This window comes from Streptomyces phaeofaciens (assembly GCF_014648915.1).
In the GTDB taxonomy this organism is placed as follows: domain Bacteria; phylum Actinomycetota; class Actinomycetes; order Streptomycetales; family Streptomycetaceae; genus Streptomyces; species Streptomyces phaeofaciens.
Genome location: NZ_BMSA01000012.1, coordinates 169,720 through 225,778, shown reverse-complemented (window position 1 = coordinate 225,778; position 56,059 = coordinate 169,720). Strand labels below are relative to the sequence as shown.

Annotated in this window: 50 protein-coding genes and 1 tRNA gene (2 of these 51 running past the window's edge); 25 read left to right on the top strand and 26 right to left on the bottom strand. The window is 70.8% G+C overall.

The annotated features are described in order from the left end of the window. Positions 1-189, top strand: partial view of a 50S ribosomal protein L9 gene (gene rplI, locus IE275_RS21590; protein ID WP_079661193.1) — the end only. It extends 258 nt beyond the left edge of the window; only the last 189 of its 447 coding nucleotides appear in the window; its start codon lies beyond the left edge, outside the window; the stop codon is at positions 187-189. A 180-nt stretch (positions 190-369) separates the two neighbouring features. On the opposite strand, the gene IE275_RS21585 is transcribed toward rplI, so the two are convergent. Further along, positions 370-1,707, bottom strand: a complete 1,338-nt coding sequence (locus IE275_RS21585) for an MATE family efflux transporter (RefSeq protein ID WP_189712979.1) — start codon at positions 1,705-1,707, stop codon at positions 370-372. A gap of 457 nt (positions 1,708-2,164) precedes the next feature. Here IE275_RS21585 and dnaB point away from each other — a divergent pair, with 457 nt between their 5' ends. Then, entirely contained in the window at positions 2,165-3,640 is a 1,476-nt protein-coding gene (gene dnaB / locus IE275_RS21580; protein ID WP_189712978.1) for a replicative DNA helicase, read from the top strand. Between the two features lie 59 nt (positions 3,641-3,699). After that, on the top strand, positions 3,700-5,085 hold the full coding sequence (locus IE275_RS21575; RefSeq protein ID WP_189712977.1) for a serine hydrolase domain-containing protein: 1,386 nt from the start codon (positions 3,700-3,702) through the stop codon (positions 5,083-5,085). A gap of 51 nt (positions 5,086-5,136) precedes the next feature. Here IE275_RS21575 and IE275_RS21570 read toward each other — a convergent pair whose 3' ends face one another. The 3 genes from IE275_RS21570 to IE275_RS21560 all read right to left on the bottom strand — a co-directional run bounded on the left by IE275_RS21570 (position 5,137) and on the right by IE275_RS21560 (position 7,113). Continuing rightward, a complete protein-coding gene (locus tag IE275_RS21570; protein WP_189712976.1) occupies positions 5,137-5,589 on the bottom strand; it encodes a GNAT family N-acetyltransferase in 453 nt (150 codons plus the stop codon). Positions 5,590-5,598: 9 nt separating this feature from the next. After that, on the bottom strand, positions 5,599-6,063 hold the full coding sequence (locus IE275_RS21565) for a MarR family winged helix-turn-helix transcriptional regulator (RefSeq protein WP_189712975.1): 465 nt from the start codon (positions 6,061-6,063) through the stop codon (positions 5,599-5,601). A 183-nt stretch (positions 6,064-6,246) separates the two neighbouring features. After that, complete coding sequence (locus IE275_RS21560) at positions 6,247-7,113, bottom strand: GNAT family N-acetyltransferase (protein ID WP_189712974.1); 867 nt, start codon at positions 7,111-7,113, stop codon at positions 6,247-6,249. Positions 7,114-7,307: 194 nt separating this feature from the next. On the opposite strand from IE275_RS21560, the gene IE275_RS21555 reads away from it, so the two are divergent. Together IE275_RS21555 and IE275_RS21550 are read left to right on the top strand one after the other, a co-directional pair. Next, positions 7,308-7,940, top strand: coding sequence for an HAD family hydrolase (locus tag IE275_RS21555; protein WP_189712973.1), 633 nt, complete (start codon positions 7,308-7,310; stop codon positions 7,938-7,940). A 404-nt stretch (positions 7,941-8,344) separates the two neighbouring features. Continuing rightward, complete coding sequence (locus tag IE275_RS21550; RefSeq protein ID WP_189712972.1) at positions 8,345-10,048, top strand: globin domain-containing protein; 1,704 nt, start codon at positions 8,345-8,347, stop codon at positions 10,046-10,048. Between the two features lie 64 nt (positions 10,049-10,112). On the opposite strand, the gene IE275_RS21545 is transcribed toward IE275_RS21550, so the two are convergent. The 5 genes from IE275_RS21545 to IE275_RS21525 all read right to left on the bottom strand — a co-directional run bounded on the left by IE275_RS21545 (position 10,113) and on the right by IE275_RS21525 (position 13,891). Continuing rightward, on the bottom strand, positions 10,113-10,595 hold the full coding sequence (locus IE275_RS21545) for an NUDIX domain-containing protein (RefSeq protein ID WP_189712971.1): 483 nt from the start codon (positions 10,593-10,595) through the stop codon (positions 10,113-10,115). 124 nt (positions 10,596-10,719) lie between these two features. Beyond that, positions 10,720-11,625, bottom strand: a complete 906-nt coding sequence (locus IE275_RS21540) for a LysR family transcriptional regulator (protein ID WP_189712970.1) — start codon at positions 11,623-11,625, stop codon at positions 10,720-10,722. Positions 11,626-11,851: 226 nt separating this feature from the next. Next, positions 11,852-13,018, bottom strand: a complete 1,167-nt coding sequence (locus tag IE275_RS21535; RefSeq protein WP_189712969.1) for a cystathionine gamma-lyase — start codon at positions 13,016-13,018, stop codon at positions 11,852-11,854. Next, a complete protein-coding gene (locus IE275_RS21530; RefSeq protein ID WP_189712968.1) occupies positions 13,015-13,506 on the bottom strand; it encodes a low molecular weight protein-tyrosine-phosphatase in 492 nt (163 codons plus the stop codon). The genes IE275_RS21535 and IE275_RS21530 overlap by 4 nt, the downstream gene beginning before the upstream one ends. Before the next feature lie 7 nt (positions 13,507-13,513). Further along, positions 13,514-13,891, bottom strand: a complete 378-nt coding sequence (locus IE275_RS21525; protein ID WP_189712967.1) for a phage holin family protein — start codon at positions 13,889-13,891, stop codon at positions 13,514-13,516. 58 nt (positions 13,892-13,949) lie between these two features. Between IE275_RS21525 and IE275_RS21520 the strand changes: the two genes are divergently transcribed. The 4 genes from IE275_RS21520 (at position 13,950) to IE275_RS21505 (ending at position 16,262) form a co-directional block, all read left to right on the top strand. Then, positions 13,950-14,267, top strand: a complete 318-nt coding sequence (locus IE275_RS21520) for a cupin domain-containing protein (protein ID WP_189712966.1) — start codon at positions 13,950-13,952, stop codon at positions 14,265-14,267. Positions 14,268-14,423: 156 nt separating this feature from the next. Continuing rightward, positions 14,424-14,636, top strand: coding sequence for a DUF5326 family protein (locus tag IE275_RS21515; RefSeq protein ID WP_189712965.1), 213 nt, complete (start codon positions 14,424-14,426; stop codon positions 14,634-14,636). A gap of 209 nt (positions 14,637-14,845) precedes the next feature. Beyond that, positions 14,846-15,706, top strand: coding sequence for an IclR family transcriptional regulator (locus tag IE275_RS21510; RefSeq protein ID WP_189712964.1), 861 nt, complete (start codon positions 14,846-14,848; stop codon positions 15,704-15,706). Between the two features lie 109 nt (positions 15,707-15,815). Further along, positions 15,816-16,262 (top strand): SsgA family sporulation/cell division regulator, encoded by a 447-nt coding sequence (locus tag IE275_RS21505; protein WP_189712963.1) that lies wholly within the window; start codon positions 15,816-15,818, stop codon positions 16,260-16,262. Between the two features lie 391 nt (positions 16,263-16,653). On the opposite strand, the gene IE275_RS21500 is transcribed toward IE275_RS21505, so the two are convergent. Further along, positions 16,654-18,159, bottom strand: coding sequence for a YibE/F family protein (locus IE275_RS21500; RefSeq protein ID WP_229870422.1), 1,506 nt, complete (start codon positions 18,157-18,159; stop codon positions 16,654-16,656). A gap of 477 nt (positions 18,160-18,636) precedes the next feature. On the opposite strand from IE275_RS21500, the gene IE275_RS21495 reads away from it, so the two are divergent. Both IE275_RS21495 and thiC read left to right on the top strand, forming a co-directional pair. Continuing rightward, positions 18,637-18,828, top strand: a complete 192-nt coding sequence (locus IE275_RS21495) for a hypothetical protein (protein WP_189712962.1) — start codon at positions 18,637-18,639, stop codon at positions 18,826-18,828. A gap of 279 nt (positions 18,829-19,107) precedes the next feature. Further along, on the top strand, positions 19,108-20,934 hold the full coding sequence (gene thiC, locus IE275_RS21490) for a phosphomethylpyrimidine synthase ThiC (RefSeq protein WP_229870421.1): 1,827 nt from the start codon (positions 19,108-19,110) through the stop codon (positions 20,932-20,934). Positions 20,935-21,082: 148 nt separating this feature from the next. On the opposite strand, the gene IE275_RS21485 is transcribed toward thiC, so the two are convergent. Next, on the bottom strand, positions 21,083-22,021 hold the full coding sequence (locus IE275_RS21485; RefSeq protein WP_189712961.1) for an NADP-dependent oxidoreductase: 939 nt from the start codon (positions 22,019-22,021) through the stop codon (positions 21,083-21,085). A 34-nt stretch (positions 22,022-22,055) separates the two neighbouring features. Between IE275_RS21485 and IE275_RS21480 the strand changes: the two genes are divergently transcribed. The 3 genes from IE275_RS21480 (at position 22,056) to IE275_RS21470 (ending at position 25,501) form a co-directional block, all read left to right on the top strand. Further along, entirely contained in the window at positions 22,056-22,532 is a 477-nt protein-coding gene (locus IE275_RS21480; RefSeq protein WP_189712960.1) for a winged helix-turn-helix transcriptional regulator, read from the top strand. Positions 22,533-22,633: 101 nt separating this feature from the next. Next, positions 22,634-24,088 (top strand): VWA domain-containing protein, encoded by a 1,455-nt coding sequence (locus tag IE275_RS21475; RefSeq protein ID WP_189712959.1) that lies wholly within the window; start codon positions 22,634-22,636, stop codon positions 24,086-24,088. An 81-nt stretch (positions 24,089-24,169) separates the two neighbouring features. After that, on the top strand, positions 24,170-25,501 hold the full coding sequence (locus IE275_RS21470; protein WP_189712958.1) for a DUF4241 domain-containing protein: 1,332 nt from the start codon (positions 24,170-24,172) through the stop codon (positions 25,499-25,501). 144 nt (positions 25,502-25,645) lie between these two features. Here IE275_RS21470 and IE275_RS21465 read toward each other — a convergent pair whose 3' ends face one another. The 3 genes from IE275_RS21465 to IE275_RS21455 all read right to left on the bottom strand — a co-directional run bounded on the left by IE275_RS21465 (position 25,646) and on the right by IE275_RS21455 (position 29,752). Continuing rightward, entirely contained in the window at positions 25,646-26,527 is an 882-nt protein-coding gene (locus IE275_RS21465) for a hypothetical protein (RefSeq protein ID WP_189712957.1), read from the bottom strand. A 215-nt stretch (positions 26,528-26,742) separates the two neighbouring features. Then, on the bottom strand, positions 26,743-27,825 hold the full coding sequence (locus IE275_RS21460; protein WP_189712956.1) for a metallophosphoesterase: 1,083 nt from the start codon (positions 27,823-27,825) through the stop codon (positions 26,743-26,745). A gap of 814 nt (positions 27,826-28,639) precedes the next feature. Next, the gene (locus IE275_RS21455; protein ID WP_189712955.1) at positions 28,640-29,752 is read right to left on the bottom strand and encodes a LacI family DNA-binding transcriptional regulator; all 1,113 of its coding nucleotides are present in this window, start codon (positions 29,750-29,752) and stop codon (positions 28,640-28,642) included. Positions 29,753-30,143: 391 nt separating this feature from the next. On the opposite strand from IE275_RS21455, the gene hisC reads away from it, so the two are divergent. The 5 genes from hisC to IE275_RS21430 all read left to right on the top strand — a co-directional run bounded on the left by hisC (position 30,144) and on the right by IE275_RS21430 (position 38,772). Further along, positions 30,144-31,223, top strand: a complete 1,080-nt coding sequence (hisC, locus tag IE275_RS21450; protein WP_229870420.1) for a histidinol-phosphate transaminase — start codon at positions 30,144-30,146, stop codon at positions 31,221-31,223. A gap of 243 nt (positions 31,224-31,466) precedes the next feature. Further along, positions 31,467-32,975, top strand: a complete 1,509-nt coding sequence (locus tag IE275_RS21445; RefSeq protein ID WP_189712953.1) for a cytochrome ubiquinol oxidase subunit I — start codon at positions 31,467-31,469, stop codon at positions 32,973-32,975. A gap of 20 nt (positions 32,976-32,995) precedes the next feature. Then, positions 32,996-34,000: a cytochrome d ubiquinol oxidase subunit II gene (gene cydB, locus IE275_RS21440; RefSeq protein ID WP_189712952.1), complete on the top strand. Its 1,005-nt coding sequence runs from the start codon at positions 32,996-32,998 to the stop codon at positions 33,998-34,000. Positions 34,001-34,093: 93 nt separating this feature from the next. Next, on the top strand, positions 34,094-37,594 hold the full coding sequence (cydD, locus tag IE275_RS21435; RefSeq protein ID WP_189712951.1) for a thiol reductant ABC exporter subunit CydD: 3,501 nt from the start codon (positions 34,094-34,096) through the stop codon (positions 37,592-37,594). A gap of 104 nt (positions 37,595-37,698) precedes the next feature. Further along, positions 37,699-38,772 carry a M23 family metallopeptidase gene (locus IE275_RS21430; RefSeq protein ID WP_189712950.1) on the top strand — a complete coding sequence of 358 codons (1,074 nt, stop codon included), beginning with the start codon at positions 37,699-37,701 and terminating at the stop codon, positions 38,770-38,772. 115 nt (positions 38,773-38,887) lie between these two features. Here IE275_RS21430 and IE275_RS21425 read toward each other — a convergent pair whose 3' ends face one another. The 6 genes from IE275_RS21425 to IE275_RS21400 form a co-directional block, all read right to left on the bottom strand. Next, positions 38,888-39,775 (bottom strand): Cof-type HAD-IIB family hydrolase, encoded by an 888-nt coding sequence (locus tag IE275_RS21425; RefSeq protein ID WP_189712949.1) that lies wholly within the window; start codon positions 39,773-39,775, stop codon positions 38,888-38,890. 94 nt (positions 39,776-39,869) lie between these two features. Beyond that, positions 39,870-40,772, bottom strand: coding sequence for an LLM class flavin-dependent oxidoreductase (locus tag IE275_RS21420; protein WP_189712948.1), 903 nt, complete (start codon positions 40,770-40,772; stop codon positions 39,870-39,872). A gap of 42 nt (positions 40,773-40,814) precedes the next feature. Beyond that, the gene (locus IE275_RS21415; protein ID WP_229870419.1) at positions 40,815-41,258 is read right to left on the bottom strand and encodes a hypothetical protein; all 444 of its coding nucleotides are present in this window, start codon (positions 41,256-41,258) and stop codon (positions 40,815-40,817) included. A gap of 18 nt (positions 41,259-41,276) precedes the next feature. Then, positions 41,277-41,825, bottom strand: a complete 549-nt coding sequence (locus IE275_RS21410) for an RNA 2'-phosphotransferase (RefSeq protein WP_189713016.1) — start codon at positions 41,823-41,825, stop codon at positions 41,277-41,279. A gap of 214 nt (positions 41,826-42,039) precedes the next feature. After that, the gene (locus IE275_RS21405; protein ID WP_189713015.1) at positions 42,040-43,791 is read right to left on the bottom strand and encodes an SDR family oxidoreductase; all 1,752 of its coding nucleotides are present in this window, start codon (positions 43,789-43,791) and stop codon (positions 42,040-42,042) included. 2 nt (positions 43,792-43,793) lie between these two features. Beyond that, positions 43,794-44,648, bottom strand: coding sequence for a M24 family metallopeptidase (locus IE275_RS21400; protein WP_189712946.1), 855 nt, complete (start codon positions 44,646-44,648; stop codon positions 43,794-43,796). Between the two features lie 294 nt (positions 44,649-44,942). Here IE275_RS21400 and IE275_RS21395 point away from each other — a divergent pair, with 294 nt between their 5' ends. The 6 genes from IE275_RS21395 (at position 44,943) to IE275_RS21370 (ending at position 49,237) form a co-directional block, all read left to right on the top strand. Beyond that, a complete protein-coding gene (locus tag IE275_RS21395) occupies positions 44,943-45,911 on the top strand; it encodes an ABC transporter ATP-binding protein (protein ID WP_189713014.1) in 969 nt (322 codons plus the stop codon). Continuing rightward, entirely contained in the window at positions 45,901-46,818 is a 918-nt protein-coding gene (locus IE275_RS21390; protein ID WP_189712945.1) for an ABC transporter permease, read from the top strand. The genes IE275_RS21395 and IE275_RS21390 overlap by 11 nt, the downstream gene beginning before the upstream one ends. Beyond that, positions 46,815-47,726, top strand: a complete 912-nt coding sequence (locus IE275_RS21385; RefSeq protein WP_189712944.1) for an ABC transporter ATP-binding protein — start codon at positions 46,815-46,817, stop codon at positions 47,724-47,726. Before IE275_RS21390 ends, IE275_RS21385 begins: the two co-directional genes overlap by 4 nt. 11 nt (positions 47,727-47,737) lie before the next feature. Next, positions 47,738-48,457 carry an ABC transporter permease subunit gene (locus IE275_RS21380; protein ID WP_189712943.1) on the top strand — a complete coding sequence of 240 codons (720 nt, stop codon included), beginning with the start codon at positions 47,738-47,740 and terminating at the stop codon, positions 48,455-48,457. A gap of 132 nt (positions 48,458-48,589) precedes the next feature. Then, positions 48,590-48,832, top strand: a complete 243-nt coding sequence (locus tag IE275_RS21375) for an SGM_3592 family protein (protein ID WP_189712942.1) — start codon at positions 48,590-48,592, stop codon at positions 48,830-48,832. A gap of 318 nt (positions 48,833-49,150) precedes the next feature. Beyond that, positions 49,151-49,237 (top strand) — tRNA-Ser (locus IE275_RS21370). 9 nt (positions 49,238-49,246) lie between these two features. Here the strand turns inward: IE275_RS21370 and IE275_RS21365 are convergent. From IE275_RS21365 to IE275_RS21340, 6 genes are all read right to left on the bottom strand, one after another. Beyond that, entirely contained in the window at positions 49,247-49,666 is a 420-nt protein-coding gene (locus IE275_RS21365) for a hypothetical protein (RefSeq protein ID WP_189712941.1), read from the bottom strand. A gap of 46 nt (positions 49,667-49,712) precedes the next feature. Beyond that, positions 49,713-50,531 carry an HAD family hydrolase gene (locus IE275_RS21360; protein WP_189712940.1) on the bottom strand — a complete coding sequence of 273 codons (819 nt, stop codon included), beginning with the start codon at positions 50,529-50,531 and terminating at the stop codon, positions 49,713-49,715. Further along, on the bottom strand, positions 50,528-51,805 hold the full coding sequence (gene serS / locus IE275_RS21355) for a serine--tRNA ligase (protein ID WP_189712939.1): 1,278 nt from the start codon (positions 51,803-51,805) through the stop codon (positions 50,528-50,530). Before serS ends, IE275_RS21360 begins: the two co-directional genes overlap by 4 nt. A gap of 595 nt (positions 51,806-52,400) precedes the next feature. Further along, entirely contained in the window at positions 52,401-53,333 is a 933-nt protein-coding gene (pheA, locus tag IE275_RS21350) for a prephenate dehydratase (protein ID WP_189712938.1), read from the bottom strand. 265 nt (positions 53,334-53,598) lie between these two features. After that, on the bottom strand, positions 53,599-54,882 hold the full coding sequence (gene efeB / locus IE275_RS21345) for an iron uptake transporter deferrochelatase/peroxidase subunit (protein ID WP_189712937.1): 1,284 nt from the start codon (positions 54,880-54,882) through the stop codon (positions 53,599-53,601). Between the two features lie 8 nt (positions 54,883-54,890). After that, a protein-coding gene (locus IE275_RS21340; protein WP_189712936.1) for a copper resistance CopC/CopD family protein crosses the window boundary here: on the bottom strand, positions 54,891-56,059 show its 3' portion. It continues 853 nt past the right edge of the window; 1,169 of the gene's 2,022 nt are visible here — the last part of the coding sequence; its start codon lies off the right edge, out of view; it ends in the stop codon at positions 54,891-54,893.

The window sequence follows — 56,059 nt, the reverse complement described above, 5'->3', positions numbered from 1 at the left end:
GGTCGTCTCTTCGGTTCCGTCACCCCGGCCGACATCGCTTCCGCGATCAAGGCTTCCGGTGGCCCCGAGGTCGACAAGCGCCGCATCGAGCTCGGCTCGCCGATCAAGACCCTCGGCGCTCACGAGACGTCCGTGCGTCTGCACCCCGAGGTTGCCGCCAAGGTCAACATCGAGGTCATCGCGGCCTGATCGCCGCGCTCGGCTTGACGAGCTGTTCGGCTTGAAGAGCTGAGAGAAGGGGCCGCACCCGCTGGGGTGCGGCCCCTTCTCCGTTGCCCTGCTTCCCTGTTTCGCCGTGTTTCACGTGAAACGGCGTTCGGAACGTCGACTCCGCCCGCCGGTGCCAGGCGTCGGTTTCACGTGAAACGGTCAGCGGGTCGCGCCGGTGACGATCCAGCGGCCCGAGCGGGCCCGCAGCCACAGCGTCAGCATCCGGACCACCATCATCAGCGCCATCGCCCCCCACACCGCGGTGAGCCCACCACCGAGGACCGGCACCAGCAGTGCCACCGGAGTGAAGACCGCCAGGGTGAGCACCATGGCCCAGGCGAGGTAGGGACCGTCTCCCGCGCCCATCAGTACGCCGTCCAGGGTGAAGACGATCCCGCTGACGGGCTGGGAGAGCGCGACGACGAGGAGAGCGGGCAGCGCGGCGTCCTTCACCGCGAGGTCGCTGGTGAACAGCGGCAGGAAGAGCGGCCGGGCGAGCATGACCAGCAGGCCGAGGCCGACACCCACGCCGATGCCCCACTCCACCATGCGCCGGCAGGCGTCCCGGGCTCCCTGGGCGTCTCCCGCGCCGAGATGGCGCCCGATGATGGCCTGCCCCGCTATCGCGATGGCGTCGAGGGCGAAGGCGAGCAGGCTCCACAGGGACAGGGCGATCTGATGGGCCGCGATGTCGGCGTCCCCCAGGCGCGCTGCCACGGCGGTGGCGATCATCAGGATCGCCCGCAGGGAGAGCGTACGGACCAGCAGGGGTACGCCGGCCTGTGCGGAGGCCCTGATGCCGACGGCGTCGGGGCGCAGCGAGGCGCCGTGTCTCCGGGCTCCCCGGATCACCACGACGAGGTAGACCGCGGCCATGCCGCACTGGGCGATCACCGTGCCCCAGGCGGAGCCGGCGATCCCGAGGCCCGCGCCGTAGACGAGACCGACGTTCAGCACGGCGTTGGCGATGAAGCCTCCGACGGCTACGTACAGCGGGGTCCTGGTGTCCTGGAGGCCGCGCAGGACGCCGGTGGCGGCGAGGACGACGAGCATGGCCGGGATGCCGAGCGCCGAGATGCGCAGGTACGTGGTCGCGTAGGGAGCGGCGGTGTCCGAGGCGCCGAAGAGACCGACGAGCGCCGGTGCCGTCGGGAGGACGGCGACGATCACGGCGGCGCCGAGGAGGAGGGCCAGCCAGATACCGTCCATGCCCTGGCGGATCGCGGCGGGGAGATCGCCGGCGCCCACCCGGCGGGAGACGGCGGCCGTGGTGGCGTAGGCGAGAAAGACGAAGACGCTGACGGCGGTGGTGAGGAGGGCGGCGGCGATGCCGAGTCCGGCGAGCTGGGTGGTGCCGAGATGGCCGACGATCGCACTGTCCGCCAGGACGAAGAGGGGCTCGGCGACGAGCGCGCCGAAGGCCGGGACGGCCAGCGCGACGATCTCTCGATCGTGCCGGCGCCGGGTGACCTTGGTGGTCGCGGGAGCCTGTGTCATGGCCACCAATCTAATCGTCCACAGGTAAGAGATGCAATTGGGTTATGACCCTTACTCGTCCTCGTGTGGTGCGTCGTCTCACACACTGTTCGATGGGATCTTGGCCCGACTGGGGAAGTTTTTCTTCTGCACAGCCGGTGGATGGGAAACGTGCAGGTCAGAGAAGTCGGGTGGGAAAAGGAGAGGGCTTGTTCACAGGGCTGTCCACCGGCTCGTGCACAGGTTTTGCGCAGTTGTCCACAGCATCGGGCCCGTCGTCCACATGCCCTGTGGATAACCAGATTGGCTGACGGTGCCCGCGGGCCTAACGTGGTCCGGCGCCCCTCCCTCTGTCGGTCGGTGGAACCTCACAAAACCGACGGGCTACAACCGGAGTAGGGCCTCTCAATTGTCACTGTCGTGCCGTAGAACTGAAGGTACGGCGAGGTCCGCTCGGCGGACGGGAGGAGGTGGCTCGGTGAGCATTTCCGAGCCCTTGGACGACCCGTGGGCCGACAGCGGGCCCAGTGATCGTCTACCCGCCTCCCGCAGGCGCGGCAACGGAGGCCGCGGCCGCGACGAACAGCACGACCGGGGCCGGGACAGCGGCGAATGGGAGGGCGGCACCGCCTTCGAGCGCGTACCGCCGCAGGATCTCGACGCAGAGCAGTCCGTCCTCGGCGGCATGCTCCTGTCCAAGGACGCCATCGCCGACGTCGTGGAGGTCCTCAAGGGCCACGACTTCTACAAGCCCGCGCACGAGACGATCTACCAGGCGATCCTGGACGTCTACGCGAAGGGCGAGCCGGCCGACCCCATCACGATCGCCGCCGAGCTGACCAAGCGCGGCGAGATCAACAAGGTCGGCGGTGCGTCGTATCTGCACACCCTCGTCCAGACCGTGCCGACCGCGGCCAACGCCGAGTACTACGCGGAGATCGTGCACGAGCGCGCGGTCCTGCGCCGTCTGGTGGAGGCCGGCACGCGCATCACCCAGATGGGATACGCGGCCGACGACGACGTCGACGAGATCGTCAACCGCGCCCAGGCGGAGATCTACGCCGTCACCGAGCAGCGCACCAGCGAGGACTACCTCCCGCTCGGCGACATCATGGAGGGCGCCCTCGACGAGATCGAGGCGATCGGCTCGCGCAGCGGCGAGATGACCGGTGTGCCCACCGGCTTCACCGACCTCGACTCCCTCACCAACGGTCTGCACCCGGGCCAGATGATCGTCATCGCCGCCCGTCCCGCCATGGGAAAGTCCACGCTCGCGCTGGACTTCGCGCGCGCGGCGTCGATCAAGCACAACCTGCCCAGCGTCATCTTCTCCCTCGAAATGGGCCGCAACGAGATCGCGATGCGTCTGCTGTCCGCCGAGGCACGTGTCGCCCTGCACCACATGCGGTCCGGCACCATGACCGACGAGGACTGGACGCGCCTGGCGCGCCGGATGCCCGAGGTCTCCTCCGCGCCGCTCTTCATCGACGACTCCCCGAACCTGTCGATGATGGAGATCCGCGCGAAGTGCCGCCGGCTGAAACAGCGCAGCGACATCAAGCTGGTCATCATCGACTACCTCCAGCTGATGCAGGCCGGTGGCTCCAAGCGCTCCGAGAGCCGTCAGCAGGAGGTCTCGGACATGTCCCGAAACCTCAAGCTGCTGGCCAAGGAGCTGGAGGTCCCGGTGATCGCGCTCTCGCAGCTCAACCGTGGTCCCGAGCAGCGCACGGACAAGAAGCCGATGGTGTCCGACCTGCGTGAGTCCGGCTCCATCGAGCAGGACGCCGACATGGTGATCCTGCTGCACCGCGAGGACGCCTACGAGAAGGAGTCGCCGCGCGCCGGCGAGGCGGACATCATCGTGGGCAAGCACCGTAACGGCCCGACGGCCACGATCACCGTCGCCTTCCAGGGCCATTACTCACGCTTCGTGGACATGGCACAGACCTGATCCCGCGTTCCGGGCGGAATGGATTCGACGCGGGACGCGCGGACAGGTGGACTGAGGCCATGACGACACCTCAGGAAGAGCTGCTCCCCGGCACCCGGCGGGCGCTGCTGCACCGGATCGCCGTCGCCCAGGCCGAGGGGCGGGCGCCCTCGCTGGTCGCCGCCGTCGTCCGGGACGGGCGGGCCGTGTGGCACGGGGCGCGGACCTCGGTCGACGGGCACGCACCGGACGAACAGGTGCAGTACCGGATCGGCTCGATCACCAAGACCTTCACCGCCGTTCTCGTGCTGCGCCTGCGCGACGAGGGAGTGCTCGACCTCGGGGACCCCCTGGAGAAGCATCTGCCCGGCACCGGCGCGGGGGACATCACGATCGCCGAACTGCTCGCGCACGCGGGCGGACTGGCCGCCGAGACACCCGGCCCGTGGTGGGAGCGGACCCCCGGCTCCCTGCGGCCCGCGCTGTCCGATGTCCTCGGCGACCAGCCCGCCGCGCATCCCGCCGGACGGCGGCACCACTACTCCAACCCCGGATACGCCGTCCTGGGTGCCCTGGTCGAAGAGTTGCGCGGTGCGTCCTGGGAGGAGGTACTCCGGCGCGAAGTGCTCGAACCTCTGGGCCTCGACCGCACAAGCATGCGACCGCAGTCGCCTGCCGCGGGAGGCTGGGCGGTGCACCCCTGGGCCGACGTCATGCTCCCCGAGCCCACGGAGGACTACGGGCCGATGGCCCCGGCGGGCCAGCTCTGGTCCACGACGGCCGACCTCGCCCGGTTCGCCGCCTTCCTGGTGCGGGGCGACGACCGGGTGCTGAGCGTGGAGACCCTCCGGGAGATGCGGACACCCGCGGCCCCGGCCGAGGTCGCCGATCTCGCGGCCGGCGCCACCTATGGGCTCGGTGTTCAGATCCAGCACCAGAACGGCCGGCTGCTCGTGGGCCACTCCGGATCGGTGCCGGGCTTTCTGGCCAACCTCACCATCGGCGTGGCGGACGACGTCGCCGTGGTGGTACTCGCCAACTGCACCTCCGGGCCGTCGCTGTCCCAGGTGGGTGCCGACCTCGTACAGATCGTTGCGGAGGCCGAGCCGCGGATCCCCGAGCCATGGCGGCCGCTGCGGGACGTGGACCGCTCCGTGCTGGAGCTCGCGGGTCAGTGGTACTGGGGGACCAGCCCCTCCGTGCTGCGGATGACGGCCGACGGGCTGCTCTCCCTGGGGCCCCTGTCCGGCGGCGGCCGGCGTTCCCGGTTCCGGCCGAACGGGGACGGCACCTGGACCGGCCTGGAGGGGTACTTCGCCGGAGAGGCCCTGCGGGCCGTACGGCGGCCGGACGGGACCGTGGACCACCTGGACGTCGGCTCGTTCGTGTTCACGCGTCAGCCGTACGAGGAGGGGGCCGCTGTGCCCGGTGGGGTGGATCCCGAAGGATGGCGGGGGATCGGCTGACGGCCGCCATGAGAAGCGCTCTGTTTCACGTGAAACAGAGCCTTCCCGCATTCAGAGCTGGAGCTTGAAGCCCACGTGCGAGGCCTCGAAGCCCAGCCGCTCGTAGAAGCGGTGGGCGTCGGTGCGGGTGCTGTCGGAGGTGAGCTGCACCAACTGGCAGTTCTCCCGGCGGGATTCCTCGACGGCCCACTCGATGAACCGGGTTCCCAGACCGCTGCCGCGCTCGTCCGCGTGCACCCGTACGCCCTCGATGATGGACCGGGTCGCACCGCGCCGGGACAGGCCGGGAACGATCGTCAGCTGAAGCGTGCCGACGACGCGCCCCTCCCGTACAGCCACGACCAGACGCTGGTTCGGGTCGGCGCTGAGCCGTTCCAGCGCGGCGATGTACGGGCTGAGGTCGTCGGGCGACTCGCGCTGGGCGCCCAGCGGATCGTCCGCGAGCATGCCGACGATCGCGGGGATGTCCGCTGCGGCGGCGGCCCGGATTTCAAGATCTCCCATGGCCGCACCCTATGCGGCGGCGGGTACCTTCAGGGTTTCCACGACTCGCACCAGCGGGGCCAGTTCCGGGTTGAGGGCCGCTTCGTCGAGAGCTTCGCGCAGCGACGCGTCATTGGTCGGCCGGGCCGCGTCGAGCAGCTCCAGTCCGGCCTCGGTGACGTTGGTGTAGATGCCGCGCCGGTCGGTCGGGCAGAGATAGCGCTCGAGCAGGCCGCGGTCCTCCAGGCGCGTCACCAGCCGGGTGGTGGCGCTCTGGCTGAGGACGACCGCGTCGGCGACCTGCTTCATCTGGAGATGGCCGCCCTCTCGGTCGTGCTGCCGGCTGAGCACGTCGAGCAGTGAGTACTCGCGCACGCTCAGGTCGTGCCCCGCTTGGAGCGCGCGCTCGATGTGGGCCTCGATCCTCCCGTGCAGCAGGGCGAGGGCGGACCAGCCTTGGGCGAGGGCGGTGAGCGCGGGGTCGGTCGCAGTCATGGGTTCCTCCGTACCGGAGCAGCTGACACCAGGATAGAGCAGCCGCGAGATAGTCATCGGCCGCATGTAACCCGCGTGTGCAAATACTTCAGAAGGGCGACTGTTCCCAGAACACCTGCTCCGAGGATGCTTGCTCCCTGCGGACGAGAAGGACCGGCGTCGTCGTATCCACCCGGTGAAGCCTCAGCCGGCCGCCACGGTCAGCGGGGCGAAACGGCGGCTCCAGTCGCCCGGCAGCTCGGTGATCCCGTAGGTCATCACGGCATTGAAGGCGACGGACTCCAGGCCGCGCTCCTTCACCCACGCCAGCAGCTCCTCGTGGCGCACGTCGATGTCGGTTCGCAGGGGCCGGTCGGTATGGGCGGCGAGGGAGGCCAGCAGGGCCTTCGCGGTCTCCGTGTCCCGGGCGATCAGCGGGCCGACGACCTGCGTGTCCATGTTGGGCCAGGCGGCCGCGTAACCGATGATCCGACCGTTGTCCTCGGCCACCCGCAGCTGATCGGCGAAGGCGGGCAGCCGGGTGATGACATGGGTGCGATCGGTGCCGAACACCTCCTCGTCGAGCCGGAGGATCGTGGTGAGATCCTCGGCGGTGGCCGCGCGCGTGGCGATCGTCGACGGAGAGTTGCCGGGGCGGAAGCGTCCCCGCACCATCTCCGCCCGGCCTGTCGCCTTGAAGCCCAGCTCCTCGTACAGCGGCCGGCCGTTGGGTGTCGCGTGCAGGGTCAGCGGAGTCGTGCCCATCCCGGCGACGACATGCCGCATCAGCCGTCGGCCGATGCCCTGCCGGGAGTGGCGTTCGGCGACCAGCACCATGCCGATCGCTCCGAGAGAGGGGCTGCCGTACGGGCCGTACTCGGTGATGACGCAGGCGGTGACCAGGCCCCCGTCGGGGTCGTCGATGCCGTATCCCTTCCCGGCCGAGAGCAGGAGGCCCCACTTGTGTTCCTCGCGTGGCCACCCCCTGTCCTCGGACAAGTCGGCGCAGGCGGTGAGGTCGCGATGCGTCAGACGGCGGATGGGCAGAGCGCTGGGGGAAGGAGTCGGCACGCTGGTCAGGCTGTCCGACCGGTGCCCCCGGCGTCCACCTGTTTCCCCTGAGACGTACGTGCTTTTGGCCATCTCGTGGCCCATGGCGCGGGTGAGTCGACGGTCAGGCCTGTTTCACGTGACACGTCGGCGAACGGCGCCCTACGGAGCACCTCCGCCAGGGAGTTGACAGGACGGCCCGTTAGCCTCGGCCCATGGCGAGACTTCATCTCTTCGACCTCGACGGCACGCTCCTGCACGGAACGACCGCGCCACTGGAGATCTCCCGCCAACTCGGCCTGGTGGCCGAGACGATGGCGCTGGAGCAGGCGATCTCCGCGGGACTGATCGGGCCACCGGAGTACGCGGCACAGGTGCACGCGCTCTGGACGCGGCTCACCGAGGAACATGTGGCGGCGGCGTTCGAGGGGGCGCCCTGGCTGGCACGTATTCGCGAGGTCTGGGCCGAGATCAGAAGCCGGGGGGAGTACTGCGCCGTCGTGTCCCTCTCGCCGTCGTTCTTCGTGGAGAAACTCGTGGCCTGGGGCGCGCACGCGGCCCATGGATCCCGGTTTCCCGCGCTGCCGTTCACCGAGCCCGTGGATCCGGCCGGTGTGCTCAGTGCCCGGGCGAAGGTGCTGATCGCGGACCGGCTGTGCGGGCGGTTCGGGGTGACACGGGACGACTGTGTCGCGTACGGCGATTCGCTCTCCGACATGGATCTGTTCGCAGCTGTACCCGTTTCCGTCGCGGTCAACGCGGACCGCCGTCTGACCGGCCTCGCCACCCACTCCTACATGGGGAGGGATTTGTGGGATGCCTATGAATTGGTGCGGCACGCCCGGTAATTGAGGGGAACCGGCGGTTCGCCCCCCGGCCGGGTTCCGTGGTGGGAAGGGGGTACTTGTGCGCGCGGCGGCGGCCGGTAGGGTCGACTCCGGTTCGCTTACGGAACGGGTGCGCTGGATGCGGTGCACACATCTCCGGGAGCCGGGCACAGGGCAATGCAGCCTAACGGGACGGAGAGATCGAAGACCCGCACTTCCGCTTGTACGGCCGGGGCGCCCGAACACGATGGGATGCTGCGGCGAGAGGCCGCGGCCCCTGTCGCACTCTCGCCTCATGTGTTCGTGCGGAGCGGAGAACCGGGTCGACCACGCCCGTCGTGGTCGCGGAACCGAACGGAATGGCAAGCCGTCTGCGGGGGAAGCAGGCACCTTCCGATCCAGGAAGTGCGCAGACCGACCGAAAGATGTTCGAGGCGAGGCACACCATGGACGCTCCGACCACCAAGTCGGCCGACAACGGAACGTCCGGCGGAGGGGACGGATGGTTCACACCGCACAAGCAGCCCGAGCCGACCGCCGGGGGCGAGCCGGGGGCCTCTGACGGCCGCCGTCTGGCCGCGCTGCGACCGGTGGGCCGGAGCGCCCCCGATCCCGAAGGGCAGGTGCCGCCGGGCGCTGCCACGGACCCGGGGCCCCGGACAGAGCCTGGACCAACCGGTCCGTCCATCACCCGGAGTCCGTCGAGCCCCGCCCCGCCGATCCCGGCGGCCGGACCGGCGACCTCGCCGCCCCGGCCCCTCACGGAGCCCCTGCTCCCCACCGAGCCCCGCTTCTCCACGGACCCCCGGCTCTCCGCTCGGCAACAGGCTCCCGCCGAGCCTCGGACACCCGTCCAGGCCCAGGCTCCGGCCCACGTTCAGGCCCAGGCACACGCCCCCGCCTGGCAGCCGGCCCCCGCCCAGCAGCCCGCGCGCCCCGAGCCCCGCGCCGCACAGCCAACGCCGGCCCCCGACCCCCTGGTGCCTGCCCAGCGATCCGCCGCAGCTCCGCCCGCCTCCCCGGACGCTGTCCTCATCCGGCGGACCATGTCCGAGGTCGCCCCCGTGGCCGACAAGGTCACGGCGTACTTCTACGCCCTGCTCTTCGTCCGTCACCCCGGCCTGCGCCCGCTCTTCCCGCCCGCGATGGACGCCCAGCGGGACCGGCTGCTCAAGGCCCTGCTCACCGCCGCCGAGCACATCGACAACAAACCGGTGCTCGTCGACTACCTCCAGAACCTCGGCAGGGGCCACCGCAAGTACGGCACCCGGGCCGAGCACTACCCGGCCGTCGGCGAGTGTCTGATCGGCGCGCTGAGCAGGTACGCCGGCACCGTCTGGGACGCCGAGACGGAGGCGGCCTGGGTGCGGACCTACACGACGATCTCCCAGGTGATGATCGACGCGTCGGCCGCGGACGAGCTGCGCGCCCCGGCCTGGTGGCACGCGGAGGTCGTCTCGCACGATCTCCGGACACCGGACGTCGCGGTCCTCACCCTCCGCCCCGACCAGCCGTACCCCTTCCTCGCCGGGCAGTACACGAGCCTGGAGACGCCGTGGTGGCCGAGGATCTGGCGGCACTACTCCTTCGCCTCGGCGCCCCGCTCCGACGGACTCCTCACGTTCCACGTGAGGGCCATCCCCGCGGGCTGGGTGTCCAACGCCCTGGTGCACCGCGCCCGGCCCGGCGACGTCGTCCGGCTGGGTCCGCCGGCCGGCTCGATGACCGTCGACCACACGCGTGTCAGCGGACTGCTCTGCGTCGGCGGCGGCACGGGCATAGCCCCCATCAAGGCCCTGGTCGAGGACGTCGCCGAGCGCGGCGTCCGCCGCCCGGTCGAGGTCTTCTACGGCGCCCGCAGCGACCACGACCTGTACGACATCGACACGATGCTCAGGCTCCAGCAGACCCACACCTGGCTGGACGTCCACCCGGTGGTCGACCGGAACGGCCTGCTCCAGCTGCCGGACGCCATACGGACCTTCGGACCCTGGGCCGAGTACGACGCGTATGTGTCCGGTCCGCCAGGGATGATCCGCAGCGGAGTCAGCGCACTGCGCGGCGTGGGCATCCCCGTGGAGCGCATACGGCATGACTCGGTCGAGGAACTCGTGGCGACCGGAAGCTGATCAGCCGCTCCGGCGCTCCGGCGACCGGGCGCCGCGGCGCTGCGGCGTTCCGAAGAATCCGCTCTCACCCCAGGTCGGGTGCGTGCATGGCACGAACGCCCTCGATGTTGCCGTCCAGGTAGTGCCGCAGCGACAGCGGTACGAGGTGGACGGACGCGATCCCGACACGGGTGAAGGGCACGCGGACGATCTCGTACTCGCCCTCGGGTTCGTCGATCTCGGGGCCGTGCCGCAGGGCCGGGTCCATGGACTCCAGACGGCAGACGAAGAAGTGCTGCACCTTCACACCGGTCGTACTGCTGTCCTCGCCGATGTGCTCGACGGTGTCGACGAAACAGGGCACGACGTCGGCGATCTTGGCTCCGAGCTCCTCGTGCACCTCGCGGTGCAGGGCGTCCACGACGGTGGCGTCGTCGGGTTCGACCCCGCCACCGGGCGTGAGCCAGTACGGATCCACACCGGGCTTGGTGCGCTTGATCAGGATCAGGTCGTCGCCGTCCAGCAGAACGGCACGGGCGGTGCGCTTGACCACGGGTCGGACGGTCATGGGAGAAATGTGGCCCGGCTGGTTCCACGTGAAACATCGCGAGACGTGACCGGCCGAACCTGTTTCGTGAACTCCCCCGAACGAACGGCCTCCACCTTGCTTCGGCCGCCTCCATCAGATCCGTTCAGGACCACCCGGCGGCCGCCCCCAGCAGCCGCTCATGGGCCCGGGCGACATGAGGCATCGCGAGGGTGCCGGTGCGCACCACCAGGACGTACGTCCGCAACGGCGGCACCGCGGGCTCGTGCGGGGCGACGACCTCCCCGCGCTCCAGTGCGGCGGCGCAGAGATAGCGGGGCAGGACCGCCAGGCCCGCGCCCGCGATCGCACAGGCGAGGACCGCGCGCAGGTCGGGGACGACGACCGTGCCCGATGCGGCGGGGCGGGAGTCGAAGACGGAGGCCCAGTAGCGGGAGACGAGGGGCAGCGACTCGTGCACCTCGACGACCGGGAGGTTCTCCAGCGCCGAGGCGCCCGTGCTGCGCAGCTTCCCGGCGTCGATCCGCTCGGCCCACTGGGGCGCGGTGACCAGGACATGCTCCTCGTCGCAGAGCGGGGTGGCGGTGAGCAGCGCGCCGCGCGGCCGGGCGGCGCTGATGGCCAGGTCGTGATGTCCGGCGGCCAGGCCCTCCAGGACCTCCTCGGCGGTGCCGAAGGAGGCCCGCAGGGTGAGGCCCTGTCCGTCGTCGCCGGACAGCTCGGTGAGCGCGGGCAACGCCCGCTCGGCGGTGAACTCGGGGGGACCGGCAAGGTGCAGGGTCCGTAGGGAGGAGTCGTCGTCGAGACCGGTCTCGGCGATCTCCACCAGGGCGTCGAGGTGCGGAGCGGCCTTGTGGGCGAGTTCGTCGCCGACGGTCGTGGGGGTCACCCCGCGGGCCTGACGCAGGAAGAGCGGACGGCCCAGCTGCCGTTCGAGGGTGCGGATCTGAGAGGTGACGGCCGGCTGCGACAGGCCCAGCAGCGCGGCGGCGCGGGTGAAGGAGCCGGCCCGGTGCACGGTCACGAACGTGCGCAGCAAGGCCAGATCCATGGAGCGTCCTCCTTCCCCGCCTTTTCTTCCGACTCAGAGGCAGTCCGAACTATAAATATGTCGATAGGCCTCTGCCGCTACTGTGATTGGACACTGACACAGAGTCAACTAGCCTGGTTCGCGCGGTTCTTCGCGCGCGGAACCGAGGGCGGTCCGAGCCACGAGGGGGGAGGCTCGGACCGTCCGTCGTCCGTAGAGGCACACCGTCCGGGCGGCCGTAAACCGGTCACCGTGCCGACTCCTCCAGCGCACGCAGCACATCCGCCACGAGATCCTCCGGGTCCTCGGCGCCGACCGACAGCCGGATGAAGCCCTCCGGCACCGCGTCGCCGCCCCAGCGCCCGCGCCGCTCGGCCGTGGAGCGCACCCCGCCGAAGCTCGTCGCGTCGTCCACGAGCCGCAGCTCCTCGAGGAAACGCTCGGCACGCGCGCGCGTGGGCAGCGTGAACGAGACCACGCAGCCGTAGCGCCGCATCTGCTGCGAAGCGATCTTGTGCGCGGGGTCGTCGGGCAGCCCCGGGTAGCGCAGCCCGCTCACCTCGGGCCTGGTGCGCAGTGCCTCGGCGAGGGCCAGGGCGGTGGCGCTCTGCCGCTCGACGCGCAGGTGCAGTGTGGCGATCGACCGGTGCGCCAGCCAGGCCTCCATGGGTCCCGGAATCGCCCCGACGATCTTGCGCCAGCGCCGTACGGCGGTCATGGCGGCACCGGCCTGCCCGGTGACGTAGCCGAGGAGGACGTCACCGTGGCCCGTGAGCTGCTTGGTGCCGCTCGCCACCGAGAAGTCGGCTCCGAGTTCCAGCGGACGCTGTCCGAGCGGCGTGGCGAGGGTGTTGTCGACGGCCACGAGGGCGCCACGCGCGTGTGCCGCCTCGACGAGCCGTCGGATGTCGCACACGTCGAGACCGGGGTTCGACGGGGACTCGATCCACAGCAGCCGGGCGCCGTCGAGGACGTCCAGCTGGGCGTCGCCGCCGGTCGGCGCGGTCCGCACCTGGATGCCGTACGCCTCCAGTTGCGCCCGCACCAGGGGGAAGACCTGGTAGCCGTCGCTGGGCAGCACCACGGTGTCGCCGGAGCTCAGCTGGGAGAAGAGCACCGACGAGATCGCGGCCATGCCGGAGGCGAAGGCGAGCGTCTCGACGCCGTCCCGCCCGGGAGCCTCCAACTCGCCGAGGGCGCGCTCCAGGAGGGTCCAGGTCGGGTTCTCGTCGCGGCCATAGGTGTACGGGCCCGTGGGCTCGCCCGGCAGATGGAAGTGCGCGGCGAACACGGGCCCCGGGAGGGTCGGCTCGTACTTCACCGGCTCGGGCAGCCCGGCGCGCACCACGCGCGTGCCGTCGCCGGTGTTCTCGGCCGGCCGTGCGCCCCGGCCGTCCGCGGTGGGTCCGGTCATGTCAACTGTCCTTCCAGGTCCTGGCGTACCGCGTCGAGCAGCCCGGTGCAGGCCCGCTCCACCATCTCCAGGCACTCCTCGAAACCGTCCAGGCCGCCGTAGTAGGGGTCGGGCACGTCGAGGTCGTCGCCCGCGCCCGGGTCGTAGGACCGCAGCAGCCGTACCTTCGCGGCGTCCTCCCCGATGGCCGCGAGGTGGCGCAGGGCCTTGAGATGGCCGGTGTCGAGGGCGATCACGAGATCCAGGCGTGCGAACCAGGACGGTTCGAACACCCGGGCCGCGTGATCAAGGGCGTAGCCACGCTCTTCGAGGACGGAGAGGGTGCGCAAGTCGGCGTTCTCGCCCTCGTGCCAGTCGCCCGTGCCGGCACTGTCGACCTCGACCACGGAGTCCAGCCCGGCCTCCACCACGCGCGCGCGGAAGACCGATTCGGCCATCGGCGAGCGGCAGATGTTGCCGGTGCAGACGAAGCAGACGCGGTAGGTCATCGCAGGCTCAGTCCCCGTCCGGCAGGACGACGTTGAGCGCCCAGGAGACGACGGAGATGATCAGGCCGCCGACGACCGCGGTCCAGAAGCCGTCGACGTGGAAGCTCACGTCGAACACATCGGCCAGCCACGAGGTCAGCAGCAGCATCAGGGCGTTGACCACCAGGGTGATCAGGCCGAGCGTGAGGATGAACAGGGGGAAGGTCAGCACCTTCACAATGGGCTTGACCAGGAAGTTCACCAGGCCGAAGAGCAGGGCGACGACTATGAGCGTGCCGATCTCCTTGGCCGTGTTGTCACCGGACAGGGTGATACCGGACAGCACCCAGACGGCGACCGCCAGAGCACCCGCGTTGGCGATCGTCTTGACTACGAAATTCTTCATGTGTCTGATCGTGGCAGAGAGATCGGCAACGAGCACCGGGCGAGGGCGGACCAACGCGATGAAGGCATTCCGGCTGGATGAACTGGAGGCGGAGCGGGCCGCCAACGACGGCGCCTACCTGCAATTTCTGCGGGAGCGGAACATGTCGGTAGGGCTGTACGCCCTCGATGCGGGCGAACGTGATCCACAGAATCCGCACAACCAGGACGAGGTGTACTTCGTCGTGAGCGGGCGGGCCTCCCTGACCGTCGGGATGGAGACCACCGAAGTGGCGCGCGGCAGTGTGGTCTACGTCCCGGCCGGCGTCGCCCACAAGTTCCACCACATCAGCGAGGACCTGAGGGTCATGGTGGTGTTCTCTCCGCCCGAGGCGTGACCCCGGAGCCCCGGGTTCCCTAGGGGATGGTTCAGGGGAGGACAAGGGGTGCGAGGCCCCCGCGGGGGCCCCTCGCGGATCTAGCATCGACGGCAGGACATCAAAGGATCCGGCCCGCCAGAGGTGCCGGACACCGAGAGGAAAAGGACTAGGGCGATGCGAGAGATCTTCGCGGGACTGCCGTGGTGGGTGAAGTGGGTAGCGGTGCCGGTCATCGCCCTCGTCGTGTTCGGCGGGCTGATAGCCAGCGTCGTCGGCTTCGTGATCGGCCTGCTCTTCAAGCTGCTGGTCTTCGTGGCCCTGGTCGGCGGACTGATCTACATCGTGCGGAAGTTCACGTCGAGCTCCTCGTCGCGCGGAGACTGGTGAGCGGTGCCGGAAACCGGTGAGCGGTAACAGGAATCGCCGGTTCCCTCGGCCGGGGGAAGTTTCCCGGACAGCCCGACTGCAAGCGGTGGCAGGCGGTTAAAGTCCGGAGTTCGACGCGGGGGCGACGACCCCCCGCGAGCGGCGTACGCCCCGTCCCGTGTTCCCCGCACGGGCCGCCCCCCTCGCGCCCTCGGGAGTGCCCCTTGGCCATGGTTGACACCGCATCAGCGGCACCGCAGTCACCCCCCGCCCGGCCACGCTCGTCCACGCCCCCGCTCCAGCGCCCACCCCACACGGCGCTCCCCGAGCAGCCGCAGCCCCCCGGGTCGACCCTCATCGGCTCCGTCCAGCGCGCGATGCGCCTGCTGGAGTCCGTCGCCGAACATGAGGACGGTGCCCCGGCCAAACAGCTGGCGCGCGAGACGGGTCTCGCCCTGCCCACCGCCTACCACCTGCTGCGCACCCTCGTGCACGAGGGCTATCTGCGTCGCGACAAGGGGCTCTTCTTCCTCGGTGAGGCGGCCGAGCGGCTGGGCAGCAGCGGAGCAGCGCAGAAACGTCGCAGCACGGTCGTCGACACCCTCGCCTACTGGCGCGATTTGATTGGTGTCCCCGTGTACTACGCGCGGTACCGGGACGGCGAGATCGAGATCATGTGTGTCTCCGACACCCCGGGCAATCCGGCGGTCGAGGAATGGGCCGACTTCCGCGAGACCGGACACGCCCACGCCATCGGCCAGTGTCTGCTCTCCCAGCTGGACGAACAGGCCCGCCGTGACCACCTGAACCGATACCCCGTGCAGGCGATCACGCCGTACACGGTGCGTGACGACCACAGTCAGTTGCGACGGCTGGAAAGGATGCAGCGGATGGAACCGGTCGTCGAGCGACAGGAATACGCCCTGGGGACCGTGTGTGCCGCGATCCCGATCACCGTGGGCGCCACGGCGGCGACGATGGCCATCTCCCTGCCCGTTCGTCACGCCGACCGGCTGCTGCCGGCGGCGCGCCAGCTCCAGAACGAGATCGGACGGCGGCTGGGGTCAATCGCGATCTCTATCAGTATCTGAAAACTTACTCCTTGTGATCTGTTGTGTACGTTCAGCAAGATACCCGCAGTGTCAGGGGTCGATTCCCGGCCAGTCAATGGCAGATGACGGCAGATGACGGGGTAGAGCGATGCACGAGTCCGTACAGGCGGTACAGGCAGAGGTCATGATGAGCTTCCTCGTGTCCGAGGAGCTCTCGTTCCGTATCCCGGTGGAGCTGAGCTACAAGGCGCGCGATCCCTACGCCGTACGCCTCACCTTCCACCTTCCCGGCGACGCCCCGGTGACCTGGGCGTTCGGGCGTGAACTGCTCATCGACGGGGTGGGCAGGCCCTGCGGCGAAGGGGACGTCCGGGTCGCTCCGGTCGACCCCGAGGTGCTGGGCGAGGTGCTGATCCGGCTTCAGGTCGGCGGCGACCAGGCGCTGTTCCGCTCGTCCGCCGCTCCGCTGGTGGCCTTCCTCGACCGCACCGACAAGCTGGTTCCGCTGGGTCAGGAGGGTGCGCTCGCCGACTTCGACACCCATCTGGACGAGGCGCTGGACCGGATCCTGGCGGAGGAGCAGAGCGCCGGCTGAGCTGCCGGCCGCAGGGGGCGACGGAAACGCTTCGTCGCGGGGTGGGGCTGGGCAGGAACGCTTCTGCGTGGGTGCGTCGAGGTGGGGGTTGTTGTGAGGTGCGCGGACTTCTGGTGGGGGTGTGGAGTTGCCGGGGTGGGCTGGTGGGTGAGGGCGTCGCGGGGCGCTCAACGCGGCTGTGGGGCGTGGGCCTGAACAAGGCGTGGGTCTGTGCGTGGGTGGGGGATGGGGTGTGGCACGAGGTTTGCCTGGGGCGCCTGGGGCGCCTGGGGCACGTAGGGCACGGTGAGAGGGCGAGGCGCCGGGACCGGCTGAGGTGTCGGGCGCCCGAGGGCCGGGGTCACGGCGCTCGGGCGTCAGGGGCGCTCGGGCGTTAGGGGGCCAGGGCGTCTCAGCGCTTGCGGCGCCTGCCCCGGCCGGCCCGGGACTGGGCCTGAGGCTGGGCGGCCGGGGCCGCGCCCGCCGCCGATGCGGCCGTCGCCGGAACCGCCATGGGCGACGTTCCGCCCTCCGGCCGGTCGGCTGCCACGACCAGGGCCGCCAGGGCCGTGGTGACCGGTACCGAGGCCACCAGACCGATCGAGCCCACCAGCGTGCGCACGATCTCCTCCGCCACCAGCTCGCTGTTGGCGACCGTGCCGACACTGCTCTGAGCGATCGAGAACAGCAGCAGAAGCGGCAACGCGGCACCCGCGTAGGCGAGGACGAGCGTGTTGACCACGGACGCGATGTGGTCGCGGCCGATCCGGATGCCCGCCCGGTACAGCCCGCGCCAGCCCATCGCGGGGTTGGCCTCGTGCAGCTCCCAGACCGCGGAGGTCTGCGTGACCGTCACGTCGTCGAGCACACCGAGCGAGCCGATGATGATGCCGGCGAGCAGCAGACCGCTCATGTCGATCGACGGGTACAGGCCGTGGATCAGACCGGTGTTGTCGTCCGTGTTGCCGGTGAGCCCCGCCCAGTCGATGAAGAACGAGCCGAGGAAGCCGATCAGCATCAGCGAGATGAGCGTGCCGAGCACCGCCACGGAGGTACGGGCTGATGGACCGTGGCACATATAGAGGGCGATCAGCATGATCGCGCTCGACCCCACCACCGCCACGACCAGCGGATTCGAGCCTTCCAGGATCGCGGGCAGGATGAAGAAGTTCAGGATGAGGAAGCTGATGGCCAGCGCGACCAGGGCCATCACGCCCCGCAGCCGCCCGACGACCACGACCGCGACCGCGAAGATGATGGCGAGCACCGCCAGGGGGACCCGACGGTTCACGTCGGTCACCGAGTACTGGAGATCCTTCGGCGCCGAGGGCTCATAGGCGACCACGACCTGCTCGCCCTCGTGCAACTGCCGTGACTGGTCCGGCTGGACGATCTCGGTGAACGTACGGCCCTTGTCCTCGCCGGTGTCCACCCGGATCGTGGCCTTCTTGCACGTGCCGTTCTCCTGCTGCACCGCCGAGGAGCCCTCCGCGGTGGAGGTGTCACCGGTGGGGGTGCCGCCCGAGGCGTTCACCGACGAGCAGCTCACGCTCACGACCTTGGTCACCGTGGCGTGCTGCGTCTGCCGGTCGAAGCCGACTCCGGTGCGCTCGTGGGCCGGCGCCCCGCCTGGCCACAGCACCACGAGTCCGACCAGCACCGCCGCGGCGAAGGGGATCAGGATCGCTCCGATGACCTTGCGCAGGTGTTTGGAGACGGGGGCGGCGGGCCCGTGACTGTGCGAATGCCCGTGGCCCCCGCCGGAACCGTGCCCACCACCGGCACCGTGCCCCTCACCGGGTTCGTGCCCGTCGTCGTGACCGTGACTGTGACTGTGGCTGGGGTGGTGCCCGTGCCTTTGACTGTCACGGCCGCCGTGCCCGTTGCCGGGACCGTCACCAGCGCCGTGGGTCGGCACGCCGCCTGGCCCACCGCCGAGATTCCGGGCAGCTTCATCGTGGCCGTGCCCTTGCCCGAGCCCATGCCTTTGGTCAGGACCAGGACCAGCACCGGGACCGGGCTGCCTGGATCCCTGCCCGGGCCCGGAGCCGTGCTCGAAGTCGCGCCCGTAGGGGTCGCCGGAGCCGGAACGGCCGTATCCGTAGCCGTGCCCGTCGTGCCCCTGTCCAGGCTCGCCGCCATACCCTTGAGCACGCCCTTGGCCGGGTCCTTGGCCGGGTCCTTGGCCGGGCCCTTGAGCGGAGCCCTGCCGGGCCCCTTGACCGGGCCCTTGGCCGGGAACATGTCCCTGGCTGCCGAAGCCGTGCCTCTGCCCCAGAGGCACCGGTCGTTGACCGCCTGGCCCGCGTACAGGCCCCCCAGGACCGAGCCCCTGCCCACCCTGGGTGCCGCCCTGAGTTCCGCCCTGCATCCCGGCGGGCATTCCGCCGGGGCCTTGGCCGACCGGTCCGCCGTCGCCGTATCCCTGCCCGCGATCGTGCCCGCGATCGTGCCCATGGTCCTGCCCGTGATCGTGCCCACGACCCGGCTCGTGACCGCCGCTGACATCGCGGTCGTCTCCAGGTCCACGGCCGGGGCCGTTACCGGGGCCGCCGCCGGCGCCGGGCCTGCGGGGCGGCTCGGGTGAGTACGGGGGCTGGGGTGTCGTGGTCACCGACCGATCATCGCAAGAACGACAGGGGCCCTCTGTTCACCGCGCCCGAATTGACGCTAGCGTGGAGGCACCTTTGCACACGCGGGAGCTCGGAGCACCGGGCTGAGAGGGCGCTGACCTCCGTCTTCGCGATGTTTCACGTGGAACGTCACTTCTCTGAGTGATGTTTCACATGAAACATCGGCAGACGGTAGCCGCTGCGTCGACCGCCGAACCTGTTACCGGGTAATGCCGGCGTAGGGAGACGGTCTCATGACCAACAAGGACGTACGCACGCCTGCCTCCACGCAGAACGCGGCCAGCGGAAACGCGGGCGACGCGACCGGCGGAGAGGTCGGGAAGTCCATCGGCTGGCACAAGGGGTACGTCGAGGGCACACGCCCCGATCTGCGCGTGCCGGTCCGTCAGGTGCATCTCACGAACGGGCAGTCGGTCACCCTGTACGACACCTCGGGCCCGTACACCGATCCGCTCGCCGACACCGATGTCCGCAGGGGCCTGGCGCCGCTGCGAGAGAACTGGATCATCGCTCGCGGCGACACCGAGGAGTACGCCGGCCGTCCCGTCCGCCCCGAGGACGACGGCATCAAGCACACCTCGCCCCGCGGTGGACTGCGCAACCTGGACGCGGTGTTCCCGGGGCGCCCGCGTCAGCCGCGCCGCGGCCGGGACGGCAACGCGGTCACCCAGCTCGCGTACGCGCGCCGCGGGGAGATCACGCCCGAGATGGAGTTCGTGGCCATCAGGGAGAACGTCTCTCCCGAGGTCGTCCGCGAAGAGATCGCGGCGGGCCGCGCGGTCATGCCGGTCAACGTCAACCACCCGGAGATCGAGCCGATGATCATCGGCAAGCGGTTCCTGGTGAAGGTCAACGCCAACATCGGCAACTCGGCGGTGACGTCCTCCATCGAGGAGGAGGTGGAGAAGATGACCTGGGCGACCCGCTGGGGTGCCGACACGGTCATGGACCTGTCCACCGGCCGCAACATCCACACCACCCGCGAGTGGGTGCTGCGCAACTCCCCCGTTCCCATCGGCACGGTGCCGCTGTACCAGGCGCTGGAGAAGGTCGACGGCAGGGCCGAGGAACTGACCTGGGAGATCTACAAGGACACCGTCATCGAGCAGGCCGAGCAGGGCGTGGACTACATGACGGTCCACGCGGGCGTCCGCCTCGCGTACGTCCCGCTCACCGCCAACCGCAAGACCGGCATCGTCTCCCGGGGCGGCTCGATCATGGCGGCCTGGTGCCTGGCGCACCACAAGGAGTCGTTCCTGTACGAGAACTTCGAGGAACTCTGCGAGATCCTCGCCGCCTACGACGTCACGTACTCGCTGGGCGACGGCCTGCGCCCCGGCTCCATCGCGGACGCCAACGACGCGGCGCAGTTCGCGGAGTTGCGCACGCTCGGGGAACTCAACACGATCGCCAAGCGTTTTCACGTACAGACCATGATCGAAGGCCCGGGCCATGTCCCGATGCACAAGATCAAGGAGAACATCGACCTTCAGCAGGAGATCTGCGATGAAGCTCCGTTCTATACGCTCGGCCCGCTGACGACGGACGTCGCGCCGGCGTACGACCACATCACCTCGGGCATCGGTGCCGCGATGATCGCCTGGTGGGGCACGGCGATGCTCTGCTACGTCACGCCCAAGGAACACCTGGGTCTGCCCAACCGTGACGACGTCAAGACCGGCGTCATCACCTACAAGATCGCCGCCCACGCCGCCGACCTCGCCAAGGGACACCCCGGTGCGCAGGAGTGGGACGACGCGCTGTCCGACGCCCGCTTCGAGTTCCGTTGGGAGGACCAGTTCAACCTCGCCCTCGACCCGGACACGGCCCGCGAGTTCCACGACGAGACCCTCCCCGCGGAGCCGGCCAAGACGGCCCACTTCTGCTCGATGTGCGGGCCGAAGTTCTGCTCGATGAAGATCAGCCAGAGCATCAACGAGCGGTTCGGTGGTGGGGCGGCCGACGGAGCGTCTTCCGAGGAGGTCGCGGAGGGGATGCTCCAGAAGTCGAAGGAGTTCGCGGCGAGCGGGAACCGGGTGTACCTGCCGATCGCGGACTGAAGGTCCAGGCGTAAGCGGTCAGCGCTTCCCTGTCGCGGTGAGGACATCACCAGTGCAGGGAAGCGGGGACGCCGCTCGGTCGCCCGCCCTCATGGGGTCGGGCACCACCGGGCGGCGCAGTCCCAGGAGCCCGGGCGGACCGAGCCGGTCACGGCACCAGGACGATCTTTCCGATGGTGCGCCTGGCCTCGATCGCACGGTGGGCCTCGGCGGCTTCGGCCAGCGGGTAGGTGCCTTGGACCACGACCCGGAGTCGACCTCCCTCGATGAGTTCGGTGACCCGTTCCAGCAACTCACCGGAGGGCTCGGCCGTGACCCATGCGTAGCGCAGGCCGCGGGCGGTGGCCTGTTGCTCGTCCGTCCCCGGGTCGATCGACGCTCCGACGAGCAGACCGCCCGGCCGGAGCGCGTCGAGGGAGCGCGGCCCGTAAGGTCCGCCGACCAGGTCCAGGACCACGTCCACCGGAGCCACGGCGGTCCTGAAGTCGGTGGTGGTGTGGTCGATCAGTTCGTCGGCGCCCAGCCCGCGCAGAAAGTCGTGGTTGGCCGCCCGCGCGGTACCGATGACGTATGCCCCCGATTCCTTGGCCAGCTGGACCGCGACATGGCCGACGCCGCCCGCCGCCGCGTGGATCAGTACCCGGTCACCGGGCTTGACCCGGGCCAGCACGGCCAGCGCCTGCCAGGCGGTGATGGCGACCAGCGGTACAGCCCCGGCATGCGTGAGATCGAGGTTCTTGGGTGCCGGAGCCAGCGCATCGGCCGGCACGGCGGTGAACTCGGCGTAGGAGCCGTGCCGGGCGACGGCCAGCATGCCGTACACCGCGTCACCCGGCACGAACCGCGTCACGCCCTCACCGACCCGCTCGACGACACCGGCCACGTCGTTGCCCGGCGTCCACGGCAGGGTGACCAGCTCCGGCACCCGTCCGGCCCGCAGCACCGCGTCGCCCGGATTGACTCCGGCACCGGCGACCCGCAGCAGCACCTCCCCCGGCCCGGGGACCGGCACCTCGGTCTCGGTGTAGGCGAGCACCTCAGGACCGCCGAACGCGGATTGGACGATGGCATGCATACGGGCGGACATCAGGACTCCTCGTCGGTGGGTCACGGTGTGTTCGATGTTCCGCCCGGGCAATGACTCTGCGGAAGAAGGCACTTGTCTGATATCGAGGATCCTCGTGGATACCGGTTTTGATCTGAGGAAACACGGCGGGGTGGACGTCTTCCTGCGCGACTGCCCCACCCGTGCGGTGCTGGATCTGATCGCCGGCAAGTGGACCATGCTGGTGTTGGTGGCACTCGAGGACGGCCGACCGATGCGGTTCGCCGAACTGCGTCGCCGATTGGACGGGGTGACGTCGAAGGTCCTGACACAGACCCTGCGTGCGCTGGAGCGCGAGGGCCTGCTGACGCGCAGTGTCTACCCGACCGTGCCACCGCGCGTGGAGTACCGGCTCACCCGAATGGGCCGGGAGGTGGGCGGGCTGGTGCAGAGCATCACCGACTGGTCCCAGGCCAACATCGCCGCCGTTCAGGCCGCGCGGGAGGAGTTCGACGGGCGTTCTCAGCACCCGTCCCCCGGATCCGCCTCCTGAGCCTGCCTGCCCGACCCGTTCGAGGCCCGGCTGGGGCTGAAGAGTGAGAAGCCCGGGGCCGAAGTGGTTGCCCGGGGCCGAAGGCTCGGCAGACTGGCTCCATGACAGCGCGATCCATGAGCAAGGGCGCCAATCTGCCGGTCGACGCGGGCGTGGTCCGCGCGGAACTCAGGTGGACCGAGAGGGGTGATGGACCGGACGTCGACGCCTCGGCGCTGCTGCTGACCGGGGCCGGACGGGTGCGTGACGACGGGGACTTCGTCTTCTACAACCAGCCGCGCCACGCATCCGGAGCCGTGACCCACCTCGGCAAACACGGCGTCGACGGCGCCATGACCGACACGGTCCAGGTGGACCTGACCGCGCTGGAGAGCGACATCGCGCGCGTGGTGCTCGGCGCGTCGGCCGACGGAGGCACGTTCGGGCAGGTGACCGGTCTGACGCTGAGGCTCCTCGACGCGGGAGGCCAGACCGAACTGGCCCACTTCGAGATGCAGGCCGACACCGAGACGGCGTTCATCGGAGGCGAGCTGTATCTGCGCGAGGGGCGCTGGAAGTTCCGCGCGGTCGGGCAGGGGTACGCCTCCGGACTCGCCGGGCTGGCCACCGATTTCGGGATCACCGTGGACGAGGAGCCGGCAGGGACGGCCACTCCGTCGCCTGCGGCCCCGCCCTCACCCTCACCCACCCACGTCACTCCGCTCACCCCCGCACCTCCTGTTCCTGCTGTCCCTCCCGTTTCACCGGCGACTCCACACCTGCCGCCGACCGCCCCACCCTCCGGTCCTCGTCTCACCAAGGGCGAGGAGCGGCTTCCCGTGGACATGCGCAAGCGGCTGTCCCTGCGCAAGGAACAGGTCGCCGTCAGCCTGAGCAAGCGGGGTGCGGCGGGGATCAGCGCACGCGTCATCCTCGTCCTGGACGCCTCGGGCTCGATGTCCTTCCTGTATTCCGGGGGTGTCGTGGCGGACGTCGTGGAGCGCATGGCGGCGGTGGCGGCCCAGCTCGACGACGACGGGGAGATGCAGGCCTGGACGTTCGCCAGCAACCCCGCGCGCCTCCCGGACCTCCGCCTGGGCGAGCTGCCCGAGTGGCTGCGCCTGCATGTGCGCGTCGGCGAGATCAGCCTGTTCCGACGCAACAAGAAGCCGAAGAAGGGGCTGGAACCCGGGCAGGTCGACATGCGCGCGGTCGGCATCCAGAACGAGGAGCAGAAGGCGATCGCCGAGGTCAGAGCCTATGTACGGGACACTCCCGCGCTCGCCCCCACCCTCGTGCTGTTCTTCTCCGACGGCGGGGTCTACCGCGACGCGGCGATCGAGCAGGAGCTGCGCGCGGCGGTCGAGGAGCCGATCTTCTGGCAGTTCGTCGGGCTTGGCCGTTCCCACTACGGCGTCCTGGAGCGGTTCGACCGGCTGCCCGGCCGCCGTGTCGACAACGTGGGCTTCTTCGCGGTCGACGACATCAGCACGCTCCCGGACCAGGAGCTGTACGACCGCCTGCTGTCCGAGTTCCCGTCCTGGATCACCGCCGCCGGTCAGGCGGGAATTCTCTGACCTGCACGAATGCCGGTGCCGAGGGCGTTGTCAGTGGCGGCGGCTACGTTTGAATCTGCCGACGATCAACGGGGGGCAGGTATGACGGGGGACGGCAGGGAGCGGCCGGTGCTGGTGTCGTACGCGGTGGGGTGGGACCTGGCGTCCCGCGCCCCGCTGGAGCCGCTCTCCCTCGCGCAGGCGCGGGCCCGGGACGGCTCGGGGGAGCCGTATGTGACGGTCCATCGGGTGCCGGGCCGGGCCGAGCCGGTCGAGGTGCACCTGGTGGCCTGGGCCGCGTCCCACGTGGGGGTGTGGGCGTACGACGACCAGGGACGCCGTACACGGGAGGCGGACTGGCGGCTGTTGGAACCGGAGCGGCTGTTCCTGCGCCACCTCGGGGAGTGGACGTACGACTCCGCTGAGGGGGCGGAGTCCGCTCGCTGGGCCACTCACACCTACCAGGACCTCTTTCCCGATGGGAAGGGGCGCAAGGTGATCGAGCGGCGGAACGGCGGCTCGTTCCGCACGCTGGCGGACCTTCCCGAGGGCGAGCGGTGGTGCGCCAAGGACAGCTTCGGCGCACGGGGTGCCGGTGGGCTGTTCTTCGCCGAGGGGGAGAGCGGTCCGCTGCGGCACGAGGAGCCGATCCACGAGGAGCCGGGGCACGAGAAGGCGCGGCACGGGGAACCGGGGCACCGGGAGCCGCGGGAACCGGGGACGCGCGGCGTGCCGGGCTCGGTCGGTGTGGCACCGACGCCGTTGCTGCCGCCCCGCCCGGCCCGGCCGAAGCTTCTGGAGGAGCTGTTCGTGCCGGGCACGCGCCTCGCGACCAGCTATCAGCCGGAGATGACGGTCGGTGAGGTGCGGGAGATCGCGACGCTGAGGCTGCCCAGCGGCAGGCTGACCGTCGCGGATCCGGCCTACAAGGGGGAGGACGCCGGCCGTGAGCTGGTGGAGCGGTTCGTTCCGGGGAGGTACGCCGTGCAGGCCGCCGTCGTCGCCTACGAGTACGAGTTCATGGGCGAGCACTGCGCCGTGGAGGAACCGGTCGCCGTCCGCCTCCGGCTGAGCGACGAGCCCGTCGTCTCCTGGGAGCTGGCACTCGCCGCGGGCGACGATGTGCGGCTGCTGCGGGACGAGGAGATCTTCGGCTTCGGTACCGACAGCGCCGCGGGGTCCTTCGCGGACGCCTCCGGCTGGGAAGCGCTCGCCCGGCGGGCCGTGAGCCACCAGGAAGGCGGTGAGGACGCGGTGGAGGCTCTCACCGACGGACATATACGCATCGGCGACGACACGACGGGCGGCGACCTGGTGACCTTCTGCACCGGCGGCGACGGCACCTATCCCGTCTGGCTGGGCCGTTCCCGGTCCGGCAGCCCGGTCTGCGCCGTGGTCGAGACGGCGTACCTGCCGGAGCTGACCTTGCTCTGAGAGCCGTGCGGCACACAGCACGGGACGGCCCTGCGGCGGGCATCCCGCAGGGCGGCGCCGTACAAGGACCCTTCGCCGGGGCCGGCCCGGCGATCGGCTTGCGCTTCCCGTTTCCGGGGGCTTTCGGGGGCGCAAGCCGAGGGCCTATTCCGGCTGGTGCTCCGGGCCGCCGAAGTCCGGGCTGGTGTAGTCCGGGCTGCTGTAGCTCGGGCGCGGGCCGGCTGCCGGGCCGTCGTCGGGGCTCGTGAACCCCGGGCGGTCGTAGCCGATCTTCGGCAGGCGGCCGGTCGGCGCCGGTGGGGCCGGGTCGGGGTGCAGGAGGGCCGTCGTACCAGGGTTGGCGAGAGCCTCCCCGAGAAACGGCAGGATGCCGCGTTCCAGCACGGCTTCCCGCCAGGCCTCCTTGGCCCGGGCGACCTCCTCGCTCAGTTCCCCGTACGGTCCGGCCTCCAGGGAGGGCTGGTTGCGCAGGGCGGTGAGCAGCAGGCCGACGGTCGCGACGAGGATCGCGGCCGCGGCCACGGCCCCGAACGCCCAGCCGACGTTGAGCATGGCCTGGGCGACCGTCTGCTCGGGTGCGACCGCCTTGAGGAGGTACCCGACGAGCAGGAAGATCACCGCGGCGGTTCCGGCGAGAACGGGGGTGAGGACGGCAGCGATCGCGACGGCGCCCGCGCCGGCGGCCTCGGCGGCCTGGGCGGCGTCCCCCATGGTGGTGGCGAGCCCCATCGCACCCGTGGCCGGCTCAGGGGAGCCGGACTCGTGGGTGGACGACGGGGTGGACGGCGCCGGGTGGCGCAGTTCCTCGCGGACCTTGACGTAGTGCTGGTACTCGGTCGCCGCGGCCGCCGTGATGAGCGCGGAGGCGTTGAGCGCCATGGTGCGCAGCTGTTCGGTGTTGAGCCGCTGTCCGACAGCGGTCAGTTCCGGGTGGGATGGTGCGGAGCGCAGCGCCTCGTCGAGGATCCGCTCGTACTCCTGGCGGTCCTCGCTGAGCAGGTGCTGCGGAACGCTGTTCATGTGCATCCCCCGATGCTCCGTAGGGCTTGGGGCTCGCATGCCAACGAGCCGTCGGGCAGAAACGGAGGGGAGCCTGCTACGGATAGTCCGATGGTAGAGCGGCGACGGCATGAGGTGACAGGGGGTTTGCGGAAATTGGCCCCTGGCCTGCGACGTCCTTGACAGGTTCGACGCCGGGATACATCTGCCCCGGCGTCACCCCGATATGACCGCCGGAACGCTCAGCTGTCCAGAGGCAGTTGCTGGACCAGCAGCTTTCCGGCCATCGTCACTCCGCCGTCCATGGCGATGGCCAGTCCCTCGGCGTAGAGGTGCGGTCCTTCGACCCGCGGACCGCCGTTGTCCTCGCCGTCCTCGGAGCCGACGTCGCCCAGCAGGTAGGGAATCGGGCTGTGGCCGTGAACGATGCGGGTGCCGCCGTACGTATCGAGCAGGGAACGGACGGCGTCGGCTCCCCCTTCGTCCCGGAAGGAGAAACGCTTGGTGAACTTGCGGAACAGGTCCCACACTTCGTCCGCGTCGTTACGCGTGATCGTCTCGCGGACGGTGTCGTTGACCGCCTCGATCGAGTCGCCGTAGTCGAGGTAGGCGGTGGTGTCGGAGTGGACGAGCAGATGACCGTCGACGGCCTCCATGGCGTCGAGGCGCGCCATCCACTGGAGGTGGTGGTCCTGGAGCCGGTCCATGTCGTACTTCTGGCCGCCGTTGAGCAGCCAGGCCGCCTGGAAGGTGGCGGTGCCCGCGCCGGAGTTGACGGGGGTGTCGCCGAAGCGCTTGGCGCCGAGCAGGAGCAGCTCGTGGTTGCCCATGAGCGCCTTGCAGTAGCCGCCGGCCGCGGCGGCCTCGGCGGACAGCCGCATCACGAGATCGATGACGCCGATGCCGTCCGGGCCGCGGTCGGTGAAGTCGCCGAGGAACCAGAGCCGGGCGGTGCCGGCGCACCAGCGGCCGGCCGCGTCGATCAGGCCCTTGTCCTGGAGCGCGGCGACCAGCTCGTCGAGGTAGCCGTGCACGTCGCCGACGACGAACAGCGGGCCCGGGCCGGTCGCGGCCGGCGCGGCCTGGACGGGCGCCGGGTCGACGGTCACCTGGAGTGTGTCGCCCCGGTTGATGACGGGCAGATCGCGCTGGGTCGGCGTGTAGCCGTCCGGGGGATCGAGGGGGGCGTCGAGAGGCGGCGCGGCATTGCCGGGATGCGCGCTGTGGTCGTACGGACCGGTCTCGTGGACGTAAGCGGGCACCCGGAAGTCGCGCAACGTCGCCGTCCGCTCCACCTCGGGTCCCTGACCGGCCCCCTGAGTCATCAGACCCCTCCACCATCGCGCCGCATCTGCACTCTTCGGGCTGCTTGGTCGCAGCGGCCCGCGGTGCCGTGGGCCCATCATAGGAATGCGGATCGTGCCGTGTGATGACCCAGGGGTGGTGAATCGGAGCAAGGCTCCAGTTCATCGCGGCTTTCGCCCCGATTGGGCCGGGCTTCGGCAGCGCCCCAGGTGACCGATGGCTGGGGTGTCCCGCGCTTCGAGCGCGGGCCGGAAGGTGCCGTGGGGCCACCCCGGGGCGAGCCGGGCTTCGAGCGAGGAACTGGGAGGACCCGGGGAGGACCGGGGCGCGACGGCTCGCCGACGGGACGGGGACGGGCGTACGGGACTTCCCTCCCGTATCTGCGCAACACCCCCGGCGCCCGCCCGACGGACCCCGCCCCGAGAGTCGGTGACCGGCTGCGGGGCACCGACGACGGCCTGCGACGGCCCTCCACCCCGCTTCGGAGCGCCGCCCCGGCCGCTGAGGGGCCCCGCTGACCAGGCCTGCTGCTCGACCAGCCACCCCCCAGGCGGCGCAGCCCTCATGCGCCGCCTTCGTACGTCGCCGACGTCGGCCTCCCGCAACCGACTTCCGCAACCGACTTCCGCAACCGACTCCCGCGACCAGACCCCGGCGCTCTCCCCGAGGCCGAACCTGGGGCAGCAACCCCCTGCCCCAGGCCCCCGCCGCCGGTCCGTCCCCAATCCCTCCCCGGTCCCTCCCCCACGGCAGCCCCCCGGGCCGCCCCAGGCGCCTCACCGGACACAAGCGCCCCCGCGCCCGCGCTCCGGATCCGGCGCCCCGACTCCCGCCCTACCCCGCTTCAGGCGCCCGGGGCGGGCTGACCGTCGTCCGAGGTGGACGTCGCTGAGAAGAGGTACGGACGATCAGTTCGGTCGGTATCACCTGTTCGACGGGCCGGTCCGATTCCAGGCCCTCGATCGCGTCGATCAGGAGCTGGACCACCGCCGTGCCGATGCGGCGCGGTTTCAGCGAGAGCGTGGTGATCGGCGGCTCGGTGTTCGCGTACACGGTGGACTCGCTGCAGCACACCAGCAGCAGATCCTCCGGCACCCGCAGCCCGTAGCGGCGGGCGGCGGCGAGCAGATCGGTGCCGTTGGGGTCGAACAGGCCGTAGACCGCGTCGGGGCGGTCGGGGCGGGCCAGCAGCCGGTCCGCTGCCACGGCGCCCGCGCACGGGTCGTGGGCGGGGTACGACTCGTAGACGGGATCCTGCCCGACCCGCTCGCACCAGCGCAGGTACGCCGTGGTCGACAGATGCGTGTAGGTGTCCGTCGAGGTCCCCGTCAGCAGGCCGATCCGGCGGGCGCCGGCGTCGGCCAGGTGGTCGAGGATGTCGAGGACGGCGGCCTCGTGGTCGTTGTCGACCCATGCGGTGACCGGCAGCGTGCCGGCCGGGCGGCCGTCGGAGACGACCGGTAAGCCCTGGCGCACGAGCTCGCTGACCACCGGATCCTGGTCGGACGGGTCGATGACGACCGTGCCGTCCAGGGCGACGTTCGACCACACGTCGTGGCGCGAGGTCGCGGGGAGGATGACGAGCGCGTAGCCGCGGGCGAGCGCGGCCGAGGTCGCGGCGCGCGCCATCTCGGCGAAGTACGCGAATTCGGTGAAGGTGAAAGGTTCATCCCCGTACGTCGTCACGGTCAGGCCAATGAGTCCTGACTTGCCGGTACGGAGGGTTCGGGCTGCCGCCGAGGGGCGGTAGCCGAGTCGGTCGGCGACCTCGCGGACATGGCGTCGGGTGGCATCGGGGAGCCTGCCCTTGCCGTTGAGGGCGTCGGAGACGGTCGTGATGGAGACCCCGGCGGCGGCGGCCACGTCCCTGATGCCCGCCCGGCCCGGCCGGCTGCCTCGGCGTGAGGTTTCCGCGCGGCTCACCTGGTGCTTCCCTGCTGCTGTCATGGCGAGCCGATAGTAGGGCTCATCCGGTGGGGTAGGGCGGACGCATATGCACGCGTTGACAGGCACGTTTCTGCAAGGTCATAGGTGCCCAAATGCCTTGGAAACAAAGTCAGTTGACCGCTTACTTGGCAGGACGTGGCGCGTCGGCACGCATGAGCCTGCCAACGCACCGATGTTTCGAAGAGGTCTCAACTCACCTGCACGAGGGATGCGCGCCACGGCGCGAGCTACCGGCGCATAGATATATGTGCGGAGCGCCCCCCGATTCGTACACCTTCATCCTCAGAGATCACAGAAGGCCACCCAGCTCCGCCACAGCTGTTCGCACCCGCGCCGAATCCTCATAAGGTGAGCAGTATTGAAGCCGGTTGTGGTCATGAGGAGGACTGCGGTGAGCGAGACGAGCCCCAAGCTGCGCGCCGAGCTGGAGGGGATTCCCACCTACAAGCCGGGCAAGCCCGCCGCGGCAGGCGGTCCCGTGGCTTACAAGCTGTCCTCCAACGAGAACCCCTACCCGCCGCTGCCCGGGGTGATGGAGGCGGTGACGGCCGCCGCCGCCTCCTTCAACCGTTATCCGGACCTGTCGTGCGCGGCCCTGGTCGAGGAGCTGGCCGGATGCTTCGGCGTGCCCGCCTCCCACCTGGCCACCGGCACCGGCTCGGTCGGTGTCGCCCAGCAGCTGATCCAGGCCACCGCGGGTCCGGGCGACGAGGTGCTCTACGCCTGGCGGTCCTTCGAGGCGTACCCGATCATCGTGCAGATCAGCGGTGCCACGTCGGTGCAGGTCCCGCTGACGGCGGGGGATGTGCACGACCTGGACGCGATGGCCGACGCGATCACCGACCGGACCCGGTTGATCTTCGTCTGCAACCCCAACAACCCGACCGGCACCACCGTGCGCCGGGCCGAGCTGGAACGGTTCCTCGACCGGGTGCCGAGCGATGTGCTGGTGGTGATCGACGAGGCCTACCGGGAGTTCGTCCGCGACCGCGAGGTGCCCGACGGCGTCGAGCTGTACCGGAACCGGCCGAACGTCTGCGTCCTGCGGACCTTCTCGAAGGCCTACGGTCTCGCCGGACTGCGGATCGGTTTCGCGATCGCGCACGAGCCGGTGGCGACGGCGCTGCGCAAGACGGCGGTGCCGTTCGGGGTGAGCCAGCTGGCGCAGGAGGCGGCGATCGCCTCGCTGCGGGCCGAGGACGAGCTGTTCGGCCGGGTCGGCTCGCTGGTCGGGGAGCGCACCCGGGTGCTCGAGGGGCTGCGTGCCCAGGGCTGGACGGTGCCGGACACCCAGGCCAACTTCGTGTGGCTGCGGCTGGGCGAGCCCACGGTCGCCTTCGCGGCGGCCTGTGAGCAGCACGGTGTCGTGGTGCGGCCGTTCCCGGGCGAGGGTGTGCGGGTGACGATCGGCGAGGCCGAGGCGAACGACATCTTCCTGAAGGTCGCGGAAGGGTTCCGCCGGGAGCTGTAGCGGGGCCGCAGTCGGCCGGCGGGCGCCCACGGAATGCCGTGGGCGCCCGTTTCCGCTGGTCAGGCGGTGGTGAGGGGGGTTTCCGCAGGTAAGCGGGACCCCCCTTCGCATGTCGAAAATCAGTGCGTCATAATTGCTTGTGAATGTGAACGCGTTCACAAGCGTGTCCCGGTTGCTCCAGTGATGTGTGTGACATAAGGGGCAAACTGCCGCTGTACCACGGCACGTAAGGAGACTGACGACGTGGACTTGGCTTTGGCGCCAGAGACTCTGGCGCGTTGGCAGTTCGGCATCACGACCGTCTACCACTTCCTGTTCGTCCCCCTGACGATCTCGCTGGCCGCCCTCACCGCCGGTCTCCAGACCGCGTGGGTGCGCACGGAGAAGGAGAAGTACCTCAGGGCCACCAAGTTCTGGGGCAAGCTCTTCCTGATCAACATCGCGATGGGTGTCGTCACCGGCATCGTGCAGGAGTTCCAGTTCGGCATGAACTGGTCCGACTACTCGCGCTTCGTCGGCGACGTCTTCGGCGCCCCGCTGGCCTTCGAGGCCCTCATCGCGTTCTTCTTCGAGTCCACCTTCATCGGTCTGTGGATCTTCGGCTGGGACAGGCTGCCGAAGAAGATCCACCTGGCCTGCATCTGGATGGTCTCGATCGGTACGGTCCTGTCGGCCTACTTCATCCTCGCGGCGAACTCGTGGATGCAGCACCCGGTCGGCTACCGGATCAACGAGGCGAAGGGCCGGGCCGAGCTCACCGACTTCTGGCACGTGCTCACCCAGAACACCGCGCTGGCCCAGGCCTTCCACACCCTCTCCGCGGCCTTCCTCACCGGCGGCGCCTTCATGGTCGGCATCTCCGCCTTCCATCTGCTGCGCAAGAAGCACATCCGGGAGATGAAGACCTCGCTGCGGCTCGGCCTGGTCACGATCGCCATCGGAGGGCTGCTCACCGCGGTCAGCGGTGACGTCCTCGGCAAGATCATGTTCGAGCAGCAGCCGATGAAGATGGCCGCCGCCGAGGCCCTGTGGGACGGCGAGGCGCCCGCGCCCTTCTCGGTCTTCGCCTACGGCGATGTCGACCAGGGCCACAACAAGGTCGCCATAGAGATCCCGGGGTTGCTGTCGTTCCTCGCCAACGACGACTTCAGCTCCTACGTCCCCGGCATCAACGACGTCAACAAGGCCGAACAGGAGCAGTTCGGGCCCGGCGACTACCGGCCCAACATCCCCGTCGCGTACTGGGGCTTCCGCTGGATGATCGGCTTCGGCATGACGTCCTTCGCCCTCGGCCTGGCCGGGCTGTGGCTGACCCGGAAGAAGTTCCTGCTGCCGCAGCACCTGCGGGTGGGTGACGACGAGGTGCCGCACCTGGTGCTGTTCCGCAAGAAGGCCCTCAGCCCCAAGTTCACCCGCCTGTACTGGCTCGCCGCGATCTGGACCCTGGGCTTCCCGCTGATCGCCAACTCCTGGGGCTGGATCTTCACCGAGATGGGCCGCCAGCCCTGGGTCGTCTACGGCGTCCTCCAGACCCGCGACGCGGTCTCCCCCGGTGTCTCCCAGGCCGAGGTCCTCACCTCGATGATCGTCTTCACGGCCCTGTACGCCATCCTCGCCGTCATCGAGGTCAAGCTGCTGGTGAAGTACGTGAAGGCCGGCCCGCCCGAGCTGAGCGAGGCCGACCTCAACCCGCCCACGAAGATCGGCGGCGACTCCCGTGACGCCGACAAGCCGATGGCCTTCTCGTACTAGGCCGAGGGAGCTGCACAGTCATGGAACTGCACGACGTCTGGTTCGTCCTGATCGCCGTCCTGTGGATCGGCTACTTCTTCCTGGAGGGCTTCGACTTCGGGGTCGGTGTCCTCACCAAGCTGCTGGCCCGTGACCGGCCCGAGAAGCGGGTGCTGATCAACACGATCGGGCCGGTCTGGGACGGCAACGAGGTATGGCTGCTCACGGCGGGGGGTGCGACCTTCGCCGCCTTCCCCGAGTGGTACGCCACCCTCTTCTCCGGCTTCTACCTGCCGCTGCTGTTCATCCTGGTCTGCCTGATCGTGCGAGGCGTCGCCTTCGAGTACCGGGCCAAGCGGCCCGAGGAGAACTGGCAGCGCAACTGGGAGACCGCGATCTTCTGGACCTCGCTCCTTCCCGCCTTCCTCTGGGGTGTGGCCTTCGGCAACATCGTGCGAGGCGTGAAGATCGACCAGAACTTCGAGTACGTCGGCGGCTTCTGGGACCTGCTCAACCCGTACGCCCTGCTCGGCGGGCTGGTGACGCTGACGCTGTTCACCTTCCACGGTGCGGTGTTCACGGCCCTCAAGACCGTCGGTGAGATCCGGGAACGGGCGCGGAAGCTGGCGCTCCAGGTCGGCCTGGTGGCCGCCGTGTGCGCGCTGGTCTTCCTGCTCTGGACCCAGGTCGACAACGGTGACGGCCAGAGCCTGGTCGCGCTGGTCGTGGCGGTCGCCGCCCTGGTCGCGGCCCTGGTGGCCAACCAGGCGGGGCGTGAGGGCTGGGCGTTCGCGTTCTCCGGCGCCACCATCGTGGCCGCCGTGGCGATGCTCTTCCTGACGCTCTTTCCGAACGTCATGCCGTCCTCGCTCAACGAGAGCTGGAGCCTCACGGTGACCAACGCCTCGTCGAGCCCCTACACCCTGAAGATCATGACCTGGTGCGCGGTGATCGCCACACCGGTCGTGATGCTCTACCAGGGCTGGACCTACTGGGTGTTCCGCAAGCGGATCGGCACGCATCACATCGCCGACGCCGCTCACTGAGTCCGAGGGGGAGGGGAATTCACGGTGCTCCGTGAGGTTTCACGTGAAACGCGTCATGCTTTCACCTGAGGCCCCCTCCCCGGACCGAAGGGCATGTTTCACGTGAAACCGATCGATCCGCGTCTCCTCCGCTACGCCCGGGCCACCCGCCTGTTCCTCCTGGCGGTCGTCGGTCTCGGGGCCGTCGGGGCGGGGTTGGTCATCGCCCAGGCGATGCTCATCGCCGAGGCGGTGGTCGGCGCCTTCCAGCACGGGATGTCGGTCTCCGAACTCCGTACCCCCCTGCTGCTCCTGGTGGCCGTGGCGATAGGCCGGGCCGTGGTCTCCTGGCTCACCGAGCTGGCCGCGCACCGCGCGAGCGCGGCGGTGAAGTCGGAGTTGCGCGGCCGGCTGCTGGAGCGTGCGGCGGAGCTGGGGCCCGGGTGGCTGAGCGGGCAGCGGACCGGGTCACTGGTCGCCCTCGCCACCCGCGGCGTGGACGCCCTCGACGACTACTTCTCGCGTTACCTCCCCCAGCTGGGGCTCGCGGTGGTCGTGCCGGTGGCGGTGCTGGCGCGGATCGTGACCGAGGACTGGGTGTCCGCCGCGATCATCGTCTGCACCCTGCCGCTGATCCCGGTCTTCATGGTGCTGATCGGCTGGGCCACGCAGTCGCGCATGGACCGGCAGTGGCGGCTGCTGTCCCGGCTGTCCGGGCACTTCCTGGACGTCGTCGCCGGACTGCCCACCCTGAAGGTCTTCGGGCGGGCCAAGGCGCAGGCCGAGTCGATCCGGAGCATCACCGGTGAGTACCGCCGGGCGACCATGCGGACGCTGCGGATCGCCTTCCTCTCGTCGTTCGCGCTGGAGCTGCTCTCCACGCTCTCGGTGGCCCTGGTCGCCGTGACGATCGGCATGCGGCTGGTGCACGGCGACATGGACCTCTACATCGGCCTGGTCATCCTGGTGCTCGCGCCCGAGGCGTATCTGCCGCTGCGGCAGGTCGGCACGCAGTACCACGCGGCCGCCGAGGGTCTCGCCGCCGCAGAGGAGATCTTCGCCGTCCTGGAGACACCGGTACCGGCGCCGGGGACCACCCGGGTGCCGGAGGGCGCCCTGGCCTTCGAGGGCGTGACGGTCCGCTACCCCGGGCGCTCCGCCGACGCCGTCTCGGACGCGTCCTTCACCGTGGAACCGGGGGAGACCGTCGCGCTCGTCGGCCCGAGCGGCGCGGGCAAGTCGACCCTGCTGAACACCCTGCTGGGCTTCGTACGGCCCACCGAGGGCCGGGTACGGGCCGGGGGAGTCGACCTGGCGGTCGCCGACCTGGAGCAGTGGCGGTCACGGATCGCCTGGGTGCCGCAGCGGCCGCACCTGTACGCCGGGACGATCGCCGAGAACGTACGCCTGGCGCGCCCCGACGCCGACGACGTGGCCGTCCGGGAGGCGCTGGCGGACGCGGGGGCGCTGACGTTCGTGGAGGCGCTGCCCGAGGGGCTCGGGACCGTGCTGGGCGAGGACGGGACGGGGCTGTCCGCCGGCCAGCGGCAGCGGCTCGCGCTGGCCCGGGCGTTCCTCGCGGACCGGCCCGTGCTGCTGCTGGACGAGCCGACGGCGGCGCTCGACGGAGAGACCGAGGCGGAGGTCGTCGAGGCCGTCCGGCGGCTTGCGGCCGGGCGCACGGTACTGCTCGTGGTGCACCGGCCGGCCCTGCTCGGTGTCGCGGACCGGGTGGTGCGACTGGCCGACGCCGAATCGCACCGGCCCGTGGAGACCGTGCCGAGGACGGCCCCCGCCGCGCTGGAGGAGACCGCGCCCGTGGACGCCGCCGCGGGCGCACCCGAGGAACCGGCCGGAGCGACCGCCGGCGGAGTCCTCGCCCGGGTCCGCGCCATGGCCGGTGCCCGGCGTGGCCGGCTCGTCCTCGCGCTGCTGCTGGGCAGCCTCGCCCTGGGCAGCGCCGTCGGGCTGATGGCCACCTCCGGGTGGCTGATCTCGCGTGCCTCGCAGCAGCCGCCGGTGCTGTACCTGATGGTCGCCGTGACGGCGACACGCGCCTTCGGTATCGGGCGGGCCGTGTTCCGGTACGCCGAGCGGCTGGTGTCGCACGACGCCGTGCTGCGGATGCTGGCCGACACCCGGGTCGCCGTCTTCCGGCGGCTGGAGCGGCTGGCGCCGGCCGGGCTGCGCAGGACCCGCCGCGGCGATCTGCTGTCGCGGCTGGTCGCCGACGTGGACACGCTCCAGGACTACTGGCTGCGCTGGCTGCTGCCCGCCGGTGCCGCCGTCGTCGTCTCGGCCGGTTCGGTCGCCTTCACGGCCTGGCTGCTGCCCGAGGCCGGCGCCGTGCTCGCCGCCGGGCTGCTGGCGGCCGGGGTGGGTGTCCCGCTGGTCACCGGCGCCGTGGCGCGCCGGGCCGAGCACCGGCTCGCCCCCGCCCGAGGCGTGCTGGCCACCCGTACCGCCGACCTGCTCAGCGGCACCGCCGAGCTGACCGTCGCCGGGGCGCTGCCCGCGCGAACGGCCGAGGTGCGGGCGGCGGACACCGTGCTCACCCGGATCGCCTCGCGGGCCGCCACCGCCACCGCGCTCGGCGACGGCCTGACCGCGCTGGTGTCCGGGCTGACCGTCGCCGCCTCCGCCCTCGTGGGCGCCCAGGCGGTCGCCGACGGACGGCTGAGCGGGGTGACGGCGGCCGTCGTCGTCCTCACCCCGCTGGCCGCCTTCGAGGCCGTCCTGGGGCTTCCGCTGGCGGTGCGCCACCGTCAGCGGGTCCACCGGAGCGCCGAGCGGGTCTACGAGGTCCTGGACTCCCCCGAGCCGGTGCGCGAGCCGGAGCGGCCCGCGCAGGCGCCCGACGCTCCGTTCCCGCTCGTCGTCGAGGGGCTGACCGCCCGGCACGCCGGACAGGAGCGGGACGCGCTGGCCGGGGTCGACCTCACCCTGACGCAGGGGCGCCGGATCGCCGTCGTGGGACCGTCCGGCTCCGGCAAGACGACCCTGGCGCAGGTGCTGCTGCGCTTCCTGGACGCGGACGCCGGCACGTACACGCTGGGCGGCGCGGACGCGCACACCCTGGACGGCGACGACGTACGCCGGCTCGTCGGGCTCTGTGCGCAGGACGCGCACCTCTTCGACAGCTCGGTGCGCGAGAACCTGCTGCTGGCCAGGAAGGGGGCGGGCGAGGACGAGCTGCGGGACGTGCTGTCCCGGGCCCGGCTGCTGGAGTGGGCCGACGGGCTGCCCGAGGGGCTCGACACGCTCGTCGGCGAGCACGGGGCCCGGCTCTCCGGCGGCCAGCGCCAGCGGCTCGCGCTGGCCCGCGCACTGCTCGCCGACTTCCCCGTCCTGGTCCTCGACGAGCCCGCCGAGCACCTCGACCTGCCCACCGCCGACGCGTTGACCGCGGACCTGCTGGCCGCCACGGAGGGCCGTACGACGCTGCTGATCACCCACCGGCTGGCCGGCCTGGAGGCGGTGGACGAGGTGGTCGTGCTGGACGCGGGCCGGATCGTGCAGCGCGGCCCCTACGCGGAACTGGCGTCCGTGGAGGGACCGTTGCGCGCGATGGTCGAGCGGGAGGCGGCGACGGAGCTGTTGGTGGCGGCACGCTGAGTCAAACGCGCCGGCCGCGGTAATGGGCCATCGGGGGCGAGGTGTCCCCCGGGCGTACGACCAGAACAGGACCGGGGCCGGGTGGCCGGGTCACGATCGCTGACATGCGCTCACTTCGCCGTCACCCCAAGCTCGTTCTGGTCATGCTGTGTGCGGCCGCCGTGCTGGCGGCCCGGTCGACGGCCGCCGACGGCGAGTACGGCGGCGAGTACGGCGATGGTCCGGCGGCCGACGCGGGGCTCAGCACGCGGGTGGCGCGGTTGTACGAGGACGCGGCCGTGGCCACTCGGCGGTACGAGGCGGGGCGGCGTGCCGCGCAGGCCGCGCAGGGGCGGGCCCGGAAGCAGGAGGAGTTGCTCGGCCGGGAGCGGCGGGAGCTGGCCGGGCTCCGCGACGACCTGGGCCGGATCGCCCGTGCCCAGTACCGCGACGGGGGCGGTGTGCCGTTGGCCGCGCAGATCCTTCTGGCGGACGGCCCGGACGAGCTGATGCGCGGCCAGCACGCCTTCTCCCGGGCGAATGTCGCCCTCGACCACGCGATCGGCACGAGCCGGCGGGCCGCGGCGCGGCTGGCCGCGGCCGAGGGCAGGGCCAAGGCGGCCTGGAAGGCGGTGGAGCGGCGCCGCACCGAGCTTGCCGGCGTGAAGAAGGACATCGAGGACAAGCTCGAACAGGCGCGGTGGGAGTTGCAGGGCCGGGCGGACGCCTCGGTCGCGGCGGGCGCATGCCGCGGTGCCGTGCGGCTCGACCAGCCGGAGCGGGACTCCTCGCAGGCCTGGGTCGCACCGGTCGAGACGTACACCCTCTCCGCGGGCTTCGGCAGGGATGGGACGCGCTGGGCGAACCGGCACACCGGGCAGGACTTCGCGGTGCCGATCGGGACGCCCGTGCGGGCGGTCGGCGCGGGGCGGGTGGTGCGGGTGTCGTGCGGCGGTTCGTTCGGCATCGGGATCGTGCTCCGGCACGACGACGGCTACTACACGCAGTACGCCCATCTCGCGGCCGTCGCCGTCGACCAGGGCGACAGCGTGACCCCGGGGCAGTGGATCGGCCAGTCCGGCACCTCGGGCAACTCCACCGGCCCGCATCTGCACTTCGAGGCGCGGGTCACCCCGGAGGCGGGCTCGGCGGTGGACCCGGTGAAGTGGCTGGCCCAACGCGGCGTGACCCTTGGCTAGCCGAGGGCCGGGGCGGCCAGGGTCTGTGCTCCGGCGCCGTCACCGCGCTGCGACCCGATCCGTCCCACCGGTTCCAGGGGGCGTCTGCCCGATCTTCGAGGGCTCGCGACGTCCTCTAAGCGTGCTCGGTGAGCAGCTGCTCGATGACGACGGCCACGCCGTCCTCGTTGTTGGCGACCGTTCGGCCGGAGGCCGCCGCGATGACGTCCGGATGGGCGTTGCCCATCGCGTACGACCGGCCCGCCCAGGTCAGCATCTCGACGTCGTTGGGCATGTCCCCGAAGGCGACGACCTGCTCGTGCGAGATGCCCCGCTCGGCGCAGCACAGGGCGAGCGTGCTGGCCTTGGAGACATCGGGACCGCTGATCTCCAGCAGGGCGCTGGGGCTGGAGCGGGTGACGTTGGCCCGGTCGCCGATGGCCAGCCGGGCCAGGGTGAGAAAGGCGTCGGGGTCGATCGTGGGGTGGAAGGCGAGGATCTTCAGCACCGGTTCACCGGCCCCGGGGGCGTCCGGCGCCAGCAGTTCCTCGGCCGGCGCGAGGGAGTCGGGGATCTCCATGTGCATCTTGGGGTACTCCGGCTCCTGGTAGAAGCCGTAGGTCTGCTCGACGGCGTACATGGTCCCCGGCGCCGCGTCACGCAGCAGCCGTACGGCGTCCAGCGCGTTCTCCCGCTCCAGTTCGCGCACCTTGACGAACCGGTGGGTGCCGGGGCCGCCGTGGAGGTCGACCACGGCGGCGCCGTTGCCGCAGATCGCCAGTCCGTGCCCGTGGACGTGGTCGCTGACCACGTCCATCCAGCGGGCCGGGCGGCCGGTGACGAAGAAGACCTCGATGCCCGCCTCCTCGGCGGCGGCGAGGGCGGCGACCGTGCGGGGTGAGACGGACTTGTCGTCGCGCAGCAGAGTGCCGTCGAGATCGGTGGCGATCAAGCGGGGCGGGAGAGCGGCGGCCGGGGTCTCGGGCTGTCGAGTCGCTGAGGTCACCGGGCCATTCTCGCGCATATGCCCGCACGGTCGGGCGAGAGCCCGCACACATGAGACACAGGGGCGGTACAGCGGACCGGCCGCCGGGGCCGGCGGCCGATCCGCGGCGGAGTCAGCGCAGCTGGGACGGAGCCTCCATGGCGATCTGCTCGAAGACCTTCTCGTCGGCGGCGAAGTCGGAGTCCGGGATGGGCCAGTGGATCACCAGCTCCGTGAAGCCCAGCTCCTTGTGCCGGCCCGCGAAGTCGACGAACGCGCCCACGGACTCCAACGGGCGGCCGCGGTCCGGGGTGAACCCGGTGAGCAGGACCCGGTCCAGCTCGTTCGCGTTCCGCCCCTGGGCGGCGCAGGCGTCGGTGAGCTTCTCGACCTGGCCGCGAATGGCCTGAACCGACTGCTCCGGGGTGCCGTTCTCGTACAGCTTGGGGTCGCCGGTGGTCACCCAGGCCTGGCCGTGACGGGCCGCGAGCTGCAGTCCGCGCGGGCCGGTGGCGGCGACGGCGAAGGGCAGCCGGGGGCGCTGGACACAGCCGGGGATGTTCCGGGCCTCGTGCGCCGAGTAGTGGTCGCCCTCGTACGACACGGAGTCCTCGGTGAGCAGCCGGTCGAGCAGCGGCACGAACTCGGCGAACCGGTCGGCCCGCTCACGCGGGGTCCACGGGTCCTGGCCCAGGGCCGTGGCGTCGAAGCCGGTGCCGCCCGCTCCGATGCCGAGGGTGACGCGGCCGCCGGAGATGTCGTCCAGGGAGATCAGTTCCTTGGCGAGGGTCACCGGGTGCCGGAAGTTGGGCGAGGTCACCAGCGTGCCCAGACGCAGCTGTTCGGTGACGGACGCGGCGGCGGTCAGCGTCGGGATCGCGCCGAACCAGGGGCCGTCGCGGAACGTGCGCCAGGACAGATGGTCGTACGTGTACGCGGTGTGGAAGCCGAGCTGTTCGGCACGTGTCCAGGCCGAACGGCCGCCTTCGTTCCAGCGGAGGTAGGGGAGGATCACGGTGCTCAGGCGCAGACTCATGTCATCGAGCGTAGGCCGACAGGTGTGTTTCACGTGAAACGGTCACCGTGTGTGCTTGGCGAGCCACGGGCTGAGGAGGACGCCGATGAACTCCTTGTGCACGCGGTCGCCCGGCAGCGGCACCATCAGGTGGTGGCTGGGCGGGAAGCGGCGGGCCTTGACCCAGGCGTGCCCCTCGTAGAGGGAGCGGAGGAACGCGGGCACGTCGTCGCGGGCGATGTCGGGGCAGTCCACGCCGTCGACGGTGATCAGGGCGTCGTCGTCCGGGTAGAGCCGCACGCTCACGCTCGGGCGGCCGCCGAGTTCGACGTAGGCCTCGTGGGGCAGCGAGCCGTCCGGGTCGGTGGTGACGCCGACGCCCGCGGCGGTGCGGCGGGACGTCCGGTCGGCGCCGATGTCATGGGTGACCTCGATCTCGCGCGCGTAGGTGTCGGCGAGGGCGCGCAGGGCCGTGACGGCGGCCTCAGTGGTGGGAAAGTGGTCCATACCACTGATCATGCAGGGTCAGTGCTTCTCGGGAAACCGCAGATACCGCGGCGGCACGGCCTTCGTCAGCCACACCCCGTTCGCGCTCACCTGGAAGACATGGCCGTCGCGGTGCATGGCCCCGGCGTCCACGGAGAGCACCACGGGGCGGCCCCGGCGGGCGCCGACGCGGGTCGCCGTCTCACGGTCCGGCGAGAGGTGCACGTCGTGCCGGTTCATGGGCCGTAGCCCCTCGGCGCGGATCGCGTCCAGGGCGCGCGCGACGGTCCCGTGGTAGAGGTACGCCGGCGGGGTCGCCGGGGGCAGGCCGAGCTCCACCTCGACGCTGTGGCCCTGGCTGGCGCGGATCCGGGTGCCGTCGATCGCGAAGCGCTTCTTGTCGTTGGCGGCGACGACATGGTCCAGCTCGGCCCGGGTGAAGGGGAAGCCGTGCGCGGCACAGGCCGCCATGAGGTCGTCGATCTCGACCCAGCCCGCCGCGTCGAGGGTGAGCCCGAGGCGCTCCGGCTGGTGGCGCAGGTGCTTCGAGAGGTACTTCGACACCTTGACGGTGCGTCTCTCGTCCATCTCTCTTCCGTTCGTCTCGTTCTCGTTCATGCCCTCAGCATGACGGGAGAGACGTGGATCACGCATATTGTTTTGGACCGGAGGTTTGATCCACAACCAACTGAAGTTATCCACAGGCCTGTTGGAGGTTCTGTGGACAACGAGCCGCAGATTCAGGAGGTTTCGCCAACGTCATCTGCGGCGGCGTGACTTCGGGCGGCGCACGTCAAGTCTCCTACACAGGCGGCTTCATCCGCGCGATCGCCCTCAACACCCCCGGCGCGAAACGGGACAGCACACGGGCGCCCCGCGCCTCCGGCGTCACCGCGACGACCGCCTCGTCACGGACCACGGCGCGCAGAATCGCGTCCGCGACCTTCTCCGGCGGGTAGTTGCGCAGGCCGTACAGACGCGCGGAGCGGTTCTGCCGGCGCTTCTCCTCCTCCGCGTCCACGCCCACGAAGGCCGCCGTGGACGTGATGTTGGTGTTGACGAGTCCCGGACAGATCGCCGTAACGCCGATGCCCTGACCGGACAGTTCGGCGCGCAGGCACTCGCTCAGCATCAGCACCGCCGCCTTGGACGTGCTGTAGGCGGGCAGAGCGCGCGACGGCTGATAGGCCGCGGCCGAGGCGGTGTTGACGATGTGCCCGCCCTGTCCGCGCTCGGCCATCCGCCGCCCGAAGAGACGGCAGCCGTGGATGACACCCCACAGGTTGACGTCCAGCACCCGGCGCCAGTCGTCGGACGTCGTGTCGAAGAACGAACCCGCCAGCCCAATACCGGCGTTGTTCACCAGTACGTCCAACACCCCGTGTTCGGCGTGGACCTTGTCCGCGAGCTTCTCCATCTCCTGTTCGTCGGAGACGTCCACGGTCTCCGCCCATGCCTCGGGCGCCCCGATCAGCCGGGACATCTCGGCGGTGCGCGCCGCGCTCTCCGCGTCCCGGTCGACGGCGATCACCCGTGCCCCGGCCTCCGCGAACGCGAACGCGGTCGCCCGTCCGATACCGCTGCCGGCCCCGGTGACCAGCACCAACTGGCCGCCGAAACGGTCCGCGTGGCGGCCCGTGGCCCGCTGCTCCGGCTGCCCGCCCTCGACCGAGGTGACGAACTCCGTGATCCAGGAGGAGAGCTGGTCCGGGCGCGTCCGCGGTACCCAGTGCTTCGCCGGAAGGGTGCGCCGGGTCAACCGCGGCACCCACTCCTCCAGTTCGTCGTACAGGCGCTCCGAGAGGAACGCGTCACCCAGCGGAGTGACGAGCTGCACGGGCACGTGCGCGTGCGCGTCGGGGCGCGGACGGCCCAGCCGGGCGCGGACGTTGTCCCGGTACAGCCAGGCGCCGTGCGCGGCGTCCGACGGCAGCGACGGCGTCGGGTAGGCGTCGCCGGGAACGTTCTCCAGGCGGCGCAGGATGCCGGGCCAGCGCTTGCCGAGGGGGCCGCGCCAGGCGAGTTCGGGCACGGTGGGCGTATGCAGCAGGTAGACGTACCAGGACTTGGCGCCCTGCCCGAGGAGCTGGCCGATCCGGCGCGGGGTGGGGCGCTTCAGCCGCCGGTCGATCCAGTGCCCGAAGTGGTCGAGGGACGGGCCGGACATCGAGGTGAAGGACGCGATCCGACCCTCGGTGCGCGCCACGGTCACGAACTCCCAGGACTGCACCGAGCCCCAGTCGTGCCCCACCAGGTGCACCGGACGGTCCGGGCTGACCGCGTCCACGACCGCGAGGAAGTCGTCCGTCAGCTTCTCCAGGGTGAACCCGCCCCGCAGCGGCTTCGGCGCGGTCGAGCCGCCGTGGCCCCGGACGTCGTACAGCACCACGTGGAAGCGGCCGGCCAGCCGTGCCGCGACCTCGGACCACACCTCCTTGCTGTCCGGATAGCCGTGCACCAGCACGACCGTCGGCCGCCCGGGATCCCCCAGCTCGGCCACGCACAGCTCGATCCCGCCGGTCCGTACCCGGCGCTCGCGCGCGCCCTCCAGCATCGTCACTCCGCCTCCGCCTTCCCTTCCGCCCAGCGCCGCACGTGCGGCAGGTCGTCGTCCAGCCAGAACGCGCTCTCCCCGGGATCCGAGGAGTCGGTGACCACCAGGATCTCCTCGAACTTCGCGCCCGTGCCCCGGAATCCGAGATGCGGCTCGACCGCCCACAGACCCGGCCGCGGCGGATGGTCGGAGAAACGGTACGGCGACCACAGGGGCGACCAGCCCTCGCGATGGCCGTGCAGGGCGTCCGAGGCCAGTCCCTTCAGCGCCTGTGTGCCGAACCCGAACAGCCGGGGCGAGAAGCGCCGTTCCCGGACCCGGTCCACCTTGTGGGCGATCACGCCGAAGGGGTACGCGCGGTGCCGGTTGGCGTAGCCCTGGCGGACCATGAGGCGGTCGACGTCGGCGTAGATCTCGCGCAGCGGCCGCCGCTCGCGCACCTCGCGCAGAATCAGTTCCCGGTGCGCCTCCAGGTCGGCCTTCAGCCGCTCCTGCACCGGGTGGGCGCCGAGCGCGCCCGAGTAGCCGATGTCCGCCGTACAGCCCCCCAGTACGGGGGCCATGTCCAGGATGTACGGCATCCCGGGCTCCAGCCGGCGGTCGGTGGGGAAGAACTGGAGCGGAATCCGGAAGTCCGTGAACGCCGTGCGGTCCCCGAACCAGGCGAACGGCAGGTGGAACCAGTCGCGCACGCCCCGCTCACGCAGCCACTCCCGCTGCATCCGCGCCGCCTCGCGCTCCGTCACCCCGGGTTCCAGCCGGGCCGCCACGGCCTCGGCGCACTCGTAGGCGAGGCGCTGCACCCGCCTGAATCCCCGCAGGTCCGCGGAGAGTTCGCGTGTCACTGCCGTCGTCATGCCACCTCGTCCCAGCGATCCGCGCCGACTGCGGTACGTGTCCGTAACTTGACCCCGCCCGAATCTGGCACTTGTTAGAGAAAGCGTCAATAGGGTGGACGGCGCCCCTCGGGAACCGAGGCGCGCGCGGTTCCCGCCCCGGGGGCGGCGCGCGGGTGGAGCGCGGGTGGATCACACCCGTAACTCTCAGGCAGGGGGTCCCCTACGGGCCCGTACATCTGAGGTCTGAGGCGAGGACAGCTCTGAGGTCTGACGATTTCCGTGGCGTGCGTCACTACATTCGATTCCGTGACTGTGATCGCGACCGAAAGCCTGAGCAAGCGGTTCCCCCGGGTGACCGCTCTTGACCGGCTCTCCGTGGACGTCGGACCCGGTGTGACCGGACTCGTCGGCGCCAACGGAGCCGGCAAGTCCACACTGATCAAGATCCTGCTGGGTCTGTCCCCCGCGAGCGAGGGCCGCGCCGAGGTGCTCGGCCTCGACGTCGCGACCAAGGGCGCCGCCATCCGCGAGCGCGTGGGATACATGCCGGAGCACGACTGCCTGCCGCCCGACGTCTCGGCCACCGAGTTCGTCGTGCACATGGCCCGCATGTCCGGCCTGCCGCCCACCGCCGCCCGCGAGCGCACCGCGGACACCCTGCGCCATGTCGGACTGTACGAGGAGCGCTACCGCCCCATCGGCGGCTACTCCACCGGCATGAAGCAGCGCGTCAAGCTCGCCCAGGCCCTGGTGCACGACCCGCAGCTGGTCTTCCTCGACGAGCCGACCAACGGCCTCGACCCGGTCGGCCGCGACGAGATGCTCGGCCTGATCCGCCGCATCCACACCGACTTCGGCATCTCGGTCCTGGTCACCTCCCACCTCCTGGGCGAACTGGAACGCACCTGCGACCACGTCGTCGTCGTCGACGGCGGCAAGCTCCTGCGCTCCAGCTCCACCACCGACTTCACCCAGACCACGGCCACCCTCGCGATCGAGGTCACCGACACCGACAGCCACCCGGACGGCACCCGCGCGGTCCGCGAAGCCCTCCAGGCGCGCGGTGTGGAGTTCCTCGACGCCGCCACCACCGGCCTGCCCGGCGCCGGCCACATCCTGCTGCTCACCGCACAGGGCGAGGAGACCTACGACGTCGTACGGGACGTGGTCGCCGACCTCGGCCTCGGCCTGGTCCGCATGGAACAGCGCAGACATCACATCTCCGAAGTCTTCAAGGACAGCGACGCGACCAGGAAGGAGGCCGTCGGCCATGGCAGTTGAGCAGCCCATGCGAGCAGCAGCCGCCCCGCCGGGTGACCAGACCCGGATCCACAACATCGGCTACCGCAGCTACGACGGCCCCCGCCTGGGCCGCGCCTACGCCCGCCGGTCCCTCTACTCCCAGTCCCTGCGCGGCTCCTACGGCCTCGGCCGTTCGGTGAAGTCCAAGGTCCTGCCCATGCTGCTGTTCGTGGTGATGTGCGTGCCCGCGGCCATCATGGTCGCCGTCGCCGTCGCCACGAAGGCCAACGAACTCCCCCTGGACTACACGCGCTACGCGATCGTCATGCAGGCCGTCATCAGCCTGTACGTCGCCTCGCAGGCACCCCAGTCCGTCTCGCGCGACCTGCGCTTCAAGACCGTCCCGCTGTACTTCTCCCGGCCCATCGAGACCGCGGACTACGTCCGCGCGAAGTACGCGGCACTGGCCTCGGCGCTGTTCGTCCTCACCGCCGCCCCCCTGCTCGTCCTCTACGTGGGCGCGCTGCTGGCGAAGCTGGACTTCGCCGACCAGACCAAGGGATTCGCACAGGGACTCGTCTCCGTGGCACTGCTCTCACTGCTCTTCGCCGGCATCGGCCTGGTCATCGCCTCGGTGACCCCGCGCCGCGGCTTCGGCATCGCCGCCGTCATCGCCGTGATGACCATCTCCTACGGCGCGGTCTCCACGCTCCAGGCCATCGCCGACGCGCAGAACAGCACCGGCGCGATCCCGTGGATCGGCCTGTTCTCGCCGGTCACCCTCATCGACGGCGTGCAGTCCGCGTTCCTCGGCGCCACCTCGGCCTTCCCGGGCGGCATCGGCCCGTCCAACGGGGAGGGCGTCGTCTACGTCCTCGTCGTTCTCGGCCTGATCGCCGCCAGCTACGGCCTCCTGATGCGCCGCTACCGGAAGGTGGGCATGTGACCACGCTCTCCATCGACCATGTCTCCCGCTGGTTCGGCAACGTGGTCGCCGTCAACGACATCACCATGACCATCGGCCCCGGTGTCACCGGCCTGCTCGGCCCCAACGGCGCCGGAAAGTCCACCCTCATCAACATGATGGGCGGCTTCCTGGCCCCCTCCACCGGCACGGTCACCCTCGACGGCGTGCAGGTCTGGCGCAACGAGGCGATCTACAAGCACATCGGCATCGTCCCGGAACGCGAGGCGATGTACGACTTCCTCACCGGACGCGAGTTCGTCGTCGCCAACGCCGAGCTGCACGGCCTGGGCGCCAAGGCGGCCCAGCGCGCCCTCGCCACGGTCGAGATGGAATACGCGCAGGACCGCAAGATCTCCACCTACTCCAAGGGCATGCGCCAGCGGGTGAAGATGGCCAGCGCCCTGGTCCACGAGCCGTCGCTGCTCCTGCTCGACGAGCCCTTCAACGGCATGGACCCGCGCCAGCGCATGCAGCTCATGGACCTGCTGCGACGCATGGGCGACGAGGGCCGTACCGTGCTCTTCTCCTCCCACATCCTCGAAGAGGTCGAGCAGCTCGCCTGGCACATCGAGGTCGTCGTCGCCGGACGGCACGCGGCCAGCGGCGACTTCCGCAAGATCCGCCGTCTGATGACCGACCGTCCGCACCGCTATCTGGTGCGCTCCAGCGACGACCGCGCCCTCGCGGCCGCCCTGATCGCCGACCCGTCGACCGCCGGCATCGAGGTCGACCTCGCGGAGGGCGCGCTGCGCGTCCAGGCCGTCGACTTCGGCCGCTTCACGGCCCTGCTGCCCCGCGTGGCCAAGGACCACGGCATCCGGCTGCTCACGGTCTCGCCGTCCGACGAGTCCCTCGAGTCCGTCTTCTCGTATCTCGTCGCGGCGTAGGAGGCCGAAAGATGTACGACCCCACAGTCGCCCGGCTCACCTACCGAGCCCTGCTCGGCCGCCGCCGGGCCCTCATCCTGGGCGCCCTGCCCCTGCTGCTGATCGCGATCTCCCTGGTCGTGCGCGCCCTGGCCGGCGCCGACGACCAGACCGCCGCCGACCTGCTGGGCGGGCTCGCGCTCGCCACGATGGTGCCGATCATCGGTGTCATCGCCGGCACCGGCGCGATCGGCCCCGAGATCGACGACGGCTCCGTGGTCTACCTGCTGTCCAAGCCGGTGAAGCGGCCGACGATCATCTTCACCAAGCTGATCGTGGCGGTAGCGGTCACGATGGTCTTCTCGGCCCTGCCGACCCTCATCGCCGGGTTCATCCTCAACGGCAACGGCCAGCAGATCGCGGTGGCCTACACCGTCGCCGCACTGGTGTCCTCGATCGCCTACGCGGCGCTCTTCCTGCTGCTGGGCACGGTCTCCCGGCACGCGGTGGTCTTCGGGCTGGTCTACGCCCTGGTCTGGGAAGCCCTGTTCGGCTCCCTGGTGCCGGGGGCGCGCACGCTCAGCGTCCAGCAGTGGTCGCTGGCCGTCGCCCACAAGGTCTCCGGCGGGGACCTGGTCACCTCGGACGTCGGACTGACGACGGCCACGGTGTTCCTGGTCGCGGTGACCGTCCTGGCCACCTGGTACGCCGGGCAGAAGCTGCGGGCGCTGACGCTCGCGGGCGAGGAGTAGGCCGAGGCGCAGGAGCGGGCGGGCGCCCGGAGGTTGCGGGCGCCGGGAGGCCGGGGCCGCCGTAGTCCTTGACGGTGGCTTCACCTCCCCTTCGCCACACTGGGCGGAGCGGAGCGGGCGAGGAGGACGGGGATGGCGGACGACACTTCGGTCAGCGGCGGTCGCGGACCCTCCGAGGGCGAGACCTGGGACGACCTGGTCCTGGACGAGAGCTTCGTCCGGGCCGCCGAGACGGCCGAGCCGTCCGCCCGGGCCCGGATGCTCGCCGCCCGCTGGCGCGCGCAGGAGCCCGAGCCGCAGCCCTGGCGCTCCGACGAGCCGCCCGCCGGATGGTTCTTCAGCAAGTCCCGCCGCCGCAGATGGCGGCGCCGCTAGCCGACCGCGGGCCTCGGCTCCGGGGGCCGGTTCAGGTGCCGGGCGGTCACCGTTCGCACGGCCGTTTTATTCGGTGGCGCCCAACTCGTCCCCCGGGCAGAGTGGTTGATGTCACCGACGCCGCACGGATCGTGCCGGCGCCACATACGGGGAGAGGAGCGGGGCGATGTCCATGCACGGCAGTACGTCCAGCTCCCGACAGGGCAGCCCGCGGCGGGTTCCGGAGTAGTTACCCCTCCGTGGACCCGTGCGCACGGGGAGCTGCCCGGGGCGGCCGCTTCGAGCACGCGATGTCGCTCTCGCGTGGGCCGCCCACCCGGAGGATTGGCCGAGTGGCAAGGCACCGGTTTGCTAAACCGCGGTCGGGGGTCACACCCCGCGCACGTTCGATCCGTGCATCCTCCGCACGACATGTCAGCGGGACGCGGCCGCGTCCCTGGCCTCCTTCGCGTCGGCGATCCGGTCCAACTCCCGCATCGCCTCCGCGTGGGCGCTCATCCGGCGGGAGAGGGTCCCCGTCGTGAAGAGAGCCACGCCGACGACCGAGACCGGCACGGAGAGGCCCAGGACGGCCAGCGCCTCCGGCCAGTCGCGTTCGTCCGCGCAGTAGTCGCCGCTGCGCACGCCTTCGTTGGCCGTGCCGCGATCCGTCAGCAGCCGGGACTCGCACTCGACCGGGTAGGCGTCGTCGTTCCGGTCGGCCTCGTACGGCGTCAGGAGCAGGACGGCGCACCAGGCCCACAGCAGCGTGGCCAGGGACAGCAGGCCGATGCCCCAGGCGCGGGTCCGGCCGGCGCGGTCGCGGAAGTCGAGGTCGTACTCGCGTGATCGCATGGCTGACGAATCTAACAGCGACCCCTCGGCCGGGGTGCGGGCACCCTCAGGCGAGCAACCGCTCCACCACCACCGCGATGCCGTCCTCCTCGTTGGAGGACGTCACCTCGTCCGCCACGGCCTTCAGTTCCTCATGACCGTTGGCCATGGCCACACCGTGCGACGCCCAGGCGAACATCGGGATGTCGTTGGGCATGTCGCCGAAGGCGATCGTGTCGGCGGCCTTGATGCCCAGGCGGCGGGCGGCCAGGGAGAGGCCCGTGGCCTTGGAGAGGCCCAGCGGAAGCAGCTCCACGATGCCCTCGCCCGCCATCGCGACCGTGACGAAGCCGCCCGCGGCACGGCGGGAGGCCTCGGCCAGCTCGTCGTCCGAGAGTTCCGGATGCTGTATGTAGATCTTGTTCAGCGGGGCGGTCCAGAGGTCGGACGCGTCCGTGAAGGGCGTCGCCGGGAGCTTGCCGGTGACCGCGTAACCCGGACCCACCAGCACCTCGCCGTCCAGACCGTCCCGGCTCGCCGCCAGGTACAGCGGGCCGACCTCCGCCTCGATCTTGGCGAGGGCCACGCCGGCCAGCTGGCGGTCCAGGGTCACCGACGTCAGCAGGCGGTGCTCTCCGGAGTCGTACACCTGGGCGCCCTGGCCGCAGACGGCGAGACCCTGGTAGCCGAGATCGTCGAGGATGTGCCGGGTCCAGGGGACCGCGCGGCCGGTGACGACGATGTGCGCGGCGCCCGCCGCGGTGGCCGCGGCGAGCGCGTCACGGGTGCGCTGCGAGACCGACTCGTCGGAACGCAGAAGCGTCCCGTCGAGGTCGGTCGCGATCAGCTTGTACGGGAACCCCGCGGCGGGAGAGGCGGTGCTCACTTGGCGACCGGCTCCAGGACCTCTCGGCCGCCGAGGTACGGGCGCAGCACCTCGGGCACGTACACCGAACCGTCGGCCCGCTGGTGGTTCTCCAGGATGGCGACGATGGTGCGCGGGACGGCGCAGAGCGTGCCGTTGAGCGTGGCCAGGGGGCGGACCTGCTTGCCCTCGCGGACCCGGATCGACAGCCGGCGGGACTGGAACTCGGTGCAGTCCGAGGTCGAGGTCAGCTCGCGGTACTTGCCCTGGGTCGGGATCCAGGCCTCGCAGTCGAACTTGCGCGCGGCCGAGGAGCCGAGGTCACCGGTGGCGACGTCGATCACGCGGAACGGCAGCTCCAGCGAGGTCAGCCACTGCTTCTCCCACGCCAGCAGGCGCTGGTGCTCGGCCTCGGAGTCCTCGGGCGAGACGTACGAGAACATCTCCACCTTGTCGAACTGGTGGACACGGAAGATGCCCTTGGTGTCCTTGCCGTGCGAGCCGGCCTCGCGGCGGAAGCACGGGGAGAAGCCGGCGTAGCGCAGCGGCAGGCGCTCGGCGTCGATGATCTCGTCCATGTGGTACGCGGCGAGCGGGACCTCGGAGGTGCCGACCAGGTACAGGTCGTCCTTGTCGAGGTGGTAGACGTCCTGCGCGGCCTGGCCGAGGAAGCCGGTGCCGGCCATCGACTGCGGGCGGACCAGCGCCGGGGTCAGCATCGGCGTGAAGCCGGCGGCCGTGGCCTGCCCGATCGCCGCGTTGACCAGGGCCAGCTCCAGCAGGGCGCCGACACCGGTCAGGAAGTAGAAGCGGGAGCCGGAGACCTTCGCGCCGCGCTCGACGTCGATCGCGCCGAGCAGCTGGCCGAGCTCCAGGTGGTCCTTGGGCTCGAAGCCCTCGGCGCCGAAGTCACGGATCGTGCCGTGCGTCTCGAGGGTGACGAAGTCCTCCTCGCCGCCCACGGGTACGCCCGGGTGGACGAGGTTGCCGAGCCGGAGCAGCAGCTCCTGGGTCTCGGCGTCGGCCGCGTCGCTCTCGGCGTCGGCCGCCTTGACTTCGGTCTTGAGCTGCTCGGCCCGGCCGAGGAGCTCGGCCCGCTCCTCGGGGGAGGCCTTGGGGATCAGCTTGCCGAGCGACTTCTGCTCGGCGCGCAGCTCGTCGAAGCGGACGCCGGACGACCTGCGCCGCTCGTCGGCAGACAGGAGAGCGTCGACGAGCGCGACGTCCTCTCCACGGGCGCGCTGGGACGCGCGCACACGGTCGGGGTCCTCACGGAGCAGGCGAAGGTCAATCACGCGGTCAAGGCTACCGGTGCGGGGTTGCGGCTCACGACCCACTATTCCGAACCGCGCGCCGTACGTTCCGATTCGCCGCTTACGTTCTGTTGGAGGGGAATTGCCGAGCGTGTCAATAAAACGCGTCTCACTCCCTGGGACGAGCGAGGCGTCGGGTGCCGGGTTGACCGGATTTCCTTGTGGAGACCGGGACTTGGCGGCGGAGTTGTCCACAGGGAACCACGCCCGGGAAGAGTTATCCACAGGGTGTGCGAATCGTCTGTGGACATTGGAATTGATCATTCCGGGGGGTGTCCCCGGGGTGTTGAATTCCTTGCTCAAACGCCTCCCGCACCCACTTTCGGGTGCAAAAGGGTCGCCCTAAAGGATTGATCGAAGGAAACAGGTGGACGAAGGGTGACGTGTGGGTGGCGAGTCGCCTTGAGGGGTCCTAGGCCGATTTGTCGACTGAGTGGTGGTTCGTTGTCGACTTGTCCCCAGGTCGAGAAGCCGCCCTGTGGATAACTTCTGTGGATAACGAAGATATGCAGGTAGGACCGGCCGGAGTCCGGCCCGGGACGCCCGTGTGAGCGGTCCGGACCGGTCGGGGAGCGGTCTAGAACCGGCCGTCCTGGCAGCGCGCGACCCAGTCGGCCGCCGCCGTGAACTCCGCGTCCGAGGTACCCGGAAGCGGAGCGGGGACGTCCGCCGTGGTCGCGTCCGCACGCGGGTACGAGCCGAGGAACCGGACATCGCGGCAGATCCGCTTCAGTCCCCTCAGTGCGTCCGCGACCCGGCGGTCGGAGATATGGCCCTCGGCGTCGATGCAGAAGCAGTAGTTGCCGATGCCGGTGCCGGTCGGCCGGGACTGGAGCAGCATCAGGTTGATGCCGCGGGTGGCGAACTCGCCCAGCAGATCACGCAGCCCGCCGGGGTGGTCGTCGCGCTGCCAGAGCACGACGGACGTCTTGTCCGCGCCGGTCGGCGCCGCGGGCCGGGCCGGCCGGCCCACCAGGACGAACCGGGTCTGGGCGTTCTCGGCGTCGTGGATCCCCGTCTCCAGGGCCGTGAGGCCGTACCGGGCGGCCGCGAACTCGCCGGCGAAGGCGGCGTCGTAGCGGCCCTCCTGGACCAGCCGGGCGGCGTCGGCGTTCGAGGCGGCGGACTCCCAGACGGCGTCCGGGAGGTTCGCCTTCAGCCAGTTGCGCACCTGCGGCTGGGCGGCCGGATGCGCGGAGACGGTCTTGATGTCCGAGAGCGCGGTGCCGGGCCGGACGAGCAGCGCGAAGGTGATCGACAGCAGCACCTCGCGGTAGATCATCAGCGGGGCGCCCGCGACCAGCTCGTCCAGGGTGGTGGTGATCCCGCCCTCGACGGAGTTCTCGATCGGCACGAACGCGGCCTCGGCCTCGCCCGTGCGCACGGCGTCCAGGGCCGACTGCACGGAGACGTACGGGATCAGCTGCCGGGTGGCGGTCTCCGGAAGCGTGCGCAGGGCGACCTCCGTGAAGGTGCCCTCGGGGCCGAGATACGCATAGCTCGCTGGCATGACCTCACCCTAATGGCCCTTGCGAACCGGGACCCGCGTGTCTCACGAGAGCCCCTCTCAGGAATGAATCCGCGTAACCCCCGGACCGGCGGCGATCCGCCGATCCCCGGCCCGCGGAAAACCGGACCGCCGATCCCCTGCCCGCGGAAAACCGGACCGCCGAACCCCGGACCGCGGAGAACCGGCCCGCCGAACCCCGGCCCGCAGAAAACCCGACCGCCGAACCCCGGCCCGCGGAAAACCGACCGCGGAAAAGGGGATCGTCTCACCCCTCCAGCAGGGCCTGCCCCACGTACTCCCCCCGCGCCGCGCCGCCCGGCACCGCGAAGAGGCCGCTCGTCTCGTGGCGGATGTACTTCGAGAGGGCGTCGCCGCGGTCCAGCTTGCGCTGGACGGTGACGAAGCCGCGCAGCGGGTCCGCCTGCCAGCACACGAACAGCAGGCCCGCGTCCGGGGTCCCGTCCGCGTCGATGCCGTCGTGATAGGAGAACGGCCGCCGCAGCATGGCCGCGCCGCCGTTCTGGTCGGGGCGGGTGATCCGGGCGTGCGCGTTGAGGGGGACGACCAGATCGCCGGCGGCGTCCGTCTTCTCCAGGTCCATCTCGGTGGTCTCGTCGCCCCCGGACAGGGGCGCCCCGTCGGCCTTCCGACGCCCGACGACCCGCTCCTGCGCCGTGAGCGACAGCTTCTCCCAGTCGTCGAGGAGCATCCGGATCCGGCGGACGACGGCGTAGGAGCCGTTCGCCATCCAGGCGGGGTCCTTCGTGCCGGACGCCGGCACGAAGATGCGCCGGTCGAAGTCGGCCTCGGCCGGCTTGGGGTTGCGGGTGCCGTCCATCTGGCCCATCAGATTGCGGGCCGTCATGGGGTGTGCGGTGGCGCCCGGCGTGCGGTTGAAGCCGTTCATCTGCCAGCGGACCTTCGCCGCGCTGCCCGCGTCCTTCTGGATCGCGCGCAGGGCGTGGAAGGCGACCAGCGCGTCGTCGGCACCGATCTGCACCCAGAGGTCGCCGTTGCTGCGGGCCTTGTCGAGGTGGTCGGAGGAGAAGTCGGGCAGGGGGTCCAGGGCGACCGGGCGTTCCTTCTCCAGCCCGGTACGGGCGAAGAAGCTGTTGCCGAAGCCGAAGGTGATCGTCAGCGAGGACGGGCCGGCGTCCCGGGCGATGTCCGTGTCGTCGTGCGGGGCCGCCTCGCCCGCCATCAGCCGGCGGGCCGTCTCCGACCAGCGGCGCAGCAGCGCCGCCGCCTCCTTGCGGCCCGCGCCGGCCGCGAGGTCGAAGGCGACGAGATGGCCGCGTGCCTGGAGACCCTGGGTGATGCCGGGCTGATGTTTCACGTGGAACATCACCTCCCCGGCCCCGATCGAGGACAGCGGGGTCGCCTGTGCGGGCGCGGCCGCATAGCCGGCTGCCGCGCCGGCCGCGCCGAGGACGAGCCCGGTGGCACCGGCGGTGCCGAGCAGCCTGCGCCGGGTGAGCCCCTCGGGGGCGGGCGGCCGCGTGGCGGCGGCCTCGGGCGTACGGGCCTCGGGAAGGGACTGGTCGGGCATGGTGCGGTTCAGCCGATCTGCGCGTTCTTGGAGACGGTCACCTGGTCGACGTCGGAGGTCCGCACGGTCACGGCGATCTTCCATTCGCCGGCCAGCGGGATCTGTACGCCGTTCGCCGACCAGTGGCCGGTGGTGATGTGGTCGGGGACGACGGGCAGCGGCCCGATGTCCTTCGCTTCGAGGGTGAAGGCGACCTTCACCTCGGGGACGTCGAAGGCACGGCCGTTGGGCCGGGTCACATAGACGTGCATCTCGTTGGCGCCGGTCCGCGCGGGGTCGAGGTCGACACTGACCACGCCCTTGCCGTCGGCGCCACCGGTGTCGAAGGTCATGTCCAGCGTCAGGGCCCCGGAGGCGGAGTCCGCGGACGAGGAAGAGGCCGACGACGCCGCGGCCTTGGCCGCGTCCTGCTCGGTACGGCCCGGCTCGGTCGAGGTCAGCGCGGTGGTGACGGCGAGGAGGACGACGGCGACACCCGCCTCGGCGAGCACCGAGCGGCGCAGCCCGAAGCGGTTCGGGTCGCCGTCCCGCAGCCGCTTCTGCCGCGCGGAGGCGACGGCGGCCCGCTGCCGGGCGAGCTGGGTGGCGCGCTGGGTGTCGTCCTGCTTCGCCCCCTGCTTCCCACCCCGCTGCGTGCCCTGCCCGGTGTCCGCGGTAGCCGCCTCGGCGCCGCCCTCACCGGCCCCGGCGGAGGCCGTGACGTGCTCCTTCGCGGGCGCGGCGGACCGTGCCGCCGCCTTCACCGTCGTGTCCGCCAGGTGCGAGGTCCAGCGGCGGGAGATCCACGCGATGCCGACGAGCAGGGCGACCAGACCGATCTTGACGAGGAGGAGCTGCCCGTAGCCCGTGTCGGTGAAGGCGGACCAGGAGCCGAGCTGGCGCCAGGACTGGTAGATGCCCGTCCCGACCAGGACGACCACGCTGCCGAAGGCGACCTGCGAGAAGCGGTGCACGGCGGCGGCCTCGACGGGTTGGTCCGCGGGCGCCCGGTACAGGGCGACGAGCAGCGCGGTGAGCCCGCCCAGCCAGACGGCGACGGCCAGCAGATGGAGCACGTCGACCGGCATCGCGATGCCGGGCTGGATCCCCGTGGAGGCGTGCTCGGCCATGGCCCAGCTGGCGGCGAGCCCGGCGGCGACCACGGTCCCGCCGATGGCGAGCCCGAAGGTCAGGTCCC

What these genes read in the sequence shown, in the direction of transcription:
- pheA (WP_189712938.1), bottom strand. Translation starts at nt 53,333, where the DNA reads ATGCCAGCGAGCTATGCGTATCTCGGCCCCGAGGGCACCTTCACGGAG.
- IE275_RS21505 (WP_189712963.1), top strand. Translation starts at nt 15,816, where the DNA reads ATGCACGAGTCCGTACAGGCGGTACAGGCAGAGGTCATGATGAGCTTC.
- IE275_RS21460 (WP_189712956.1), bottom strand. Translation starts at nt 27,825, where the DNA reads ATGACTCAGGGGGCCGGTCAGGGACCCGAGGTGGAGCGGACGGCGACG.
- IE275_RS21485 (WP_189712961.1), bottom strand. Translation starts at nt 22,021, where the DNA reads ATGTCCGCCCGTATGCATGCCATCGTCCAATCCGCGTTCGGCGGTCCT.
- thiC (WP_229870421.1), top strand. Translation starts at nt 19,108, where the DNA reads ATGACCAACAAGGACGTACGCACGCCTGCCTCCACGCAGAACGCGGCC.
- IE275_RS21365 (WP_189712941.1), bottom strand. Translation starts at nt 49,666, where the DNA reads ATGCGATCACGCGAGTACGACCTCGACTTCCGCGACCGCGCCGGCCGG.
- IE275_RS21570 (WP_189712976.1), bottom strand. Translation starts at nt 5,589, where the DNA reads ATGGGAGATCTTGAAATCCGGGCCGCCGCCGCAGCGGACATCCCCGCG.
- IE275_RS21575 (WP_189712977.1), top strand. Translation starts at nt 3,700, where the DNA reads ATGACGACACCTCAGGAAGAGCTGCTCCCCGGCACCCGGCGGGCGCTG.
- IE275_RS21415 (WP_229870419.1), bottom strand. Translation starts at nt 41,258, where the DNA reads ATGGACCACTTTCCCACCACTGAGGCCGCCGTCACGGCCCTGCGCGCC.
- IE275_RS21475 (WP_189712959.1), top strand. Translation starts at nt 22,634, where the DNA reads ATGACAGCGCGATCCATGAGCAAGGGCGCCAATCTGCCGGTCGACGCG.
- cydD (WP_189712951.1), top strand. Translation starts at nt 34,094, where the DNA reads ATGTTTCACGTGAAACCGATCGATCCGCGTCTCCTCCGCTACGCCCGG.
- IE275_RS21425 (WP_189712949.1), bottom strand. Translation starts at nt 39,775, where the DNA reads ATGCGCGAGAATGGCCCGGTGACCTCAGCGACTCGACAGCCCGAGACC.
- efeB (WP_189712937.1), bottom strand. Translation starts at nt 54,882, where the DNA reads ATGCCCGACCAGTCCCTTCCCGAGGCCCGTACGCCCGAGGCCGCCGCC.
- IE275_RS21470 (WP_189712958.1), top strand. Translation starts at nt 24,170, where the DNA reads ATGACGGGGGACGGCAGGGAGCGGCCGGTGCTGGTGTCGTACGCGGTG.
- IE275_RS21455 (WP_189712955.1), bottom strand. Translation starts at nt 29,752, where the DNA reads ATGACAGCAGCAGGGAAGCACCAGGTGAGCCGCGCGGAAACCTCACGC.
- IE275_RS21535 (WP_189712969.1), bottom strand. Translation starts at nt 13,018, where the DNA reads ATGACCGGACCCACCGCGGACGGCCGGGGCGCACGGCCGGCCGAGAAC.
- IE275_RS21525 (WP_189712967.1), bottom strand. Translation starts at nt 13,891, where the DNA reads ATGAAGAATTTCGTAGTCAAGACGATCGCCAACGCGGGTGCTCTGGCG.
- IE275_RS21420 (WP_189712948.1), bottom strand. Translation starts at nt 40,772, where the DNA reads ATGAGTCTGCGCCTGAGCACCGTGATCCTCCCCTACCTCCGCTGGAAC.
- IE275_RS21430 (WP_189712950.1), top strand. Translation starts at nt 37,699, where the DNA reads ATGCGCTCACTTCGCCGTCACCCCAAGCTCGTTCTGGTCATGCTGTGT.
- IE275_RS21530 (WP_189712968.1), bottom strand. Translation starts at nt 13,506, where the DNA reads ATGACCTACCGCGTCTGCTTCGTCTGCACCGGCAACATCTGCCGCTCG.
- IE275_RS21565 (WP_189712975.1), bottom strand. Translation starts at nt 6,063, where the DNA reads ATGACTGCGACCGACCCCGCGCTCACCGCCCTCGCCCAAGGCTGGTCC.
- IE275_RS21540 (WP_189712970.1), bottom strand. Translation starts at nt 11,625, where the DNA reads ATGGATCTGGCCTTGCTGCGCACGTTCGTGACCGTGCACCGGGCCGGC.
- IE275_RS21380 (WP_189712943.1), top strand. Translation starts at nt 47,738, where the DNA reads ATGTACGACCCCACAGTCGCCCGGCTCACCTACCGAGCCCTGCTCGGC.
- IE275_RS21550 (WP_189712972.1), top strand. Translation starts at nt 8,345, where the DNA reads ATGTTCGAGGCGAGGCACACCATGGACGCTCCGACCACCAAGTCGGCC.
- IE275_RS21515 (WP_189712965.1), top strand. Translation starts at nt 14,424, where the DNA reads ATGCGAGAGATCTTCGCGGGACTGCCGTGGTGGGTGAAGTGGGTAGCG.
- IE275_RS21390 (WP_189712945.1), top strand. Translation starts at nt 45,901, where the DNA reads ATGGCAGTTGAGCAGCCCATGCGAGCAGCAGCCGCCCCGCCGGGTGAC.
- IE275_RS21410 (WP_189713016.1), bottom strand. Translation starts at nt 41,825, where the DNA reads ATGGACGAGAGACGCACCGTCAAGGTGTCGAAGTACCTCTCGAAGCAC.
- IE275_RS21405 (WP_189713015.1), bottom strand. Translation starts at nt 43,791, where the DNA reads ATGCTGGAGGGCGCGCGCGAGCGCCGGGTACGGACCGGCGGGATCGAG.
- IE275_RS21510 (WP_189712964.1), top strand. Translation starts at nt 14,846, where the DNA reads ATGGTTGACACCGCATCAGCGGCACCGCAGTCACCCCCCGCCCGGCCA.
- IE275_RS21480 (WP_189712960.1), top strand. Translation starts at nt 22,056, where the DNA reads ATGTTCCGCCCGGGCAATGACTCTGCGGAAGAAGGCACTTGTCTGATA.
- IE275_RS21400 (WP_189712946.1), bottom strand. Translation starts at nt 44,648, where the DNA reads ATGACGACGGCAGTGACACGCGAACTCTCCGCGGACCTGCGGGGATTC.
- IE275_RS21520 (WP_189712966.1), top strand. Translation starts at nt 13,950, where the DNA reads ATGAAGGCATTCCGGCTGGATGAACTGGAGGCGGAGCGGGCCGCCAAC.
- IE275_RS21555 (WP_189712973.1), top strand. Translation starts at nt 7,308, where the DNA reads ATGGCGAGACTTCATCTCTTCGACCTCGACGGCACGCTCCTGCACGGA.
- IE275_RS21465 (WP_189712957.1), bottom strand. Translation starts at nt 26,527, where the DNA reads ATGCACATGAACAGCGTTCCGCAGCACCTGCTCAGCGAGGACCGCCAG.
- cydB (WP_189712952.1), top strand. Translation starts at nt 32,996, where the DNA reads ATGGAACTGCACGACGTCTGGTTCGTCCTGATCGCCGTCCTGTGGATC.
- IE275_RS21375 (WP_189712942.1), top strand. Translation starts at nt 48,590, where the DNA reads ATGGCGGACGACACTTCGGTCAGCGGCGGTCGCGGACCCTCCGAGGGC.
- IE275_RS21545 (WP_189712971.1), bottom strand. Translation starts at nt 10,595, where the DNA reads ATGACCGTCCGACCCGTGGTCAAGCGCACCGCCCGTGCCGTTCTGCTG.
- IE275_RS21585 (WP_189712979.1), bottom strand. Translation starts at nt 1,707, where the DNA reads ATGACACAGGCTCCCGCGACCACCAAGGTCACCCGGCGCCGGCACGAT.